This window comes from Rhodothermales bacterium (assembly GCA_017643395.1).
In the GTDB taxonomy this organism is placed as follows: Bacteria; Bacteroidota; Rhodothermia; order Rhodothermales; family UBA10348; genus JABDJZ01.
In genome coordinates this window covers 1,770,615-1,828,285 of the sequence record JAEPNP010000001.1, presented here as the reverse complement: position 1 = coordinate 1,828,285, position 57,671 = coordinate 1,770,615, and the positions used below count along the sequence as shown (strand labels likewise).

Annotated in this window: 39 protein-coding genes and 1 tRNA gene (2 of these 40 cut by a window edge); 22 read left to right on the top strand and 18 right to left on the bottom strand. The window is 63.9% G+C overall.

What is annotated here, in order from left to right:
- Positions 1 to 84, bottom strand: partial view of a DUF3098 domain-containing protein gene (locus JJ896_07420; GenBank protein MBO6779467.1) — the beginning only. It extends 195 nt beyond the left edge of the window; 84 of the gene's 279 nt are visible here — the first part of the coding sequence; the start codon lies at positions 82 to 84; its stop codon lies beyond the left edge, outside the window.
- 126 nt (positions 85 to 210) lie between these two features.
- On the opposite strand from JJ896_07420, the gene mreD reads away from it, so the two are divergent.
- On the top strand, positions 211 to 681 hold the full coding sequence (gene mreD, locus JJ896_07415; GenBank protein MBO6779466.1) for a rod shape-determining protein MreD: 471 nt from the start codon (positions 211 to 213) through the stop codon (positions 679 to 681).
- 45 nt (positions 682 to 726) lie between these two features.
- Here the strand turns inward: mreD and thrA are convergent, their stop codons facing one another.
- Positions 727 to 3,156: a bifunctional aspartate kinase/homoserine dehydrogenase I gene (thrA, locus tag JJ896_07410; GenBank protein ID MBO6779465.1), complete on the bottom strand. Its 2,430-nt coding sequence runs from the start codon at positions 3,154 to 3,156 to the stop codon at positions 727 to 729.
- Positions 3,157 to 3,292: 136 nt separating this feature from the next.
- On the opposite strand from thrA, the gene JJ896_07405 reads away from it, so the two are divergent.
- Positions 3,293 to 3,365, top strand: a tRNA-Ala gene (locus tag JJ896_07405).
- 47 nt (positions 3,366 to 3,412) lie between these two features.
- Here JJ896_07405 and JJ896_07400 read toward each other — a convergent pair.
- Together JJ896_07400 and JJ896_07395 are read right to left on the bottom strand one after the other, a co-directional pair.
- On the bottom strand, positions 3,413 to 7,396 hold the full coding sequence (locus tag JJ896_07400) for a response regulator (GenBank protein MBO6779464.1): 3,984 nt from the start codon (positions 7,394 to 7,396) through the stop codon (positions 3,413 to 3,415).
- 3 nt (positions 7,397 to 7,399) lie between these two features.
- Positions 7,400 to 8,134, bottom strand: coding sequence for a response regulator (locus JJ896_07395; protein ID MBO6779463.1), 735 nt, complete (start codon positions 8,132 to 8,134; stop codon positions 7,400 to 7,402).
- Positions 8,135 to 8,211: 77 nt separating this feature from the next.
- Between JJ896_07395 and JJ896_07390 the strand changes: the two genes are divergently transcribed.
- On the top strand, positions 8,212 to 8,763 hold the full coding sequence (locus tag JJ896_07390) for a pentapeptide repeat-containing protein (GenBank protein MBO6779462.1): 552 nt from the start codon (positions 8,212 to 8,214) through the stop codon (positions 8,761 to 8,763).
- On the opposite strand, the gene JJ896_07385 is transcribed toward JJ896_07390, so the two are convergent.
- Positions 8,753 to 10,984 (bottom strand): carbohydrate binding family 9 domain-containing protein, encoded by a 2,232-nt coding sequence (locus tag JJ896_07385; protein MBO6779461.1) that lies wholly within the window; start codon positions 10,982 to 10,984, stop codon positions 8,753 to 8,755. The genes JJ896_07390 and JJ896_07385 overlap by 11 nt on opposite strands.
- A 105-nt stretch (positions 10,985 to 11,089) precedes the next feature.
- Between JJ896_07385 and JJ896_07380 the strand changes: the two genes are divergently transcribed.
- Positions 11,090 to 12,769 carry an amidohydrolase family protein gene (locus JJ896_07380; GenBank protein ID MBO6779460.1) on the top strand — a complete coding sequence of 560 codons (1,680 nt, stop codon included), beginning with the start codon at positions 11,090 to 11,092 and terminating at the stop codon, positions 12,767 to 12,769.
- On the top strand, positions 12,766 to 13,929 hold the full coding sequence (locus tag JJ896_07375) for a DUF819 family protein (GenBank protein MBO6779459.1): 1,164 nt from the start codon (positions 12,766 to 12,768) through the stop codon (positions 13,927 to 13,929). The genes JJ896_07380 and JJ896_07375 overlap by 4 nt, the downstream gene beginning before the upstream one ends.
- Before the next feature lie 489 nt (positions 13,930 to 14,418).
- Here JJ896_07375 and JJ896_07370 read toward each other — a convergent pair whose 3' ends face one another.
- Positions 14,419 to 15,276, bottom strand: a complete 858-nt coding sequence (locus JJ896_07370) for a hypothetical protein (protein MBO6779458.1) — start codon at positions 15,274 to 15,276, stop codon at positions 14,419 to 14,421.
- A 130-nt stretch (positions 15,277 to 15,406) separates the two neighbouring features.
- Positions 15,407 to 15,892, bottom strand: coding sequence for a hypothetical protein (locus JJ896_07365; protein ID MBO6779457.1), 486 nt, complete (start codon positions 15,890 to 15,892; stop codon positions 15,407 to 15,409).
- Between the two features lie 198 nt (positions 15,893 to 16,090).
- Here JJ896_07365 and JJ896_07360 point away from each other — a divergent pair, with 198 nt between their 5' ends.
- From JJ896_07360 to JJ896_07335, 6 genes are all read left to right on the top strand, one after another.
- Positions 16,091 to 17,398 (top strand): ammonium transporter, encoded by a 1,308-nt coding sequence (locus JJ896_07360; GenBank protein MBO6779456.1) that lies wholly within the window; start codon positions 16,091 to 16,093, stop codon positions 17,396 to 17,398.
- Entirely contained in the window at positions 17,395 to 17,757 is a 363-nt protein-coding gene (locus tag JJ896_07355; protein MBO6779455.1) for a P-II family nitrogen regulator, read from the top strand. Before JJ896_07360 ends, JJ896_07355 begins: the two co-directional genes overlap by 4 nt.
- Before the next feature lie 197 nt (positions 17,758 to 17,954).
- Entirely contained in the window at positions 17,955 to 18,542 is a 588-nt protein-coding gene (locus tag JJ896_07350) for an NfeD family protein (protein MBO6779454.1), read from the top strand.
- 36 nt (positions 18,543 to 18,578) lie between these two features.
- Positions 18,579 to 19,859 carry a hypothetical protein gene (locus JJ896_07345; protein MBO6779453.1) on the top strand — a complete coding sequence of 427 codons (1,281 nt, stop codon included), beginning with the start codon at positions 18,579 to 18,581 and terminating at the stop codon, positions 19,857 to 19,859.
- Positions 19,860 to 20,471: 612 nt separating this feature from the next.
- Positions 20,472 to 20,930: a hypothetical protein gene (locus JJ896_07340; protein MBO6779452.1), complete on the top strand. Its 459-nt coding sequence runs from the start codon at positions 20,472 to 20,474 to the stop codon at positions 20,928 to 20,930.
- A gap of 83 nt (positions 20,931 to 21,013) precedes the next feature.
- Positions 21,014 to 21,562 carry a DUF3124 domain-containing protein gene (locus JJ896_07335; protein MBO6779451.1) on the top strand — a complete coding sequence of 183 codons (549 nt, stop codon included), beginning with the start codon at positions 21,014 to 21,016 and terminating at the stop codon, positions 21,560 to 21,562.
- 454 nt (positions 21,563 to 22,016) lie between these two features.
- On the opposite strand, the gene JJ896_07330 is transcribed toward JJ896_07335, so the two are convergent.
- The 6 genes from JJ896_07330 to JJ896_07305 form a co-directional block, all read right to left on the bottom strand.
- Positions 22,017 to 22,601: a hypothetical protein gene (locus JJ896_07330; GenBank protein ID MBO6779450.1), complete on the bottom strand. Its 585-nt coding sequence runs from the start codon at positions 22,599 to 22,601 to the stop codon at positions 22,017 to 22,019.
- 162 nt (positions 22,602 to 22,763) lie between these two features.
- The gene (locus JJ896_07325; GenBank protein MBO6779449.1) at positions 22,764 to 25,052 is read right to left on the bottom strand and encodes a hypothetical protein; all 2,289 of its coding nucleotides are present in this window, start codon (positions 25,050 to 25,052) and stop codon (positions 22,764 to 22,766) included.
- Complete coding sequence (locus tag JJ896_07320; GenBank protein ID MBO6779448.1) at positions 25,049 to 26,770, bottom strand: CRTAC1 family protein; 1,722 nt, start codon at positions 26,768 to 26,770, stop codon at positions 25,049 to 25,051. The genes JJ896_07325 and JJ896_07320 overlap by 4 nt, the downstream gene beginning before the upstream one ends.
- Positions 26,767 to 27,315, bottom strand: coding sequence for a hypothetical protein (locus JJ896_07315; GenBank protein MBO6779447.1), 549 nt, complete (start codon positions 27,313 to 27,315; stop codon positions 26,767 to 26,769). Before JJ896_07315 ends, JJ896_07320 begins: the two co-directional genes overlap by 4 nt.
- A 58-nt stretch (positions 27,316 to 27,373) precedes the next feature.
- A complete protein-coding gene (locus tag JJ896_07310) occupies positions 27,374 to 28,381 on the bottom strand; it encodes a metal-dependent hydrolase (protein MBO6779446.1) in 1,008 nt (335 codons plus the stop codon).
- 3 nt (positions 28,382 to 28,384) lie between these two features.
- A complete protein-coding gene (locus JJ896_07305; GenBank protein MBO6779445.1) occupies positions 28,385 to 31,735 on the bottom strand; it encodes a PD40 domain-containing protein in 3,351 nt (1,116 codons plus the stop codon).
- 169 nt (positions 31,736 to 31,904) lie between these two features.
- On the opposite strand from JJ896_07305, the gene JJ896_07300 reads away from it, so the two are divergent.
- Entirely contained in the window at positions 31,905 to 34,211 is a 2,307-nt protein-coding gene (locus tag JJ896_07300) for a choice-of-anchor B family protein (GenBank protein MBO6779444.1), read from the top strand.
- Here the strand turns inward: JJ896_07300 and JJ896_07295 are convergent.
- Both JJ896_07295 and JJ896_07290 read right to left on the bottom strand, forming a co-directional pair.
- Complete coding sequence (locus JJ896_07295) at positions 34,208 to 36,517, bottom strand: carboxypeptidase-like regulatory domain-containing protein (GenBank protein ID MBO6779443.1); 2,310 nt, start codon at positions 36,515 to 36,517, stop codon at positions 34,208 to 34,210. The genes JJ896_07300 and JJ896_07295 overlap by 4 nt on opposite strands.
- Positions 36,518 to 36,520: 3 nt before the next feature.
- The gene (locus JJ896_07290) at positions 36,521 to 38,122 is read right to left on the bottom strand and encodes a sodium/sugar symporter (protein ID MBO6779442.1); all 1,602 of its coding nucleotides are present in this window, start codon (positions 38,120 to 38,122) and stop codon (positions 36,521 to 36,523) included.
- 130 nt (positions 38,123 to 38,252) lie between these two features.
- Between JJ896_07290 and JJ896_07285 the strand changes: the two genes are divergently transcribed.
- The 6 genes from JJ896_07285 to JJ896_07260 all read left to right on the top strand — a co-directional run bounded on the left by JJ896_07285 (position 38,253) and on the right by JJ896_07260 (position 48,960).
- A complete protein-coding gene (locus JJ896_07285; GenBank protein ID MBO6779441.1) occupies positions 38,253 to 38,978 on the top strand; it encodes a hypothetical protein in 726 nt (241 codons plus the stop codon).
- A complete protein-coding gene (locus tag JJ896_07280; GenBank protein ID MBO6779440.1) occupies positions 38,971 to 40,299 on the top strand; it encodes an AarF/ABC1/UbiB kinase family protein in 1,329 nt (442 codons plus the stop codon). The genes JJ896_07285 and JJ896_07280 overlap by 8 nt, the downstream gene beginning before the upstream one ends.
- On the top strand, positions 40,296 to 41,180 hold the full coding sequence (locus JJ896_07275) for an alpha/beta fold hydrolase (protein ID MBO6779439.1): 885 nt from the start codon (positions 40,296 to 40,298) through the stop codon (positions 41,178 to 41,180). Before JJ896_07280 ends, JJ896_07275 begins: the two co-directional genes overlap by 4 nt.
- Positions 41,181 to 41,206: 26 nt before the next feature.
- Complete coding sequence (locus tag JJ896_07270; protein MBO6779438.1) at positions 41,207 to 43,228, top strand: S9 family peptidase; 2,022 nt, start codon at positions 41,207 to 41,209, stop codon at positions 43,226 to 43,228.
- A 196-nt stretch (positions 43,229 to 43,424) separates the two neighbouring features.
- Entirely contained in the window at positions 43,425 to 46,091 is a 2,667-nt protein-coding gene (locus JJ896_07265) for a carbohydrate binding family 9 domain-containing protein (GenBank protein ID MBO6779437.1), read from the top strand.
- 922 nt (positions 46,092 to 47,013) lie between these two features.
- A complete protein-coding gene (locus JJ896_07260; GenBank protein MBO6779436.1) occupies positions 47,014 to 48,960 on the top strand; it encodes a S8 family serine peptidase in 1,947 nt (648 codons plus the stop codon).
- 81 nt (positions 48,961 to 49,041) lie between these two features.
- Here the strand turns inward: JJ896_07260 and JJ896_07255 are convergent, their stop codons facing one another.
- Positions 49,042 to 51,168: a T9SS type A sorting domain-containing protein gene (locus JJ896_07255; GenBank protein MBO6779435.1), complete on the bottom strand. Its 2,127-nt coding sequence runs from the start codon at positions 51,166 to 51,168 to the stop codon at positions 49,042 to 49,044.
- Between the two features lie 184 nt (positions 51,169 to 51,352).
- Entirely contained in the window at positions 51,353 to 51,871 is a 519-nt protein-coding gene (locus JJ896_07250; protein MBO6779434.1) for a fasciclin domain-containing protein, read from the bottom strand.
- 151 nt (positions 51,872 to 52,022) lie between these two features.
- On the opposite strand from JJ896_07250, the gene JJ896_07245 reads away from it, so the two are divergent.
- Together JJ896_07245 and JJ896_07240 are read left to right on the top strand one after the other, a co-directional pair.
- The gene (locus tag JJ896_07245) at positions 52,023 to 52,694 is read left to right on the top strand and encodes a DUF2461 domain-containing protein (GenBank protein MBO6779433.1); all 672 of its coding nucleotides are present in this window, start codon (positions 52,023 to 52,025) and stop codon (positions 52,692 to 52,694) included.
- Positions 52,695 to 52,766: 72 nt separating this feature from the next.
- A complete protein-coding gene (locus JJ896_07240; protein MBO6779432.1) occupies positions 52,767 to 53,237 on the top strand; it encodes a hypothetical protein in 471 nt (156 codons plus the stop codon).
- Positions 53,238 to 53,257: 20 nt separating this feature from the next.
- On the opposite strand, the gene JJ896_07235 is transcribed toward JJ896_07240, so the two are convergent.
- A complete protein-coding gene (locus JJ896_07235) occupies positions 53,258 to 53,950 on the bottom strand; it encodes a hypothetical protein (protein MBO6779431.1) in 693 nt (230 codons plus the stop codon).
- 322 nt (positions 53,951 to 54,272) lie between these two features.
- Between JJ896_07235 and JJ896_07230 the strand changes: the two genes are divergently transcribed.
- Both JJ896_07230 and JJ896_07225 read left to right on the top strand, forming a co-directional pair.
- Entirely contained in the window at positions 54,273 to 56,096 is a 1,824-nt protein-coding gene (locus JJ896_07230) for a class I tRNA ligase family protein (GenBank protein MBO6779430.1), read from the top strand.
- 117 nt (positions 56,097 to 56,213) lie between these two features.
- On the top strand, positions 56,214 to 57,671 hold the beginning of the coding sequence (locus JJ896_07225) for a response regulator (protein ID MBO6779429.1). Its footprint extends 2,631 nt past the window's final position; 1,458 of the gene's 4,089 nt are visible here — the first part of the coding sequence; its start codon is at positions 56,214 to 56,216; its stop codon lies beyond the right edge, outside the window.

The following is a 57,671-nucleotide window of genomic DNA, read 5'->3' as shown; positions in this document are numbered from 1 at the left end:
CAGCACATAGTTGCGGCGCTCGAAGACCATGGAGGCCGGCGCGCGGCCGCGGGATCGGGATCGTTTCTGGTTCTTCCGTGCCATGTCTCAGGTGGGGTGGCCGGTGCAATCCGGCTGGTGCATCGGGGTTCCTGCCTCGGCCCGCGGATTCACCGTCGTCGCACGGGCTCAGGCCGTACCTTCGGCCCGGTTTCCCGCCCCATCGCCCGGATGCTTTCTCCGTTCCGCACCATACTGGCCGGCGTGCTCGTCGTGGCCGCGCAGTGGCTGGTCTTCTCCAGACTGCGACTGTGGGGCGTGTATCCCGATGTCGCGCTCCTGTTTGTGGCCTGGGTGGGTATTCGACGGGGTCGGCGGGCCGGGGCACTTGCCGGGTTCGGTACAGGTTTTCTGCTGGACTTTGCCTACGGAACGTGGGGCCTGCAGATGTTGGTCAAAACGATCGTAGGCTTCCTGGTGGGCCTCTTCCCGGCGGCCGAGCGCGAGAGTCTGCTCATTCTGCCGCGGCAGGCCCTGGTAGGAGGTCTCGTGATCGCGCTCGTGCAGAACGGTATTCTGGTCACGCTGCTGGCCCTGCAGACCGGCTCCAGTGATCCGTTTCTGGTGACCGGACTCTGGCTGGGCGGCGCGGCCTACACGGCGTTCGTCGGCACGCTCAGCGCCATTATCGCCGACCGATAGGGGCACGGGCGCTCGCCTTGCTGAACCTGCCGGAACCGCCTGCTGTCAGCGCATCGCTTCTGCAGCCCGCACCACATCGGCCATCATGCCCGCGCTCGTCACCCCCGGCCCGGCACCCGCTCCCTGGATTACGAGCGGGCGCTCGCGATAGCGTTCCGTCGTGAAAACGATCATGTTGTCCGTGCCCTGAAGGCCTGCGAAGGGACTGTTCGCTTCCAGGGTCTGGATCCCCACACGCACCCCGTCTGCATCTGCAGTGGCCACGTACTGCATCTGTCGACCTGCAGACCACGCGCCGTCGTGCTGCGGAAGCGCCTGGAGGAAATCTGGCACGTCCAGATCTGCAAGCCCGGCAGGCACAAGGCTCTCAACTGCAATCTCCCCGCGCTCCACCTGCCATCCGGCTACGCGGGCTAGGGTCAGAATCTTGCGGGCCACGTCCTCTCCGCCCAGGTCGTCTCTGGGATCCGGCTCGGTGAACCCCGCTTCGCGGGCGGCCAGCACCGCCTCAGAGAATGAGCGGCCTGCCTTCAGCTGCGCAAAGACGAACGCCAGCGTGCCTGACAGCACGCCGTCTATGCGCAGTACCCGATCCCCCGACGCAACGAGGTCGGCCAGCGTGGAGATCACCGGCAAACCGGCGCCGACGGTGGTTTCGTAGAGAAAGGGCACGCCGCGTCGGGCTGCCGTGCGGCGAAGCGTGTGGAAATAGGAAAGGTCTCCGGTGTTGGCCCGCTTGTTTGGCGTCACCACACCGATGCCTGCCTCCAGAAGCTCTTCGTAGCGCTGAGCCACCGCCTCCGATGCCGTCGCGTCTATGAGGATGAGTCGTTCCAGGTGAGACGATTGCAGCGCGTCGACGATGCGGTCCAGCGAGGTCTCCTCGCCCGTATCCAGGCCTTCCAGCACCAAGGCCGGATCGAGCCCCTCGGCGTCCATCAGGTGCCTCCGCGAATTGGCCACGCCCACCAGGCGCAGGTTCAGATGGCGAGACTCCGACAGCGTCTCCGCGTGCGCGGACAGCAGTTCCAGGAACGCCTTGCCCACAACGCCGGTGCCCAGCAGGAACAGGTGGGCGCGCTCAAAGGACCGGGCGAAGCCCTCATGCAGCGCGCGTATGGCGCGTTGCGCATCCTGGTCAGCGACCACCGCCGAAATGTTGGTCTCCGACGCCCCCTGCGCAATGGCACGTACGTTGATGTTGGCATAGCCCAGCGTGCTGAACATGCGTCCGGCAATGCCGGGCTGCATGCGCATCTGATCACCCACTACCGAAACCACGGCACAGCCGGGTTCGATGTGGATGCGCTGGATGTCGCCCCGCATGATTTCCAGCTCGAAGGCGTGCTGGAGCGCTCGCTGCGCCCGCTGGGCGTCTTCCTCCCGCACGCCGATGCAAATACTCTGTTCGCTGGACGCCTGGGAGATCAGCAGCACGTTGACACCCGCAGCTGCCAACGAACTGAAGGTTCGGCCGGAGATGCCGGGCACACCGACCATTCCGGCACCCTCCACCATGACCAGCGCCACACCGCGAATGGCCGTAACCGCCTTGACGGCTCCATCCGAGTGCACCGATTCGGCCTGAATCCGTGTGCCGGCGGCCGTTGGATTCATGGTGTTCTTGATCTCGAGCGGGATCGCGTTGTCCAACAGCGGCCGCATCGTTCGTGGATGCAGGACCTTGGCCCCGAAATAGGCCATCTCGCCGGCCTCCCGGTAGCTCAGGTAGGGAAGCGTAAATGCTGCCGGCACCAGGCGCGGATCCGCGGACAGCACCCCGTCCACGTCGGTCCAGATCACCACCCGCTCAGCGTCCAGGGCCCCGGCCAGGATCGTGGCGCTGTAATCGCTGCCGGATCGGCCCAGCGTGGTCTGAACTCCTTCGTGCGTGCTGGCAATGAATCCCGTGACGATGGCCGTTTCCCCGGCCTGCACGTCCAGCCGCTCATTCACCAGGGCCCGGGTGGCTGAAAAGTCGACGTTCGCTTCCCCGAAGGCATCGTCCGTCCGAATGAGTTGACGGGCGTCAAACGCTCGAGCCGGATGCCCTGCCGCGCGAAACGCCGCGGCGACCAGGGGCGCCGAGGCCCGCTCCCCAACGCCGATTATCGCGTCCCGCGTTCGAGGCGTGCACTCACGCAACAGGTAAACTCCGTCCAACAGTTCGCGGAGATCCCTGAACAGGTGGCCGATCTCTGCACGCAGGCGCTCCTGCTCGTCCGCGGCTACAAGCTCGCCGATCGCGGCCTCATGGCGGCGGTGAATGCCCGCCACCAGGTCTACGTGCTCGCCGGAGCGCGCCAGCGCCGCATCCATGGCGGCAAGCAGGTCATCGGTCACACCACCAAAGGCGGATACTACCACGACACGGGCTGCATCTGCCGGCTCGGCGGCGACCAGATGGACAACGCTCTTGACGCGCTCGGGGGTGCCGACGGAAGTACCGCCGAACTTGTAAACGTGTATGCTCATCGGAGAGAGTCGAGGTGCCCCGCATCAACGCCGTTCGCGACCTCCCGTTCTGCCCCGGAAAGGCGAAAAACCTGCCCGTTTCTTCACGCCTGCGCCGGTTGCAAACTCCGGGACCCGACGTAATTTTCAGGCTCTCGGGGCTATAGCTCAGTTGGTAGAGCGCTTGAATGGCATTCAAGAGGTCAGGAGTTCGAATCTCCTTAGCTCCACACAAGCCCGCCGGCTCTCGCTGGTGGGCTTTCTTTTTGCGAGTAGCTCAGGCCCGAGCCTCGCCGCGCCGCCGCTCGTCCGGGGAGCCCTTGCGCGTCGGTCGAACCGGACCGCGATCCTTGCGCTCTTCAGGCAAGACCTTCGCAAACGCCGCCTGAAGATCCTTGACCGTCAGAGGCTTGGCTACGATGTCTGCCATGCCTGCAGCCTCACAGTTCTTGCGGTCCTCAGGGAGCACTGCCGCGGTGAGCGCGACGACCGGCGGACACACTTCCGGCGGCAGCTGGCTTCTGATTTCGCGACATGCCGTCAGTCCATCCACGAGCGGCATCTGCACATCCATCAGCACGATGTCGTAGTGCTTGTGGTGTACGGCGTCCACTGCCATCGCACCGTCTTCCACGACATCCGGACGGTGACCCATGCGCTCCAGCAGCCGCGCGATGAGCATGCGATTGGTAGGATTGTCTTCGGCGACGAGGATGTCCAGCGGACGAGCCGGACCCTCCGAGTCCTCCCGGTTTCCGGTCTCAGAACGCTTCGCCCTGTAGATCCCGGTTTGCACAGCCTCGTGTAGCGCACCGCGCTTCACGGGCTTGGCAATCTCCTCCACGCATTCGCTGAAGTGCGCGCGTTTGCCGATGGCGTGCAGAACGATGCACGGTGTCAGCACGGCGCCGGATGTCGTGCATCGGAGTCGTGAACGGACCTTCGCGGCATCAACCAGGTCTGCATCCAGAATGGTCAGATCATAGGACGCCGAGTCCATGGCCTCACCCGCCGAAACCCCATCGAGCCGGACATCTGCCTGCGCGCCCCAGTACTGCAGCTGATCGCTCAGGGCCGCCGCTCCGAACGCGTTCGACACCGCCAGCAGGACCTTGCGGCCCGCGAGCCCGTTCGGCTCATCAGCCGGATCCGGGTGCTCGGGCTGGGCGATGGGCAGCCGAAGCGTGAAATGGAACTTTGAGCCGTGCCCCAACTCGGATTCAACCTGAAGATCGCCGCCCATCAGGGTGCACAGTCGGTCCGAAATCGCCAGCCCAAGGCCCGTTCCGCCATATTTGCGGGTGGTCGAGGTATCTGCCTGGGTGAACGGCGCGAACAGGCTTTCCAGTCGATCTGCAGGGATACCGATGCCGGAGTCTGCTACCTGGAAGCGCACGGCCACCTCGGTTGCCGTGGTCTCTACGATCCCGGCGCTGGCCACGACCTGCCCCTCCGACGTGAACTTGACAGCGTTGGCTACCAGATTCACCAGCACCTGCTGGAGTCTCGTCTCGTCGCCAACGAGGAGGGGCGGCAGATCCGGCGCAACGTCGCCGACGAGCTCGATGCCTTTCTCCGTCGCTCTGGCCGACAGAAGATCGAGCACCCTCTCCACGACCTTGCGGCCCGAGAATGGACTCGATTCGATGTGCGTCTTGCCGGCCTCGATCTTCGAATAATCCAGGATGTCGTTAATGATCATCAGGAGCGCATCGCCCGAAGACTGGATCACCTCCACGTATTCGCGCTGCTCCTTGTCCAACTCCGAGTCCGACAGCAGGCTCGCAAAGCCCAGCACGCCATTCATGGGAGTGCGGATCTCGTGGCTCATGTTGGCCAGGAACTGGCCCTTGACCTGCAGGGCGCGCAGTGCGTCCTCACGCGCATCGATGAGCGCGGCCGTTCGATCCGAAACGGTGTCTTCAAGGTGCTTCTGCCGCTTGCGCATGGCCCGGGTTCGCATGTCGATCAGCACGTAGAGACCACCCAGAACCGTACTCAGGCAGAGCAGGACGAACCACCACTGGCGCCAGAAAGGGGGTAAAATGCTGAATCCGAACGCCCGTGTCTCCGGACTCCAGTTGGTGCCGTCCACAGACGACTGCACGCGGAACGTGTACGCTCCGGGAAGCAGGTTCGAATACGTGGCCAACTTCTCCGGGTGTGCCGGGCTCCAGTCGTCATCAAACCCTTCAAGCCGATGGCGATACCGCACGCGTTCAGCGGCCCGGTAACTGAGGCCTACAAAGTCAAAAGTCAGGTGGTTCTGCTTGGGGCCCAGCCTGAGGTGCGCCGGCAGGCCCGTCGCCGGATCGGTTCGCAGTCCGAGGGAGTTCCATCCCGGGTCTTCCATGAACAGTCGCACCCCCGTCAACTGGGTGGTCGGGATGCCTGCCGGGGACTCAACGGCGTCCGGCGCGAACCGGGAAACCCCTTCGACGTGACCAAACCACATGGCATCCTGCGCATCGCGAAACGCCGCATGCAAATTGGCCTCGACTCCAATGAAGCCTTCGTATTGCCCGTATCGGCGCAGCACGATCTCTCCGGAGGCGTGGTACGCCGCGAGGTCGAGTCTGCTGAGTCCACGGTTGGTGCCGATCCAGAGACCATCGTTCGGACCGATGGCCATGAACAGCACCCCATCGTCCGTCAGCCCGTGCATTTCGTTGATCACGTCGAATACGGGCTCCCGGTCAGTGCCCAGCGGCTCCTGAAGCACGCTGACTCCGCCGCCGTATGTGCCAACCCAGACGCGTGCAAAACGGTCTTCCACCGCAGCTACCGTCAGTTCGTGGCTCAACCCGGAGGCTGCAGCGAGCCGGGTGAATGCCTCTCCCTGCATGACGGTCAGGCCCGATCCTCCCATGAACCAGACGCTCCCGTCCGAGGCCTCGAGCACATCATAGATCTCCGTCTCCTCGAGACCACCGATCCTTCTGAACGAGGAGCCCTGAAGCTCGAACGCGCCGCTGCCCACAGTGGCCGCCCAGAGGCGTCCACCGGGGCCTTCGCGGATGGCTCGAACTCCGGTGACCGACTCCCCCGAAGAGGCATGAACCTCGTGGAACTCGGACCCGTCCCAGCGCCAGATTCCGCGCGAAGAGCCTATCCAGACGGTGCCGCCCTGATCCACGGTCACCACGCGCACGCTGCGGCCCCGAAACAACGAATCGTCCAGCGGCAGCTGTTCGAGCGTTTCTCCGTCGAAGCGCTTGAGGCCGCCCTCCAGGCCGAACCAGTAGTGCCCTTCGGGATCCTGCGTGACGTTCCAGACGGTGCGACCGTCAAACGCTGAAATGCCGTCCAGGTGGGTGAACGGCGAATGCGTGTAGAAGAAGACGCCCCGGCCGGAGGTGCCGATGTAGACGTTCTGCTCGTGATCGATCCCGAGGCTCCAGACCGGCACCGACTGCAGCGCCCGATCTTTCAGGGGCTCGAACACGCTACCGTCGAACCGAGTCACACCGCGCCCGGTGCCAAACCAGGTCACGCCCAGGTGGTCCTGCAAAATGGCATACACCCGGTCGGTCGCCAGCCCGTGAGCTGAGGTATAGGTGACAAACGTGTCACCTTGCAGGCGTGAGGCTCCCTCTTCGGTTCCTACCCAGAGTGTGCCGTCAGCAACCTCTTCGACTGTCAGCACGGCCCCCGCGGACAAACCATCTGCGGCCGTGTATCGAGTCCATTTCTCGTCCTTCAGCCGGTACAGTCCCTGATCGTAGGTGCCGAACCATACCACGCCGTCACTCCCGGCATGCACGGCGCTCACCGACGCTGATTTCATGGGCCCGACGCGAACAAACACGCTGTCCCGGAAGATGAATGCGCCCCTCTCCGTGGCGGCCCAGATGCGGTCGGCCTGGTCGGTGACGATGTCGAACACCTTGTTGCCTTCGCCGGTGCCAGGCACGGTGGTCACCCGGCTTCCTTCAAGCCGGTTCACGCCGGCGCGGGTGGCAAACCATTTGGTCCCCCGGCGGTCCTCGTGCACCCCGTAGACGCTGTTGGACAGCAGTCCGTCATCCGTGGTGTAGACCTTGAACTCCTGGCCGTCGAAGCGGGCTACTCCCCCTCCGTATGTGGCGAACCACATGAAGTCCTGATGGTCCTGCTCGATGTCCCAGATCTGCGACTGCGGGAGCCCATCGCCCAGGGAGAACGACTCCAGCAGGTGCTGCTGGGCGTACGCCTCGGTACTCAGGCAGCAGGCAATCAGCAGCGGCGCGATCCGAGAGGGGATGATCGCAGACTTTCGCATGGATCAGCCGGTGAGGCGGTGGGCTTCAGCCTGTTTCAATTCGTGGAGCAGGAGATTGGAATCGACCGGCTTGGTCAGGTAGGCCGCCATGCCGACGCGCTGGCACTCCTCTTTGGCCTGCTGGGTAACGTCCGCCGTCACTGCGACAACGCGGGGTGCAGGATCCAGTCGGGTGACGATGGCCTCCGTGGCTTCGATTCCGCCCATGCGGGGCATGTGAAGGTCCATGAGAATGGCATCGTAGACCTTGGCCGTGGCCATTTCCACAGCCTGCTGGCCGTCGACGGCAATGTCGGCTTCGTAGCCCAGCCGCCTCAGAAGCAACTGCATCACCTTGCGGTTGATCGGGTTGTCCTCAGCTACCAGGATGCGGAGAGCTTCCAGGTCTTCGGCGATATTTCTGCGGGGGGCAGGAGCAACGCTCCGCTCCGTCGCGACCGGTGCGACCGGGCGTTCGCGAGGCGTCTGCGTGGCCGGAGGCGCAGCAGGAGCACGATCTTCGCGGACTGGCTCGGGCCGTGTGTACGCCACGGGCGCCTCCGCTTTCGGCGCGGATGATTCGTCTTCAGAGGTCTTGGCAGCAGTCGGGCTCCCGCTCCCGGCTTCGTTCTCGTTCTCGGCCTGTGGGGCATTCGACTTTCGACCCCATCCAGCGGCCTTGAAAATCGAAAACACCCCTCCTACCAGGCAGACGGTGACCACGAGGCCGCCGGACGCGAAGGAAATGATGAGTGACATACCTTTGGGGGGTGGTTGACTCGTGTGTAATCGACCACCTCCCAGGATTCTGAAGTAAGCGTCAAGACCTTTTCCTTATGGCCGATGCGCGGCATGTAGAGCTGATTCGATCTGGTGTCACCGCATTTAATGCGTGGCGCGGGACCAACTCCCATGAGAGGCCGGACCTTTCGGGGGCCGACCTGAGTGGCCTGTCTCTGGAGGGGGCGGCGCTTCGGGGTAGTGACCTCGCCGGGACTTCGTTCGCCGTGGCAGACCTGGCGGGCGCCGACTTCTCCGAAGCTGACCTGTCTGGCGCAACACTCACCGGAGCAGACCTGTCCGGGGCTCAGTTTCAGGCAGCGGTCATGGCGGGTTGTGAACTCAGCTTCGCCACCCTGACGGAAGGCGATCTGCGGGGCGCGGATCTGTCTGGTGCACGTCTCACGGAGGCCGTGCTGCACGGTGCGCGCCTGGCCGGAGCCCACCTGGAAGGTGCCCTTCTTCGCAGGGCCATTCTGACCGGCGCAGACTTGTCCCAGGCCGACCTTGCTGGCGCGGACCTGACGGGCGCCATCCTGGAAGGCGCCATTTTGCCGATGTCGCTGGCAAGGGCTGCGGCCCGCCGCCCGGAAGACCCTACCGAATGAAGGTGTAGGTGTACTTCACCAGCAGCGTGCGTCCACCGGAGATCGGGAGAAACGGCGCCAGGCGCTCACGGTCCAGATTCAGGCCCTCGTTGTACACAACCCACAGATCGTTTCCTTCGCGCATGTTGTAGCGGAACCGGGCGTTGGTCGTTACGAGGTCGGCCGAGGAGTTGAGCTGCACGAAGCCGTTGATCGACAGTTTGGTGTTGAAACCTACCTGAGCGCGCAGGCGAGCCAAATGCACATCGAACGACTGGTCCCGGGGGCCGAAGTCGACCTTGTTGTACTCGTAGGTGGCCTCCAGCTCCAAATGCTTGGACGGATTGATGCTGGGTGAAAGGCTGGCCTCCAGCCGGGTGCCGTCAAAAAAGGTCCCGTAGCCGAGTTCGGCATTGCCGCGCACAAATCCGCCCGGGGGCAGGCGCGCACTGAGCGATCCGGTCACGAACTCGTACCGGCCGGCCGGGACTTCGGTGTCCTCTGGAAAGGCGAGGCCGCGCCTGAGATCTTCCAATTCCCAACTCCCGGACAGCGACAGGTTGTGTCCCGATTTCAGCTCGAGCGAGTTGCGGGTCTGGATGACGCGGGATTCGATGGAGTGATCTTCACGGCGGTAGTACGGCCGGTACACCGCAAACGTGGAAACCCGGCGAACGGGAGAGTCGCCCTGTGGAAACCACCCATAACCGACGCCGGCGCGGGGCGAGTAGTAGTTGGTGCGCGTATAGAATCCGACGCCGGGGTCGTAGGTGCCACCTCCGTAGGTGATTCCGCCGACGTAGGTGAAGCCCTCCTGGCGCCTGCGTTCCAGCCATATGCGGGCCAGCGCTGCATCCGCGAAGCGAAAGTCCACGCCTTCTGCCAGTGTTTGCGCAAACTGGAGCGTCGCGTAGTCGTCACCGTGCCACCGCAGGGTGCCGTCCAGTCCGTAGGTGACGTTGTAGCCGCCGTTTTCGTCGATGCGGCTTGTCAGAATGCCACCCGTCGAGGAGTAATCGTTCAGTACCCGCCTCCGGAGACGCAGCACGCCGAAATTCTCGCTGGGAACGGTAACAGGCTCGCCGTCCACCTGAAAGGTCTCCCTGGCGGTCTGCATTTCGATCAGGCCCACGTCCCAGCCGCCGATGCGCCCCACCAATCGACCGCCTCCAAGCAGACGCACCGGACCAAATCGAGACAAGCCAATCGAGCGGGTGTGGAAGAGCCTGTCCTGGCTACCGGTGGAAAACTCGAAAATGCCGGCTCGCTCCTGGAAGAACTGGCGCTTCTCCGGGAAGAAGAGCGAGAAGCGGGTCAGGTTCACCTGCTGGTCGTCGGCCTCGACCTGGGCGAAGTCCGTGTTCACGGTCAGATCCAGCGTCAGATTGGATCCCAGGGACTGCTTCATGTCCAGCCCGATCTCCCGGGTGTAATCGTTCTGGAAATCGTAGGCGGTGCCCGGCGCGTTGAGCACGCTCGCGCGGCCTGCCCCGGCCGTTACGTAGGGCGTGATGTAGACCGGTGTGCGACTCTGCACATCCTCCAGAATGACTGTCTGTGCCTGACTGGGTTTGGCGAATCCCATACGAAACGCAGGATCAATCGCCGGGAAGATGTGCCGTTCGTTCTTGCGGGCAATGAATCGATAGGTGATCAGGCCCATTCGCACAATTCCGCCCTCGTCCAGGAAGCCCAAACTGGAATACGGGATACGCATCTCCGCGAACCAGCCCGTTTCGTCACGCGTGGTCGCCACGTCCCAGTACGTGTTCCAACTGGTATTCATGCTGCCGAATCCTCCTCGTCCACCCGGGCCGCCTTCCGCATCGTTCGCGACGGCCATGTCGGTGCGCACCCCGTTGGGCGTGGTGAAGAACCAGAGTGCGTTCTCGTTGTCGTTGAAGGTGTCGAGCACCAGACCGAAGGTGTCGTCTCCCGAGTAGCGATCCCGGTACAGGGTGTTGGCGCGAATGCCGCCGGGATCTGAGTCGAACAGGGCCGCGCCCACATACAGGTACTCCTCGTCATACCCTACCCGGATCTCGGTGCGCTCGGAAGGCTCGGCCATGAATTCCGGCTGGTACTGCACGACCGGAAACGGGGTGACGGCCTGCCATTCGTCAGCATCAATGACGCCGTCCAGCTGCGGAGCCTGCATACGGGACAGCACCACGGCGTCTTGACCCGCCGCGGGCAGTGCGAGGGCGGCAATTAGCAGGACCGTTCCTGTGGATCTGATCATTCGAACTCGTCTGAGTGGGCAGAGCGAAACTACACGCTGGCAACGGGAGGCGCGATGCATGCGGTTGCCCCCGGGCCGTCATAGACCCGATACTTGGCGCCAGCCATGACCCGTCACTTCGCACACCTCCTGCTGCCCGTGGTCTTCCTGCTGCTGTCCGGCGGCGGGGCTCCAAACGCGGACTTTGATCTGGTTCTGGCCGGCGGCCACGTGCTGGATGGCACCGGAAATCCTTGGTTTCGGGCCGATGTGGGGGTGCGCGATGGGCGCATTGCAGCCGTAGGTGACCTCTCGGGGGCTCAGGCGGACCACCGTGTGGACGTCACCGGCCTTTATGTCCTGCCGGGCATCGTGGACATGCACTCCCATGCCGCTGACGTGGCTTGGGAGGAGCAGGGATTTGACTCGCCCGATGCGGCCCGCCGGGCTGCCCCCAACCTGGTGGCGCAGGGCATTACGACCGTCGCCATCAACCAGGATGGGCGCTCTCCTGTTGATCTGGCCGCCCAGCGCCAGACCTACGAGGAGTCCGGCATCGGGATAAACGCCGTGCTGATGATCGGGCACGGAAGCGTGCGGGCAGCCGTGATGGCGGACGATTTCCGGCGGCCTTCCACCCAGTCCGAAACTGCTCAAATGCAGGCCATTGTGCGGCGGGCGATGGAGGCCGGCGCAGCCGGTATGTCCGCAGGACTCGAGTACGTGCCTGGCCGCTGGTCTGCGGTCGATGAGGTGGTGGCCCTCATGGAGGTCGTCGAGGAGTTCGATGGTGTCTACATCTCCCATCAACGCTCCGAAGGCGCAGACCCCATGTGGTTCTGGCCCTCGGTGGACTCCTCCGGTCCACCGACTCTGATCGATGCCGTCCTGGAGACCATCGAGATCGGGGAGCGCACGGGAGGACGGGTCGTCGCAAGCCACATCAAAGCCAAGGGCGCGCACTATTGGGGCTCGTCAGCAGCGGCGGTGCAGTTGATTCAGGCGGCCCGGGACCGCGGCGTGCAGGTATTTGCCGACCAGTACCCCTACACGACCAGCGGGTCCGATGGCAGCACCGTGTTGCTTCCGCGATGGGCATTTGCCTCGCGCGAGGAGGGCGATGAGCGACCGGACTACGCAAGGCACGTGCGTGGGCTTCTGAGCGATCCGGGCGTCGCAGCTCGGCTTCGCCTCGACATCTTTCACGAGATACGCCGACGGGGCGGGGCCGACCGCGTGGTAGTGCTTGATGCACCCGATTCCACGCTTGAAGGCCGCTCCCTGCGTGATATTGCCGTCGAGGTAGGACAAGACCCGGTGGGGGCAGCGCTCTGGTTGCAGCTCAACGGTGATCCTGGCCGTCGGGGCGGGGTGCGCTTGCGCGGCTTCTCGATGGATGAGCAGGACGTGGACCGATACGCAGGCAAGGACTGGGTAGCGACAGCGTCTGATGCCGGCATCGCACTCAAGACGGACGGGCGGGTGCACCCACGCTACTGGGGCACCTTCCCGCGCAAGATCCGTCGTTATGCCATGGATCGGCAGGCCCTCTCGGTCGCCGATGCCGTGCGCAGCTCAACGTCGCTGCCTGCCATGCTGCTCGGCCTGAAGGATCGCGGTCAGGTTCGCGAGGGATTTGTGGCGGATCTGGCGGTGATCGATCTCGAGCGTATTCGAGATCACGCCACCTCGTTTGACCCGCACGCAGAGCCGGAAGGTGTGGTGCACGTGTTTCTGGCGGGCGAGGCCATCCAGGAGCACGGGGTACGGTCGGGATCCCTGAACGGCCGGGTCCTGCGACCGTGACGGACCCGGTATTCATAGCGGCCGCGCTGTGCCTGTTTGTCGTGCTCAGCGAGTGGCTGGTTCGTCGCACCTTTTTCCGGCATATCGGCACCGCCCTGCTGGTGATTCTGGTCACCGCCCTGGCGGCAAACATCGGGCTGGTGCCCGCCGGGTCCACCGCCGAAGCGCCCGTGGCGGTCTACGACGGCATCTTTGCCTACGTGGCGCCGCTGGCCATTTTCCTGTTGCTGATCCCGGTCAACCTGCGGGACGTGCTGAAGGCCGGTGCCAGCATGATCGGTCTGTTCCTGCTCGGTTCACTCGGCACCGCGCTTGGTGTCCTGATCGCCATGTGGGTGATAGACGGTCCGGCCCGCATCGGTCCCGAGTTCGCCGCAATCGGTGGCATGTTCACAGGCACCTACACCGGCGGAAGTGTCAACTTCAACACAGTCGCTCTCGAGTACGATGTCGTGCGCGACGGCGTGCTGTACGCAGGGTCGATTGTGGTGGACAACATCGTGACCACGCTCTGGATGATCGCCACCTTGGCCCTGCCGCGGTTCCTGTACCGCTTCTGGAAGGCTGACCCTGCCGCGGGCGATGGGGTGGCTACCGACTCGGATCCGCTCGGCATCGAGTCCGACACGGAATCACTGCATCCGATGGACATGGGCCTCACGCTCGGTTTGGGCCTGCTGTCCGTCTGGGCTTCCGAGGTGCTGGAAGCCTGGATTCCGGCCATCCCGTCGGCGATTTATCTCACCGTGATCGCGCTGGCGCTGGCTCAGGTGCCAGCCATCCGCAAGCTGCGTGGTGTGCGCACGCTGGGCATGTTCGCGGTCTACCTCTTCCTGGCCGTGATCGGCGCATTCTGCGATGTCGGAGCCATGGCCGAGATGGGCTCGCTGGGCGTGGCCCTGCTGATCTTTACGGTCATTGCAGTGGTCATCCATGGGCTGACCACCTTTCTCGGTGCCAGGGCACTCGGCATTGACCCGGACATTGCGGCCGTGGCGTCTCAGGCCAACGTTGGAGGCGGAGCCTCGGCCCTGGCCGTGGCGCGAAGCCTGGGGCGCGAGGATCTGGTGCTCCCCGGCATCCTGGTCGGATCCCTCGGCTACGCGGTCGGCACCTTTCTCGGTTTCGGCGTGGCGGATCTGCTGGCGTCGATCGGCTGAGGGTTGTCGTCTGTCTTGGGGGCGGCTGCGCGGGCACTGGTCCGAGTGTAATGAAGGGGGCGGATTCCACTAAGCGGCCGCGCCGCCTCATCCCCGAGTGCAATGCGGGGGGCGGATTCCACTCCGCGGCCGGCGCCGCCCGACCTCCGAGTGTAATGTGGGGGGCGGTTTCCACTCCGCGGCCGGGCTGGCTCATACGCGGGTGTAATGAAGGGGGCGGATTCCATTAAGCACCGGTGTCACCCCGCCTCTCGGCGCCGGCTCTCCCCGGAGTGTAATGCCCGGGGCGGACTCCACTCGGCGCCCGGGTCGCCTCATCCCCAAGTGTAATGTGGGGGGCAGATTCCACTTCGCGCCGGCGCCGCCCGACCCCCGAGTGTAATACCACGGGCGGATTCCACTCCGCGGCGGCGCCGCCTCACACCCCGAGTGTAATACCACGGGCGGATTCCACTCCACTACCGCGCGCGGGCCAATACGGCGCCCAGCTCAGCGCCGCAGGAAGAAGTCCATGACCAGGTCGCGACCGTCGGGATCGCGCGTGTACCAGGCGTGCTCACCCTCGGGCATCTCCAACAAGGTGACCCGCGTCCCGCCTCGACATCCCTGGTACCGGGTCGACTTGAGGCGCGCATCTCCGGACGTGACTGTTTCTTCGGTTGCGGGCCGGTCACACTGCAGGGCATGGGACCAAAACAGTGTAGTCTCCGGAGCAGACAGCAGACTCCACGCGCCATTGTCGCTGCCGGTCCACGGCAGCACACGATCCTCCCGACCGTGCAGCGTGAGCACGGAGGCGGCCGTCCCCGGGCTGCAGGACTCGGACAAGGGTTTTGACATCGGCGCCGACACGGCCGCAACGGCAGTAAAGTCCCGACCCATGACACAGCCGAGCCTGTACGCGAACAACCCGCCCTGTGAGAACCCCATCGCATAGGTGCGCTCACGGCTGATGTTGTAAACGGTAGAAATCGAGTCTATCAGAGCCGACATGAAGCCGAGGTCGTCGATCTGGAGCCGGTCCGCAATGTTGCAGTTGCACCCCTCAGCCCAGTTGCCCTTCGCGGCCGTGGGGTATGCAATGATCATGTCGTCCGTACCTGCCTCATCCAGTTTGGAACCGGCCTTGAAGTTGGGGCCCGTATCGTTGGAGCCGTGCAGCGCGATCAGCAAATGCGCCGGTTGAGATGCCGTCAATCCGGCAGGGACCCGGACGCGGGCCTCGCGAAGGGTGTCGCCGACGGCTACGATGAGGTTGAAGTCGGACCCCTCCGGCCCGGGTGCGCTGTCGCAGGCGGTGGCGAGCAGTCCGAAAACGAATAGCGCAGGTAGGCATACGGGTCGCATGCCCGAAAACTAGCGCTTCCGTGTAGCGGTCCGCCCCCGGTCGCGGTAGCGCCAGGACCGTTGGGCCGCGAAGACAGGGGAGAAATGCGCACCCTGTCCAGACCCGCGGCTTGCCCCGGCCGCACCGGCTTCAGGCCGCTTCCTTCCCGGTCTCGATCGGCCGAACCGTCACGGGATGAAACTCTTTCGGCACCTCAGGTCGGGCGGTCATTCGTCCTTTCTCGTCCACGGGCGCCCAGATGACCGGCATGCGGTAGAGGTAGCGACCAATCCCCCACTGCACTGCGCACCGTCTCATGGATGCGCTCAATCCACCTTTCACAGGCTGGATTTCGGTGTTTTCAGCCCCGTCCCACTTGGTCACCCACTCGGCCGGAGCCCCATCGCGCGCAACCCGGATTCCGATACCGCACAGCACGCCTCCCGCCGGGCCCTCGCGGTATTCGTTGCGCCAATTCTCGGGGCCACATGCCGCATCCAGACGGTCCATGATGGCTCGATTGGAAATGAACGGTGCCACGCGTGCCTTCTTTCGGTCTTCCGACATCCCGATCGGCTTCCATCGCAAGTCATGAAGGTCAAACGGGTCCGCGAGTCGCTTCAAATCCTGACTCATGCTCTCTCTCGTTGCTTGATACGAGAATGTACGGAGGGGGTATGACATCAAATTGTCATAGGCTGCCTGCCACAAAAGCGCTTCCGTGCATTGGAAACAACTTCCAACTTTTAACCTGAATGATTAATCTTGGCAAGCCACAGGGACTAAATAAATAAACCTCCCATGCTTCTTTCCTTCCTTTCCGTGGACCCAGACATGCTGGCGGCCTTCCAGGACTCGGCCATCAGCAAAGCGGATACGGCGTTTCTCCTCGTCGCCGCCGCACTGGTTCTGCTCATGACGCCTGCGCTTGCCTTCTTCTATGGCGGTCTGGTGCGCTCCAAGAACGCCTTGAACACCATGATGATGAGCTTCGTGGCGATGGGCGTCGCGGCCGTCCTCTGGGTGGTTGCCGGCTACTCCCTGGCCTTCGGAGAAGGCAACTGGTTCATCGGCGACCTGTCCATGGCCTTTCTGAACGGCGTCGGTCTCGAGGCCAACGGCAGCATTCCACATCTGCTGTTCATGGCCTTCCAGGGCACTTTTTACATCATCACTGCAGCCCTCATTTCCGGCGCCGTTGTAGAGCGCATGCGCTTCACCTCCTACACCGTGTTCATCGCACTTTGGGGCCTGCTGGTTTACGCTCCGGTGTGCCATTGGGTATGGGGAGGCGGCTTCATTGGTGAGATGGGCGCTCTGGACTTTGCCGGCGGAGCAGTGGTGCACGTGAATGCGGCCGCCGCGGCGGTCGTGGCTGCCATGATGCTCGGCCCCCGCGAGGACTATGGTCGCCAGGCCCTGCTGCCTCATCATGTGCCTTTTGTGCTGCTCGGCTCTGGCCTGCTTTGGTTTGGATGGTTCGGGTTTAACGCCGGATCCGCCCTGGCTGCAGACGGACTCGCCGTGTTGGCCTTTGTCAATACCATGCTCGCTCCAGCGGCGGCTCTGGTGGCCTGGATTGGCCTCGACATGGTTCGTACAGGCAAAGTGACTGCCGTTGGTGCCGCTACGGCGATCGTGGTCGGCCTGGTGGCGGTCACTCCGGCCGCAGGATTCGTTTCGCCGGTCTCGAGCCTCGCGATCGGCGCCCTGGCAGCCCTGCCGTGCTACTTCGCCATCGTATGGCGCGCCCGCACCAGGCTTGACGACTCTCTGGATGTCTTTGCTGCCCACGGCGTTGGCGGAATTGTCGGCGCACTGCTCACCGGCGTGTTCGCCCAGGCGGCGTGGAACGGTGGAGTGGACGGTGCCCTCTTCGGCAACATCGCCCAGTTTGGCATCCAGGCTCTCTCGATCGTAATCGTGTTCGCTTACAGCGCAGCGGGCACGTTCATCATCCTGAAACTGGTAGGCCTCGTGCTGCCGATCCGCACCGGAAAACGAGCCGAAGGCCGTGGCCTGGATGTGGCCCACCACGGTGAGGAGGCGTACACGGACGGCGAGGGCGCCATTCTCGTGCACGACCAGGACCTGCCTGTCATCGAAGCTCCCGCCACCAAACTTGCTACGGTGAACGCATGAAACTGATCAAAGCCATTGTCCGCCCCGAAAAGCTCAGCGACGTGCTGCTCGCCTTGTTCCAGATCGACGTGCGCGGCCTCACCGTATCCCGTGTTCGTGGGCACGGCGGCGAGCGCGAGGAGGAAGAGACCTATCGCGGCACCACCGTGCGCATGGAACTGACCGACAAGGTCATGCTCGACATCGGGGTCTCGGACCCTTACGTCGACAAGACCATCGACGCCATCCTGCAGGCAGCTCGTACGGGCGATGTGGGGGACGGCAAAGTGTTCGTCCTGCCGGTAGAAAAGGTCTATCGCATCCGATCCGGTGAGGAAGACGTGGCAGCCGTGACCCCGGTTGAGCCTGTTCTCGCCTGAACCGCGACTCTGATCGGCCAGATTGAGGGGGCGGTGACCGTTTGGTCGCCGCCCCCTCGTGTTTTGGCAGGAGCGGCTCCGTGCAGTATCCGCTCATCGCACAATCTCCGTGGACAACCCATGAACACGGTGCGTGCGTTGCCAACGGCCGCAACTGCGTATATCATGGATCCGTATTGGGACTTATCCCCCTCCCTATGGATTCGGTCTATCTCATCAGCCTCATCGTAGGAGGCTTTTTTGTCCTCCTGTCGATTTTCGGCGCGGATCACGAAGGTGACTTCGACGCCGATGCCGATGTGGATGCCGAGTTTGATCTGGAAGCCGACACCGAGTTCGAGATCGGCATGGACTCTGAGACGGGGTCCGGTGTAGGCCTCGTGGACCTGTTTTCCCTGCGGGCCCTGTTCCTGTTCGCCGCGTTTTTCGGCCTAACCGGTTTCGGTTTGGGCCTTGTGGGCGAAGGGGAGCCTCTGACGCTGATAACGTCGATCCTCGTCGGACTCACCGTAGGCCTTGGTGGCAATTACGTCATCAAGAAGTTTGCCTACGAACAGGTGTCATCCACGGTGGGCGTGCGAGACTACAAGGGACGCACCGCCAAGGTTGTCCTGCCCTTCACCGGAGCGGAGAACGGCAAGATCACCCTGGAGGCGAAAGGCCAGCGACTGCAGCTGCCTGCCAGATCGCTGGATCTTGAGACCATCGAGGCCTTCAAGCCCGGTGATGAGGTCGTGGTAGTCCGCATGGACGGCCGCGTAGCGGAGGTGGTAAAGCCCAACTGAACCAGTAGTGCCTTCCTTGGGCACGGAGATACAACAATGGATCCCTTCACCTTCATTGTAGCCGGCGCGATCATTCTGGGCGGTCTGTCCGTCCTGGGTTTTGTGCGCGCGAACCTGAAGATTTGCCAGCCGAACGAGGTCCTGATCTTCTCCGGCCGTCAGCGGCAGCTGACCGACGGCAGCAAGGTCGGATACCGGGTGATCCGTGGTGGCCGCGGCTTCCGAGTCCCGATCATCGAAAAAGTGGATCGCCTGTTCCTGAACACGATCCCGATTGACCTGACCGTGTCCAATGCCTACTCCAAGGGAGGCATTCCGCTGAAGGTGCAGGCGATCGCCAACATCAAGATTGCCTCGCAGGAGCCGGAGCTCAACAATGCCGTGGAGCGCCTGCTCGGAAAGCCGCTGGACGAGATCCAGCTCATCGCCAAGGAAACGCTCGAGGGCAACCTGCGTGGCGTGCTGGCATCCCTGACCCCGGAGGAGGTCAACGAGGACCGGCTGAAGTTTGCCAAGGTGCTGCTTGATGAGGCGGATAACGACCTCGGGGCGCTTGGCCTGCAGCTGGACACGCTCAAGATCCAGAACGTGGATGACGACCGGGGTTACCTGGACGCCATCGGACGCCAGAGCACGGCCAACATCATCGCCGCTGCGGAAGTGGTGGAAGCCGATCGTCGCGAGCAGGCCAAACTGGCCGAGGCCAAGGCCGATGAGGCCATTGTCTCCGCCCAGAACAAGGTGCGCATCCTGAAGGCGCAGCTCGCCGCCGAAGCAGAGGCCGAGGAGGCCAAGGTCAATGTTGCTGCAGAAGTCGCCCGCGCCAGGGCCGAACAGGAGCTGGCCGAACAGGAAATCCAGCTGGCTGAAAAGCGGCAGAAGGCCGAGATCGTCGTCAAGGCCGAGGCCGAACGGCAGGCGAAGGAAGAGATCGCCAAGGGCAACGCCGCCAGGATCTTCGAGGACGGCCAGGCCGAAGTCGAGGTACTGAAGCAGAAGCTGGAGCTCTGGAAGAACGCCGGTAGTGATGCCGAGCGCCTGTTCCTGATCCAGATGCTGCCCGACATCCTGAAAGAGGTCATCAAGACGGTCGACAACCTCAAGATCGACAAGATCACCGTGGTCGACTCCGGTACCGGCGGATCCGGCAAGGGCGTGCCCGCGGTGTTCAACCAGATCGCGGGATCGACGCCGGCATTGCTGGAAAGCCTGAAGGCGACTACAGGCATCGACATTGCAGGAATGCTGGCTACGGCAGGGTCCAAAGAGGTTGAGGTCGAGGCGCGTCCCGTCTCCGGAGACGGGGCTGCGGAATAGCTTCCTTTGGGGTTGTGCTCTGGCGTGTCGAAAGGGGTGCGCAGGGGTGGCGCCCCCGAACCTGAGGTGGAGTAACCGCCGGGGGCGAAGGGGTCAAATACCCCTGCGAACCCCTTTCGACACGCTGCCAACCGTTGTGGGGAGGTGTTCCTGGCGGGTGCGGTTTTGGCGGTTGGGCCTTTGGCCCTCCGCCGTTGGGGTTGCGCGGGGCTGGCGGATCGTGAATCGTGACGGAGAGCGCGGGGCTGGCGGATGGTGAAGCGCTGGGCGGTGCTCACGCGTCTCCGGCGGGGCGTCAACATGGGAATGCGGGCCTGTTTTCCACATTTCGTGGCGCCGAACTGGGGGTGCACATGGAATAGCGCCCCCATATCCCACCTGCATAGGCGCCCGAACGGGGCGTGAACGTGGGATCGGCCCCTGGTTTTCCACCCGGCCCCGCGCGACGGGCGATGCGCGAGCGGACGGACCTCCGAGCCGCAGGAGCGGGCCGGGGCCTTCGGACCGACCGCAGCCGACTCGACCGCCGACCCGCAAACATGCGCGGAGGACGGAATTGAGGCCTGCCGCTCTGCAGCCGATACCGCAGGTGAACTGCACCGTCCGAATATGATGCGCCTGGCCTGCCTCTTGATTGCCGTGCTTACTGCCTCCGCGGCTTACACCGAAGAGATTGTGGACGGCCTGCGCGGAACGGTACGGTACGCCGACAATGTTCGGAGCTTGTACACGGCTCAGGAACCCATGGCGCCGGACCACCCTGCGATGATTCTGAGGGAGTGGTCCCGATCCGGTGACGAGAGTTGGCAATCGCTCGACTCGCTGTACGAGCAGTTGGACCAAGTCGGCGCGGAGCCACGGTGGCTCAGGTTTGCCGTGATGAACAGTTTGGTCGTTGCCGCCCGTGAGTGTCGATTCGGCTCGGCCGCCTCCTTCTCTCGCTTCAGGGACTGGGGTGACAGTCTGAAGGGCCCCTCCATCGCCGCCTGGCACGAGTACACTGCCGATCGCTGCGGGGGCACCCCCAACCTGGACCTATCGAAATCGATCCGGGACGACGACCCCGCCTAGCTGCTTGAGCCCGGAACGCACAACCGGCTCCCGGCACAACCCGTGCACATGCGGGTTGTCCAGGAAGCAACGATGAGAGACTCATGCGGAAGATCACCCTTGCCCTCGTAGCCATGCTCACAGTCGCCTGTGGCCCGGTTGAGCCGGCAAGCCAGGTCGCAGACTCGACCGCCGTGCCGCCTGGCGCCGTGGTCATCGGCGGCGAGACTGTCAAGGCCATCTCAATCCGGCACGCCGGCGGCGAGCTGATGTACGTGCCCGCGTACTCGCACATCTTCCACCGGAACGCCTCCCGCCAGATCGATCTCGCAGTCACATTGTCGGTGCGCAACTCAGACCCCGAGTATTCGATCACCGTCAACCACATCGGCTACTACGACGACAACGGCGCGCTCGTCAGGGACTACGCTACAGAGCCCATTGTCCTGGGCCCGCTCTCCTCCCGGGCTTTTGTTGTTGACGAGAGTGACCGAACCGCCGGAGTGGGCGCCAACTTCCTTGTCGAGTGGCGCGCCGAAGATTCCGTCAGCGCCCCCGTGGTCGAGGCCGTCATGATCTCAACCGCCAGCGCGCAAGGCATCACATTCGTGAGCCGAGGTTTCCCAGTTCGAGTCTTCGAGTCCGCCGAATAAGCCCCCGACTCCGCACCCGTTCGCCGCAGGCCAGACCGCCGTCACCCACCCCCGGCCGCCGCCCGAAGGGCCGGCCCGCCCAGGTCCCCGGAGACAGTCGACACTCCGCTACAAACGGCCACTCCTCCCCAGCAACACCAAGGCTGACCCTTCCCGCCAACGCCTCCCAGCCAACCCCCGCCGCCGCCCGAAGGGCCGGCACGCCGAGCCCCGCCGAGACAGTCGAGACTACGCTCCCAACGGCCACTCCTCCCCAGCCACACAAGGGCTGAGCCTTCCCGACCACCCTCCCAGCCAACCCCTGACCGCCGGCCCGAAGGGTCGGCGCGGAGGGTCCGCGGAGGTGTTGGGCTCTACCACCCGATCGGTAACTCCCAGCCAACGCCCCACAAGCCCCTACCTCCGGGGACCCTTCGCGCCGACCCCCGGCACAACGCCGACCCCCGGCACAACCTCAAACCGCAGGAGCAGCGAGGGAAAGCTCAAACTGCGCAGCCCATTCTCCCGGCCGGTTGATCCGCCGCCGATGCAAGGTTGCGCGGATGCATCCGTCCCAGCCCTCAGCCGCCAGCGTAGTCCGCCCCATGTGCACATGACGCACTGACGCCATCGCAGCCACCCGGGCATGCCCCTGTTTGAACAGCGTAGGCTCGGCCGCCTCCAGCAAGGTCACGGCGGCGAGGTACTGCTGCCGGGCATCCCCCTCGGACACCCGGTAAACGGCGTCGAAACCCCCGTACACCAGCAGCAGCACCTCGCGCTCGCTTGCGGCCTCCCCCACGAGCACCGCTATCCGCCGCGACCGACCCTCGAGGACCACCTCTGCCGGCACCGGCCCCATCGGTGTGTGCGTCGTCGCCGCCAGCTGCATGTCCGTGGTGGATCGCAGCGCGCGCCGCAGGCTGTGAACAAACAGCCTCGCGGTGGGCGGGTGACGTTGCCGACGTGCGGGTGCCCGGTCAACAGCCGGGGACGGTGCCACGACGGCGGCCTGGCGGGTCAGCGAAGCAACGGTGGGGTTGATGGAAACGGCGTGCATGGTGGGTGCCTCTTGAGTTACGATCCAAGGATACAGAGACACCTATGACATCATTCTGTCATAGCTTGCACACACATTAGACATATGCCAGAAAAATGTCGCTCAGCGGCGTCCCCACACGCCAACCGGCCGCAAGCACGCCCCCCTCCGGGGACGCACACCTCAGACCCGATACCGATAGCTCAGCTTCAAGAAGAACCCGTCATTCAGCCGGGTGAAGTCCGAAAACCGGTACGTCTGCGGCTCCGTCAAACTGGACCCATACCCCAGAAACACCACGGTACCCGGCGTGGGCCGATACGAAAACAGCCAGTCGAACCGGAAAAAATTCGACCGCCGCTCCGGAATCCCCGAGAACGTACCGTCCGAATTCCGCACCACAATCGGCCGATTGGTCCGGGAGTCGTCTCGCAGCTCATCGACAAAATTCGAGTCGTACTGCCCCACCACGCGCACAAAGAGCGACGGCGTAGCCTGATACTCCACCTTTAGCCGCGGCACCCGCCGCAGCCCCACGTTGGACCGGTCCGTCACCCGGATGAACTGCTGGTGGTTGTACAGCAGGTTCACCCTGATCTGGTCTGTCGGATTCCAGTTCAGGCTGCCGTTCACAAAGAAGATGTCCGCGGAGGCCCACTCAAAGAAGTTGTCGTCCCGGCCACCCACCAAAAAGACAAACCCGGAGAACTTCTTCCACTGCGGCGTGCCCAGCGTACTCCAGAACCCCAGATTGATCAGCCGGTCCACACCCACATACGGTGTCGGCTGCCCACCGGGCGAGGCCGGCGCCACGAAGTACCCGGTGTACAGCTCCTCCGGATACTTGAAGGACTCGTAGAAGACACTCGTGCCGCCGCTCCAGCCACCTCGAAAACTGTAGGCCGTATTGAAATGCAGCTTGCGGTCATTCGGCCCGGTGCCCCGCGTGAACCGGTCATAATCCCAGGTGCCGTCAAACGTCAGCCCGAACGTGAACCGCTCGACCAGAGCACCCTCCTGTCCATACCACGTGCGCCGTGGGCTGAACGTGGCGGTCGCAATGCCGATGCGCTGGAGGAATCCCGACTCGGCGTTGAAGTCCGGGTGGAACCCCGTCGTGGAAAAGGACGCAGCATACTTGCGTCCGGTAGCCGACGACTGCCAGGTCCACATGGGCGCCCCCACCGTCTCGGACCCATCGCCCGTCAGACTTCCTGCCACCTGCCACGTCGCCGAATAGATGCCCGACACCAGCCTGCCGTCCACAGCACCCACCCGATTCCAGCGGTCGCCGTCAATCTTGTCGGTGTAGGTTCCGCCGATGGTGTTCTGCCCGCTCAGATCGCGCGACAACCGCACGGCATTGAAGTACCGTGCCTCCAGGTCGCCCAGGTACAGCTCGGTATTGTCCACCGCCGACAGCACGCCCACATTCGTCGCCCCCGTCTTGCCGGTCAGCTTCACGGCGGTCAGGGGATTCGCAATGCGCCGGGTGTAAATGAGATTCGTCGGCCCCTGGAACTGCTCGATGCCGTCCAGAAAGAACGGCCGCTTCTCCGGGAAGAAGAGCGCGCGCCGCGGGTCCGTCTGAATCTGCGCTACATCCGCCTCGACTTGCGAGAAATCCGGGTTCACCGTGCCGTTGAGGGTCAGGTTGTTCGTCACGCCCCATCGCACGTTCACGCCCAGGGGATCCCGCGCATTGCCGTCCCAGGGAGAATCCCCGGCCGCGCGCGTGAGGGAACCAGTGATCTCAGGGCTTACATCCAACACAATGCCCCTGCGCAGGTCCGTAAGGTCACTCAGCTGCCCGGACTGCCCCAGGAACGACGCATTGTTCTGCCGTACCTCCGTCCACGCCGTTGAATACCCCGAGTGCGCCACGTTGCGCACCACATTGAACCCCCACGTCTGGGTCACCGACGGCTGGAAGCGCAGGCTCTTGAACGGCACCGTGATCTCCACTTCATAGCCGAAGTCCGTTTCGCGCCCGGCGGACTGAAACACAAAATCCGGACTCAGATCCATGTTGAACGGCTGCCCACCTCCTCGGAAGAAGCCGCCCTGCTGGGCATCACGCAGAATGCCATCCGCCTGCTGCCCGAGCGGGTTGACCGCGATGCCCACGGCCTGCCTGCGGTCGTTGTACGTATCCAGGACAAGCAGCACATGATCGTCGCCGTCAATCTTGTCCCGGTCAGCGAGCGTGGCCCTCACCTCGCTGTGCACCTCATATGCTCGGATTCCAAAGTGAATGGCCGTCGCTTCGTACCAGACATACACGTGGGTCGAGTCCATCGCCGGCCGCCCATCGACAGGCTGGTACTGCATGAAGCCGGTGAGCAGCGTGGCCTGCTGCCAGACCGCATCGTCCAGGACCCCGTCCAGCACAATCTGCGAGCCCTCCACTCGCGGAATCTCCACCTCATTCGGGTTGCCGGCCAGTACCAGAAGCAGCGTAAGCAGCGTCATCGGAATTCAGGGGTATGCATCACGGAAAAGATGGCGCCGCGCGCCGTGCGGAGGAAGAGCACCCCGGGCGGCATGCCTTCCAGACTGACCCGTCCCCGGGCGTCCAACGGGCGATGGGCTCTGCGCCGTCCCAACACGTCATAGATCTCCACCGCACCCTCTCGCGCCGGCACGGTGACCCACCCGGCGGCCGGATTGGGCCACGGCGCGGCGTCCCCAGATGCATCCGGCGGTGTCTCGACAGCCGTGGAAGTGCCCCGCACCAACGTGTGATAGCGCCCCGCCTCGAGCCCAAGCCACACCTCTACCACACCGTCAGGCCAGTGCACTTCGACCCGCTCCGCAGTCTCAGAGGAACCAAGCCCGAAGTGTGCCGGCACCAGGCTCTGGCCGAGCATGTCCATGCCGTCCAGGTAACGCCGCATGGTGCGCCCGCCGGACTCCAGCAGGATTTCAGCCCCGACCGCCCAGCGGTTCATGCCCGGCTGGTCCAGATCAAACCCAATCCAGTTGCCCGCGGGATCGTCCCGGTCCAGCAGCACCGACGGCGCGCGAAAATTGCCGACAAACAGATCCAGGTCCCCGTCCCCTTCGCGGTCGAACACCACCAGCGCCCTCGCCTCAGGCGCGCCATCGGTTCCGGAGCCCATCGACACATCCGTGAAGCCCGCGCCATCGCGCTCAAAGAAGCGGTTGGTAGCGGGGTCGGTCGGGAAGCCGTTGACGACATAGAGGTCCAGGTCGCCGTCGTGGTCTGCGTCGAAGAACTCCACCCCCCAGGCCCACCCGGCGTCCTGCACGCCGTAATCTGAGGCGCGATCGATGTACTGCTGCCCGTGTCGTACATACAGCGGATTCGGCTGACGGTCGTAGATATTGGTGACGTAGATGTCGCCGCGGCCGTCATCGTTCACGTCGGCCAAGGCCACGCCCATTCCGTTGCCGGGGTCACCCACCGCCCACGCGTCCGTGTCCTCCAGGAAGGTGCCGTCCGTCTGCTGGACATACAGGCGATTGGGTCCGAAGTCGTTCACGACGTACAGATCCAACCGGCCGTCCTCGTCAACATCCCACGGCAGCACGCCCCACGTAAAGCCACCGTCCACGATGCCCAGCTCAGCGGCCATCTCGGTGAAGGTGCCGTCGCCCTCATTCCGGTAATAGCGGTTCGGGCCAATCCAGGCCGAAACGTACAGATCCAGGTCGCCGTCGCCGTCCAGATCCGTCCACGCTCCGGCGACGTCATTCGCGGTGTCGTCGCGCCCGAACACGCCCGCCTGCACGGTCACGTCTTCAAACGTGCCGTCCCCGCGATTTCGGTACAGCCGCTCCGGGCCTACCCGCGCGAGAAAGAGGTCCGGCAGCCGGTCCCCGTCGTAATCGCCCCAGGCGACACCGAATCGGTTGCCCTGCTGGCCCCGTCGATACCCACCGTCAAAGGGCTCGATGCCCGAGCCTGCGGTGATATTCTCGAAGGTGCCATCGCCCAGATTGCGGAAGAGGTGGTTGTAGGTGGTCGGATCACCCTCCACGCGCTCCTCCGGCGATACCACATATAGGTCCAGGTCACCGTCCAGGTCGATGTCCGCCACCGCCGCACCGGATGCTCGCAGGATGGCACCCAATCCGGCCTCCAGAGCCACATCCCGGTAGGGCTGGGCGGCTACCGTGCTGCCCGCTGCCCAGAGCGCAAGCAGGAAGCACACAGACCGGTTCACGGACGCACGATCTTGCCGAGCACGGCGCCGATGATCAGGAACGAAACGAGGTCGTAGAGCGAGGTCGTCAGGTGGTACGGCCACGGCTCATAGAACCAGATCGGGTCGCTGAGATTGGACCAGAAGGCAACCACAACGCCCACCGCGCCGCCGAACCCGATGCGCCGGATGTAGGAGGTCGATGGGGACAGCACCCGGATCATGCCCAGCCCGATCAGGAACGACACGATGAACATATGCAGGAAGCCCAGCACGTATACGCGTGGCGACATCGGATCGGTGCCCGCCCGTGTCACATGCAGGAATGCGAGCGGACCGGCCAGATGGCGTGCCGTCCATTCCTCCAGGCTCGTCGTCTCCGGGTCCGGCAGCACATAGGCACCGGTCTCCGGAATGTGCTCCGCCAGCGCCGACATTACTGCCTGCTCGGCCTCGACGTCCAGACTTGAAAAGCCCATCGCCGCGCCGCCTCCGGCCCAGAACACGAATCCCCAAATCATGAGGGCGATCGCAGAAAGGAGCGATCCGAGCAGCAGACGTTTCATGGCGGGTGAAGCCTGGTGAGGCTGCACGATACGGCCTCCCGCGCGGAACAGAAACGCCCTACTGACCCCACATGCGGTCCCAGACCGCGCCCAGTGATCCCAGCATGGGCCGGGCCTGATAGAAACTGCACCAGGTGTCCCCGCAATCACCCGGCTCCATCACGAAACGGAAAATGGGAGAGCCGCTGTCCCCCAACCAACCGTCCGATCTTCCGAAGCGGTAGTCGTCGATCACCAGGGCACCGTCTCGCTCAAACGCCGAGTACCACCCTTTCGAAAAGCCCAGCACACGACGTACGGCCCGCTCTTCGGCAACCGGCCGGACCAGCTCGGACCGCATCGGAATAACCAGGAAGCTGTCCGGCGGCGCGCTGTCCAGCAGGCTGAAGAGCCCTACATGCAGGCTGTCGTCCTGCTGGGCAATACCCATCCACATGATCGTATTCAGAGGCGTGGCATTGGTCATGGTGCGCTCGGGCTCCAGACCGGCCGCCGCCCAGCCGCGATTCAGGGCATCGTACGCCACGCCTTTCGCCACGAGGGACCAGAGCACATACAACGTGCTGACCAGCAACCCGAGCTGGTTTGCGTGGGCACGCCGCGAAGACCCGCGCCGCAGGAACAGGGCGAACACCACCCCCATCGCAAGCGGGATCGTGTACAGCGGATCGATGATGAACAGGCTGTTGAACGCCAGCGGATAGTCCGTGACCGGCCAGAACACCTGCGTGCCGTACACCGTGAAGCTGTCCAGCAGGATATGGGTGCCGATTACCCAGAACACCATCCAGCGCCATCGCCACCTCGGCACCTCGAAAGCCCTGTGGAGCCGTGCGAGGAACGTCCCCACCAGCGGGGCCATGACTACAGCAAAGACCAGGGAGTGCGTCAGTCCCCGGTGGAACGCCAGCTCCCCCACCGAATCGAGGAACGGATACGCCAGGATGTCCAGATCCGGCAGCGTGCCCAGCGCCGCGCCCCAGGCCGCCCCGCGCCCGCCCGCCTCGCGCCCTACGGCGGCCTCGCCGACCGCCGCTCCCAGGGCTATCTGCGTCAGTGAATCCAAGGATTACCGCATGTCCGGGGTGCGCTGGGCCGGCAGTTCTGTCGGGCGCTCGCGAGGCCACACTTCGGCCAGCGAATCGCCGTCGTACAGTCGCCCGTTCATCATCACGTATCGGATGCTGTTCGTATTCCGGATGTCATCGAGCGGGTTGTCGCGAAGGATCACCAGGTCCGCCAGCTTGCCGGCCTCGATTGACCCCAGGTCTCCCGCCAGCCCGATGGCCTCGGCCCCGAGAATGGTGGCGGTACGGAGTGCATTGTGCGCCGTCATGCCGCCTGAGGCCGTCGCCCACAGCTCCCAATGGTAGCCAAGACCCTGAAGCTGCCCGTGCGAACCCACGGCCACCCGACCGCCTGCCTTGAGGATCTCGTCAGCAACCTCCGCATGCCTCGAGTGGATGTACTCCTCGTCCCGAAACCAGCCTTCGCTGCGACGCCGCGTAGACTGATCCAGCACCTCATGCGGCGTGAATCGGGCCAGCTTCTCGTCATCGTGCGGATTCTCGCGCGTGTAGAACCAGTTCTCGCCGAACGGCCCGCCGTAGGCCACCAGCAGCGTCGGCGTGTAGGCCATGCGGGTGAATGCCGTCAGCCGCACCACATCCTCGTACAGCGGATACACGGGATACGAGTGCTCCTGCCCGGGATACCCGTCGATCACCATGGTCAGGTTGTACTTCATGTCCAGGCCACCCTCGGTGGTCGGCATGATGCCATACTCCTTGGCGGCAATCAGCACCCACTGCCGCTGCTGGCGGTTGCCCGCCATGTACATCTTGATGGTCTTGGTATCGTAATACTCCGAGTACCGCTTCATGATGTCCCGGGCGTGGGCCAGGTCGCGAATGCCGTCCTCCACGTAGTCCCCGAAGATGCCGGGCCCGGTGGAATACACCCGCGGTCCGATCATCATGCCGGCCGTCACCTGGTCTCCGTAGGTAATGACATCGGTCGATGAGGTCTGCGGGTCCCGCGTGGTCGTCACGCCGTACGCGAGGTTGGCCAGGTACTGCCAGTCCTGCGGCTTGTGCAGATTCCAGGCGGGCCACATGTGCGCATGCACGTCGACAAATCCCGGCACAATTGTATGGCCGGACACATCGATAACCCGGTCCGCCGTGAACCCGGACCCCACGCCGGCGATACGGTTGTTCTCGATCAGAATGTCTGCGGACTCCAGCACCTCATCGCCATTCATGGTGATGATGCGCGCGCCGGAAAGGATCACCGAGCCCCGGGGCGTATCCCGTTCGGCCTCAATCTGAATGCGGTGCTCGACGGCCTTGTAGGGCTTGGTTTCGGGCGATGCGCTCGTGCTGTCTGCGGCCACCTCCGGCGCTGCACCGGTTGAGTCTGCCACCACGGCACCGTCTCCTGCCGCCGCGCTGGAATCCGCGGCCGCATCCGCCTTTGCTTTCTTCTCCGCCGCAATGATCTCGTCGATGCGATCCGCCTCAACCAGATCAAAGATGAAGTGCGCGTTGCCGATACCCCAGTGCACCGTATTGCCGTCCGACTGCCAGGCGGGGAATTGACTGCCGATCTCGGTCAGCTTTCGTGCAGGGAATGCGGCATTGGCCGGATTCGAAACCGAGATGTCCGGTGTCGTGCCGCCGATCATCGGTACCGTCACCACATAGAGGTCATCGTTCACCTGGGCCAGCGCCTGGTCGCCGCGAGGCGCCAGCTTGATCCAGGACGCCCGGTTGGGCTGGGTAGCACCAGGCCGACGGTTGCCCGCCACCTTGACGTGCTCCTTTTCGTCGGTGCCGTCGTATCGGATGGACACGACGCCCCGCGAGCCCGCGTAGAGGTAAATCCGGTCCGAACCCTGTACAAAGTGTGGTGCCGTGCGGCCGCGCGACGGGGCGATCTCAGTCACCGCCCCCCCATCGCCCGGAATCCAGACAAGGTCATCCACCGCACCCGGGGCAAACGGCCCCGTAGACTCGCGATACGCCCGCGCCGGGCCCCGCACCGCCACAATGCGGCTGCCATCGTTGTTGTAGGCCGGAAGCTGGTACAGTCCCGAGTTCAGGGTCAGCTGCTCGGCATCCCCGCGGCCGTTCGAACGCACCCGCTTGAGATGTCCCGCTTCGCCGTCCCAGGTGGCATACGCGACCCACTGCCCGTCCGGAGACCAGGTCGGGAACGCCTCGGTTTCGTCCGCTTCGGTGAGGCGCTGCGGCGTGCCGTCCGGATAGTCCATCACGTACAACCGGTCGAGCGCCGTGAAAGCCAGTCGCGCGCCGTCCGGACTCGGCACCGCATCGCGGATCTCGCGCACCGTGAAGGTGGGCGTGTCTTCGATCGCATACTCGAACTCCACTTCCGGTCCGACCTCGAGATTGACGGCGACCTCAAAAGGGATCTCGGTTGCCGCACTTCCGTCGATCGGCTGCCGCCAGAGCTTGCCCTCCCAGGTCGCAATCAGCGACTGCGAGTCCGGCATGAATGCCATGCCGGGCATCACGTCACGGCTGGCCACCGACTCCTGATCGTCCCGCTGCACGGGGTAGACCAGCCACATCTCGTCGCCCGTGCGCAGGTCCCGTCGCACAAGCCCCGTCTGCTCCTCATGCCGGGACGCATATACGAGCCATCGCCCGTCCGGTGAAAGGGTCGGGCGCATGGCCGAGCCGTAGCGGCTGGTGCGCGTGAACTGCTCACCGGTCTCGCGGTCGTAGTATGCCAGCTGGTACTGCGGCATCGACGCGTTGTAGTTCCAGGTGTTGGTGCCCCGGGCGTACCAGATCTGCCGGCCATCCGGTGTAAACGCCGCGCCCGACGTGCGCAGATTGTTCGGACTGTCGATGAGCTTGGTGCCGGACCCGCCGTCCTTGTGCGCCATCCACAGCTTCGACACCCCAAAGCGTCCCTCACCCTTGGAATAGACCACATAGTCCCCGTCCGGAGACCATGCCGGACTGTGCATGGGATTGGACTTGCTGGTGGTCAGCGCACGGGTCTCGCCGGTCTCGACCTCGATGATCCAGACATTGTCACTACCGCTGCGGTCTGAGATGAACAGCACCTCCGTCCCGTCCGGGCTGAACCGCGGCTGTGCGTCGAAGGCCATGCCGGTCGTCAGCGTGTCGGCGGTGCCCCCAGCGATCGGGAGCAGAAACAGGTCTCCCAGAAAGTCGAAGACGATGCGGCTGCCGTCCGGACTTACATCCACTGAGATCCAGGATCCTTCGCTGGCCGTGTATGAGAGGGTGCGGGCCGCGTTCAGGGGCAAATCCGCCTTCTCTGCGAACCAGGTGGTATCCGCTTCGGCAGCGGTGGAATCCGCATCCTGCGCCTGAACGGCCAGGGGAGACAGAACGAGGAGGAGAGGGAGTATTCGGTACATGGCAGCACTCGGGTGGGCCGCCAATTAACCGCGCCGCGCAGGAATCCGGCAAGGGGGGTCCGGGCGATGGGCTTCATGCACTCGAAGCACGGCGCTCCCCGGCCACCGCTCGGGGCGTTCCGACGATTTCAGGTTCTGTTATCTTGGCAGTCCACCACCCCAGCCGACCATGCGTTTTCAGGCCGCTCTCCTTTCTCTGGTTCTTGTATCTGCTTCCGGCGTCTCTGCGGATCCGTTCGCCGCCTTCGGTGGCTCGGTTTTGCTGCACCAGAACACGTTGTACATCTCCGAGGCATCCGGCTTTCACGAGCCGGGCCAGGTCCACATCGTCAAGCAGCAGGGGGACGGAGCCTGGCAGATCGTGCAATCCGTGATGGCCGCGGACGGGCAGGTCGGAGACCGCTTTGGTTCGGCTGTCTCGGCACACGGTGATCTGCTGGTCGTGGGCGCCTCGGCAGCGTCCGACGGCAACGGCCGCGTATACATTTTCCGGCGGGGGTCCGATGGGCTGTACAGCCAGGCCGCAACGCTGGATGCTCCCTCCGCCAACGGCGCGACCGGTTTTGCGAGTTCGGTGGCCATCGTGGAAGAGGCCATCGTTGTAGGAGCGCCGCGCGCTTCAGACGGCGCCGGGCAGGTTCACGTTTTTGTATACAACTCCGGAGAATGGGTGGCCGTCGCCACCCTGAGGGATGACGGGGACGATGCGCGGTTCGGGTCAGCGCTCTCTCCCGACGGCAATCGCCTGGCCGCCTCGTCTCCGGGCGCCGCCAAGGTCGCTGTATTCGAGTGGTCCGGGGTCAGCATGAACCCCGCGGGCACGGTCATCTGGGAAGGCGACATGCCGGGCCGATTCGGGAGCTCCGTGCATCTCCAGGAAGGCCGCCTGGCCATCGGTGCCCCCGCTGCGGAGCGCGTGCACACCTACTTCTGGCGGGACGGAGAGTGGCAATCGGATGTCATGATCGAAGCACCGGAGTCGTTTGGTGAACGCTCCCAGTTCGGATCGTCGGTGCAGGTGGACGGTCGGGCGGTATGGATTGGTGCGCCCTGGGCGTCGGGAGGCGGCCAATTGATGCGCTGGGATGAGAGCGGACCCATCGAAATCCTGCAGGAAAGCGGACTCAGCGGCAGGCCGTCCTTTGGCGCAGGTTTCGCGGCCTCCGGCGACTTCCTTGCGGTGGGTGCGGCCGGAGATGCGTATGGCGAGGGTACGGCCTTCGTCTATCGCCGCGGCGGTGACGGCTGGGCCGTCAGCGACGTGCTCTACAACGCCGTCGATGCCGTGCCCGCAGTCGCCGGCGCCGAGGTGGAGTGTTCGGACGGAGCCGCCGGACCCTACTCCTGTAACCGGGTCGACCTGCTGGCCTTCCTCCCCAACGAGGACATGGAAATCAATCGTGGCGTTCGCCTGAACGACATCTGGGGCTGGACCGACCCGGAGACGGGCAAGGAATACGCCCTGGTGGGACACATGGAGGCCATGGCGGTGGTCGACGTGTCCAGCCCGACCGGCCCGGTCTATCTCGGCACGCTGCCCCGGACTGAAGGCTCACCGGGCTCGACCTGGCGCGACATCAAGGTCTACCGGGATCATGCTTTTATCGTGGCAGACGGTGCGGGCCAGCACGGCATGCAGGTGCTGGACCTGCGACAGCTACGCGACCTGGCGGACATCCCGGTGACGTTCGAGCCGACGGCGTTTTATGACGGGATCGCGTCGGCGCACAACATTGTGATCAATGAAGACACGGGCTATGCCTATACCGTAGGCAACAGCTCCGGCGGCGAGACGTGCGGCGGCGGCCTGCACATGATCGACATTCGAGACCCCGCCAATCCGACCTTCGTCGGTTGCTTCACGCACTCCGGCACAAACAGCGGTGGCGGCGGCGCCACTCACGATGCGCAGTGCGTCAGCTATCAGGGGCCGGATTCCGATCATCGCGGCCAGGAAATCTGCGTCAGTTCCAACGGGGCTGCGCTGTCCATCTCCGACGTCTCCGACAAGGACAATCCCGTCGCCGTGAGCCAGGCCACATATCCGAACTACGCCTACGTGCACCAGGGGTGGTTCACGGATGACCAGCGGTATTTCTACCAGAATGATGAGGGCGATGAGCTCTCCGGCCTGGTGGACCGAACGCGCACCCTGATCTGGGACCTCACGGATCTGGATGACCCCCAGATGATCGGAGAGTTCTTCGGACCCACCAACGCGACGGACCACAATCTGTATGTGGACGGCAACCTGATGTACCAGACCAACAATGCCAGCGGACTACGCATTGTCGACATCAGCGACCCGGAGAATCCCGTCGAGGTCGGACACTTCGACACCACGCCCTATGGCAACGACAAGGCCGGGTTCAACGGCACCTGGAGCAGCTATCCGTATTTCGGTTCCGGCACGCTGGTGGTGACCAGTCGCCGGGAAGGACTGTTTCTGGTGCGAAAGCGCAACATCGACACCTAGCGACCCAGCAGCCGCCGGGCAACGCCGTAGTACTCCAGGGTCACCAGGGGACTCCATTCCCGCAGGTCGGTCGCCAGGTTTATGCGGAACGGTAGATTGAACGGCTTCGACCACGCGATTCCGATTTCATCCCGACGCGTGGTGCTGCCGTGCCACGCCGTTCCGTGCGCTCCAAAGACCACAATGCCGAGGTTGGTCTCACCGAAGCCCATGCGTTCGGCGATCGCGGACCCGAAGTCGTGCTGCCAGAACAGCGCGGCCCAGCGGCGGGCGACGAGTCGAGCGTCATGGCGACTTCGAAACGCCACCTCTCCAGCAACGGGACCAGTAGCCACATCCAGCACCCCCCGGCGCTGAACGGGCACGCCTGCTGACCCTCCGCCCGCGACTACGTCAAGCCGCAGCATCGCCGGCACGGCCCTCCGGCGCATCAGCGTCGGCACCTGAAGCGAAGCCGCTCCCTGCCACCGACTGAAGCCGAAGTCAGAGCCCAGCATGCCCTCGCTCGCGACCTCGCCCTGCAGATCCAGATGACCGGTCAGGCGCCGTGCGTCTCGGTCCGGCTCGCCCAGCCCAAGTCGCGCCGAGAGCGCGGCCAGGGTGCCTTCGTCAATTGGCGGATTCGCACGCTGCACGTTGCGTTTGAGCCAGCCTTCGTAGTCGTCCTGCTTGGGCACCGACCGGTGTTCCTCGTGCGATGCGGTCACTTCCCATGAGATGCGGCGACTGAATCCCAGCGTGGCCCAGCGCCGCGCCCGATCGTAATAGTCGAAATAGTCGTCCCAGCCGGCGTACGCCGCCAGACCCGTCAGAAAACGATCCGGGTGCTTGCCTACCCCCACGATTCCGGTGAGCCGCTCTGCGCCGAATGAGCCCGACCAGGGACCTTCGTCATAGTGGGCAGCAGCCGTCCAGCGTACTTCGTCAGGCGCTTCGGCGAAGGCCAGTCCCGGGCGCAATGTGACGCTGCGGGTGAGCGGCACCTCCGGCCTGAGCCCAATGTGCCATCCGTCGACCCGGTTGAACCATACCCAGGGCTTGAACCAGACGGGATCCGGAACGCCGATTTCGGGCGGCTCTTCCCTGCGCTCAGCAATCGGAATGGCCGCGTACTGGGCCAGGAGTCCCTCCGGTCGAAAGTAGGCGCCTAAACCACGGTTCGATCGCATGCCGTCCATCTCGCGACGCTCCTCATCGGTCAACGGAATCATGCCCGGATTCCAGGAGAACAGCCACGTGCCACCCTGTATACCGGGGTCATCCCGGAGGCTGCGTCCAGAGGTGCGCAGCGTATCCGGCAGTTGTACGCCAGTGACGTGCAGGGACAACCCGGATACCTGTCGATACCGGGCTCGTGGATAGCGTACCCCGGCCCTGCCGAATCGCACGGCCCCGTTGGCCTCAAAGTAGACGGGCACCATGGCGATACCCCGTCGAGCAAAGTGTTGCTCCATCCTCACCGACCGGTCCAGCACCGGCGGCGGACCCATGCGGTCAATGGTGGGCCTCGCCGTGATCAGGAGCACATCAAAGGTTGAGTCCTCCACGGCCAGCGTGCCGACAAACCCGGCCGCCGTCAGTCCAAATGGCGTGTAGGCGATGTCGTGAATCAGCCGTCCGTCTTGCGCCCGCTGGCCGGTCAGGCGAAAGCGATAATTATCGAGGGCATCCGGGTGGAGGGGACCCAGGAAGCGCGTGCCTTCAATGGGGACCTGGTCGTCATACAGGTTCGGCACATGCGTCGGCGCGGCATACAGAAACTGCTCGGGCCGGTCGGGCTGCACCCGCCGGGCGCGGGTGATCTGCCGTACGCCCAGGCCGGCGTGCCACCAGTGCGCACCGATCGTCTCCTCCACCTCGACGAGGTCGAACTCCCGGTACAGCTGAAAGCGCGAGTACACTTCCGCATAGGACGTGGAAATCGAGTCCCGCCAGGCCTGCTTGCGGGCCAGCACGTGGCGCATGATGGGCAGCGCCGGATCTTCGCCGGAGACCACCAATTCTCCCAGTTCCACCGGACTGGGGTCCAGTTGGATGCGCAATGGGCCTGCAGCCACGACGTCGATGCGCCGCGAGGAGTACCCGATGTGCCGTACCAGGAGCGTTACCGGAAGCGTGGCTACGGCCAGGGTGAACCGCCCGTCCCGGCTGGTCACAGTTCCGAGCGCCTGACCCTCCACCTGCACGGTCGCCGCGGGCAGCGGCAGGCCATCGTCGCTTCCGGAAACCACCCCGTTCAGCAGGACCTGCGCACGGAGCGGCATGGAGGTCACACACAGGAGTATGATCCAGGCCGCACTGCGCATCGGCTACCAGAAGATGATGTAGAGGGCCGCCGTGATGCCCAGGATGCCGAACGCAAGGCCAATGAACACGGGGTCATTCTGCAGCACGCTGCGGTCGAGCTCTATGCTCTTCGCACTGTCCTTGCCTTTGCCCTCCCAGAGTGAGATGAGCACGATCAGCAGGACGGAGGCCAGGAAGGCCACTCCCATGCGATCAATAAAGGGCAGGCCGGGCAGGGCCACCTTCATGGTCAACGACAGAGGAATCGAAGCCAGGGCAGTGACCAGCGCCGCATTGGCGGTCGACTTTTTCCAGAACAGACCCATGATGAAGACCGCCAGAACGCCCGGGCTGACAAAGCCGGTGTACTCCTGGATGTACTGGAACACCTGGTCGAGGCTTGCCAGCTGCGGGGCCATGATCGCTGCGACCGCGATCGCCACCACGGCGGCTACCCGCCCCATAAAGACCAGGCGCTGCTGACTGGCACCCTCGTTCACGTAGTTGCGGTACAGGTCCATCGTGAAGATGGTAGCCGTGGAGTTCATCATGGACGCCAACGACGAGACGATGGCCGCAATCAGCGCCGCGAAGGTGAGGCCCTTCAGACCGGGGCCCACGTAGGCATTCAGCAGCCACGGATAGGCCTCGTCGCCGCGGGTGATGGGAGCCTCCAGTGCGTAGGCCACAATCCCGGGCACCACGACAACCAGCGGCAGGATCATCTTGAGGTAGCCGGCGAAGGCCACACCGCGCTGGGCCTCCTTGAGGTCCTTGGCGGCAAGAGCACGCTGGATGATGTACTGGTTGCAGCCCCAGTAGAACAGGTTGGCAATCCACATGCCCCCCAGCAACACCGAGAGCCCCGGCAGCAGGTCGTAGGCGTCCTGCATGTCGCCGGCATCGTCCGTGTACAGCAGTTCGCCTTCGAACAGAATCATGTTGAAGCGATCCCCAGCCTCTGCGAGCAGCTTGGAGAATCCGGCGATGGCCCCTTCGCCCCCCGAAAACGCGTCCAGCGCCAGATAGGTGGTCAGCAGACCTCCACCCACCAGGAAGATGACCTGAACCACGTCCGTCCAGGCGACCGCCTTCAGACCACCGTATACCGAGTACAGTGTGGCGAACGCTGCCAGGCCCAGCACTCCCGTCCACAGGCTGACCCCCATGATGCCTTCCATCGCCAACGCGCCCAGGTAGAGCACGCTCGTGAGATTGACAAAGACATAGACCAGCAGCCAGAACACGGCCAGGATGGTGCGTACCCGGGCGTCGAACCGTACCTCGAGAAACTGGGGCATCGTAAAAATGCCCTTCTTGAGGTAGATCGGCAGAAAGAAGTAGGCCACGATCAGCAGCGTTACCGCGGCCATCCACTCATAGGTGGCAATGGCCAGGCCCAGCCGGAAGCCCGACCCGGACATGCCGATGAATTGTTCGGCCGAGATGTTGGACGCGATGAGCGAAGCGCCGATGGCCCACCAGGGCAGGGACTTGGACGCCAGGAAATAGTCTGACGCGTCCTTGTCGTGGCCTTTCTCTTCCCTGGAGACCCAGAGACCGAGAAAGACGATCAGCGCGGCGTAGCCCGCAAAAACAACGTAGTCGAGCGTCGAAAAGCTCATGATCCGGTGAGGGGTTGGAAGCCGCCAAAGGTACACTGTCGCACTGGCAATCCGCTTCCATTATTCAGACGCCGTTAACCGACCACTTGGTAACAACCCGGCCACTGCCCCGTCTACAGCGGCAGATATGATGACGCCCGACCAAATCCGCCTTGCCGTCGATGTCGCCCGCGATCTGTATATGGATCAGGGCCTTCCCGCCGGCCTGCAACAGGTTGCCGACGCTGCCGGTCTGCCGGTGGACGCCGTACATGAGGAATTCGGTACCGTGGACGGGCCGCTGGTCCGACACTACGCGCTCCTGGTAGATCGATGCCTGGCTACCGTCGCTGAACTGGCGCCGCCCGGTCCCGAGGAGCGGTTTGGCGCGTTCGCCTTCGTGATGCTCGACCTGCTGGAGGAGGATCTCGGATATGCGACCGCGACTTTTGATCGATATGCGTCACCCTGGGGCAGCCCCTTCCGCGCCCGCCTTGGCTCGGCGCTGGACGAGATGCTGGACATCGATCGTGTGCCCGGCATCAATCGCGCGGTTCTTTCCGGCACGCCGTCCGCCTTTGTAACGGTGCAGACCTTTGTCACGCTGATCCAGGCCTGGCTGGATGACGATTCCGATGACCGGGAGCGTTCCACGGCGCTCCTTGACCGCCTCGTTCGGTTCTACGCGGAGTTGGCCGCCAATCAGACCGCTTCGCGCGGCCTGGACGTTTTGCGCTACGCCGCAGAGGCCGGATACATCCCGGGCGCTTCGATGGTGGGCGACTGGTTCTTCGGCACGTCGAAGGACGGAGCCACCGACGACGAAGCCCCCTCGGACCCAACACCACCCTCCGAAGAGCCCACCGCGAATGGCTGATCAGGAATTCCCTTCGACCAAGCTCAAACGGGGTGCGATTGCGGCGAAGGCAGGCCTGAAGGTTGGGGCCAATTACGCCCGCTTCATGGCTCGTTCTGCAGTCGGGGCCGGTGGCGAACAGGCCCGCCGGGACATGCACCGGCAGAATGCGCAGGACATGTTCAAGGAGCTGTCGAAGCTGCGTGGCACCGCGCTCAAGTTTGCGCAGGGCATGAGCATGGACCCCGGCCTGATTCCGGCCGAGTTCATCGAAGTCATGAGCCAGGCGCAGTACTCGGTGCCGCCCATGAACGCCGCACTGGTCCGTCGGCTCGTGCGCAAGGCACTCGGCGCTCCGGTTGAGGAACTGTACGCATCCTTCGAGCCGAATGCGGTGGCCGCCGCAAGCATCGGGCAGGTCCACCGCGCCACGCTTCATGACGGCCGCGTGGTAGCCGTCAAGGTGCAGTACCCCAATGTGCGCGAAACCATTGACGCCGATCTCACCATCGCACGCGGGATTGCGTCCAGAGTCGCCAAAGGCAACGTGGACCCCTTCATCGAAGAGATCCGGGACATGATGCTGCTGGAAACGGATTACCTGCAGGAGGGGCGCAACATCGAGTTCTTCGCGGAGCAGTACAATGATGACGAGGTTGTCACGCCGCGATGGATTCCCGATCTGAGTTCGCAATCCGTGCTCACGATGACCTTCGTGGAAGGCCGGCACATCAAGCCGTTTCTGGAGGCGAACCCCTCCCGGGAACGCCGGAATCATTTTGGCCAACTGCTGTTCGATTTCTCGCATCGTCAGGTGGCCTCGGGACTGAACACCATCCACGCGGACTTCCATCCCGGCAACTTCCTGTTCCAGGACGATGGGCGGCTGGGTGTCATCGACTTCGGCTGCGTGAAAACCCTGCCGGATGCGTTCATGCACGATTTCCTCCGGGTCTTCCGCGCGCAGCTGGAGGGTGACGAGGACCTGCTGCGAACGCTGTACTTCAGGCTCGACATCCTGAATCCGAATCACGACCAGGAGCTGCAGGACAAGATCTTCGCCTTCTTCCTGAAGATGGGAGAACTCATCGTCGCCCCGTATCGAGAGGGCTCGTTTGACTTCGGCCGAACCGAATTTGCCGAGCAGGTCAAGGCGATCGGGACCGAAGCCATGCAGTTCCGGGAACGGGAAGTGATCGGCAGTCCGCACTTTGTATTTGTGAATCGCGTCGTATTCGGATTGCTCAGTATGCTGAGCAAACTGGGAGCTGTGGTGGAGACGCAGCGCGGCTATGGCCTTGTCAACCAGGCCATCGACCGCCTGGAAGCGGAAGCCGCGTGATCCCGGAATCGCTTCGCAGGGCCATTTCGCTTGCGCTGCGCGCGCTGGCCTCCGTCTCCGAGCGCGCGGCCGCCGCTGTCGCTTTTCGGCTGTTCGTCACGCCCATCGGTGCCCGACGCACCCTCATCGAGGGCCGGCGCCTGGAGCGCGCCCAGGCCACCCTTGACCAGGCTCGCCGGGAGGAGATGGACGGCCTCGCCGTGTGGGTCTGGGAGTCCGGCGATGAACCGCTTACGGTCGTACTCGTGCATGGATGGACGTCCCGGGCCCTGTACATGACCGGGTTTGTGCAGCCCCTTCGGGAGGCCGGCCTGCGCGTAGTTGCGCTGGACTTTCCGGGGCATGGCGAGTCGGACGGGACTACGCTGACCTTCGACCGGGCCGGCTCCGCGGTCGTGCAACTGGCCGACCGTTTCGGTCCGACAGTTCTTGTGGGGCACTCATTCGGCGCATCCATGAGCGTGCTTGCGGCCGCCGGCGCGCCCACGCTTGAGCCGGCCCGCAACGTTGTAGGACTTGTTCTGGTGGCCGGCGCCAATGAACTCAAGGATGTCAGCGGCCGATTCTGTCAGTTGTTCGGGCTGCCTGCCGGCGTCAAGACGCGCATTGATCGGCGCCTCGAGGAGATCGGCGGAGACCGCATTGAGCGCTTTACGTCTGCCAACGGCATCCGGGACGCAGCCGTACCCACCCTGCTTCTGCACGATCCCGAGGATGCGATAGTGCCCGTGAGCGACGCGGAGGCCATCGCCCGCGAAACCCACGCCCGCCTGGTGCACACCTCGAAACTGGGGCACAACCGCATTCTCTACAGTCCCGTGGTATTCCGGGAGATCGTACAGTTTGTTGAGAGGGAGATTCAGGCGGTTGAAGCGGTGTAGATTCGGGGGCATTCCCTCCCGATACCATGCTCCGTTTCCACCTCCTGCTTCTCGTTTGTCTCGTAGCGTTGCCGGCGGCTGCGCAGAAACGCGCCATGACCACAGACGACGGCCTGCGCATGAAAGGCCTCTCCGGCGCACTGATGACCCCGGACGGCGAAGGCGTGCTGTTCAGCGTGTCCGAACTCGACTGGGACAAGAACAAGCGCAACACGACCTGGCACCACATCCCCGCAGATTCCGGCGCGGCGTACCCGTATTTGGGCAAGGACGGGGGAAGCGATCTTCGGTACTCGCCGGACGGCAGTCTGCTGGCCCTCAAACGCACGGTGGACAAGAAGTCTCAGCTCTTCGTCCTGCGCACGGTGGGTGGCGAGGCGCGGCAGCTCACCAAACACAAGGAATCAGTGGGCAGCTACCGATGGTCCCCAGACAGCAAGTCCCTGTATTTCGTATCCAATTGGGCGCGCTCCGCCGAGGAGCAGAAGGAATACGAGAACGGCAATGACGCCATTTTTGTGGATGAAGGAGCCAACGGGCAACGAGCCGGACGCTGGCAGAGTGTCTGGCAGGCGTCTGCCGCGGACGGTTCGCTCAAGCAACTCACCGGGGACTCGCTGCGCATTTCTTCGCTATCCCCGAGCCCGGACGGCAAGCACCTGATCTTTGCCGGTCGCAAGGAGAACTGGCGCAACAACGTGCACCTGGCGGAGATGTACCTGTACACCCTCGCCGATTCGTCCCTGGTCAAACTGACCGACAACGAATCCCCCGAAGGCCCGTTTGTCTGGTCTCCGGACGGATCCAAGGTCGCCTTTCAGGCAGCTCACCTGACGGAATTCGATCTCAGGAACGAAAAGATCTTCCTGCGGGACATGGAGTCCGGTGAGACGACCATGGTCAGTGGTGCATTCACCGGCAACATCGGCGCTTTTGTCTTCACGCCCGATGGGCAGGCCATTCTCTTCAACGGACTGCAGCGCACCAACCGCAATCTGTACCGGCTGGAGCTTTCGGACGGCAGTCTCACCCAGGTAAGCGACGTCACCGGTTCTCTCGATGTCATGGCATTCTCGAAGGACCGCAGTCACATGGTCTACCGGTTCTCGAGCACATCGACTCCTCCGGACCTGTACAGCTCGCCGACGGATCGGCTGGCTCCGACCCGCCTCACCGATCTGAATCCACTCGTACGGGACAGCCTGCTTCTGGCTACCGCGAGTACCGTCGTCTGGAACTCCACGGACGGCACCGAAATCGAAGGACGGCTCCTGCTTCCGCCGGTTCATTCCGGTGACGCCGGTCCCCTGCTTCTCCACATCCACGGAGGCCCCGCCGGAGTGTTTTCCAACCGGTGGAGCTACCGCGACCACGTCTGGGGCGGCCTCGGTTACGTACAGTTGATGCCCAACGTGCGCGGCTCCAGCGGGTACGACGACGAGTTGCTGCGCGGCAACATGAACGACATCGGCGGGGGCAACTTCCACGATCTGATGACCGGCGTGGACAAGATGATTGGCGATGGACTCGCGGATCCTTCGCGGTTGGCTGTGCGGGGCTGGAGCTACGGTGGCATTCTGGGCGGATGGACCATCACGCAGACCCATCGTTTCAAGGCCGCATCGGTCGGTGCCATGGTGTCCGACTGGACGTCCGAGTACGGACCCGGCTTCAACTTTGACGTGAGCCGTTGGTACCTGGGGGGCAATCCGTGGGAGAATGCGGAGTTCTGGAGAGAGCGCTCCCCGCTCACGCACGCGCACAAGGTGAGAACGCCCACGCTCATCCTGCACGGCATGAACGACACCACCGACACCGAACCGCAGAGCATGATGTTCTTCGCAGCCATCCGGGATGCAGGCAACGCGCCGGTGCGGTACATCCGATTCCCTCGCGAGCCGCACGGCTTCCGGGAGCCTCGTCACCAGCGTACGCGTGATGTCGAGGAGATCCGCTGGATCCACGAGCACGTGACGGGCGAGAAGTGGACGCCGTTCGCGGTGCCGAAGAAGAAGGCGACCGAGAAGGAGAAGCCGGCCACGGACTGACGGGCTCGGCGCGTGCGGCTCGGGAGCCGGCCGCCACGTCGGGGCAGGCGTTGGAGGTGCCGCCGAGGGCACCGGAAACTGCCCGCACCCGTTCCTGGGACCCTCCGTAGGGAATTGGCAACCGTATCCGGGGATCCTGTGTCTCTTGCATGTGGGCTTCCCCGGCCACCTTGCTTCCTCCCCAATCGGTTCACCCATGCTGCGCTCCAGAGTCCTGCCGGCCCTTTCGCTGCTGCTGATGGCCTCGCCCGCCAGGGCCCAGATGGCGCAGGGTGTGCTCGACGATGAGCCTCCCCGAATCTCCGCCGTCCGTGCCGCCCAGGGTGCTCCCCGCGTGGACGGCCGGCTGGACGATGCGGTCTGGGCGTCTGCCCCGGTCGCGACGGGTTTCCGACAGGATTTTCCGGTCGATGGAGATCCGGCCAGCGAACGAACCGAAGTGCGCGTGGCCTACGACGACCAGGCACTCTACGTGGGTGCGCGCCTCCTTGACTCGGACCCGGATGGGATCGCGGGTCGCCTCGCGCGCCGCGACAACGAAGAAGCCAGTGATCGCTTCATCGTCTCGATCGACTCGTACCACGACCACCGGACGGCGTTCAGGTTCTCGGTCAACCCATCTGGCGTGCGAGCGGACTACATAGCCACGAACGACTCCGACAACGAAGACTTTTCCTGGGATCCCGTCTGGGAGGCGGCGACCTCCATCGACCAACAGGGTTGGGTGGTGGAGATGCGCATCCCGTTTTCGCAGCTTCGATTCTCCGGGGCGGACGAGCAGACCTGGGGCATCAACTTCACCCGCCGGATCTTCCGCAAGAGCGAGTGGGCGGCATGGAGCTGGTGGGAGAATGAAGAACAGGGCTTTGCCTCCCACTTTGGCCATCTGGACGGCCTGCGGGGCATCCAATCGCCTCGACGCCTGGAAGTCCTCCCCTACACCGTCGCCAAGACCGACCACGACCAAACGGCGAATCCGAATAACCCGTTTAACGACGGCAGCCTGCAATCAGTCACGGCCGGCCTCGACGTCAATCTTGGTGTCACGTCTGACCTCACGTTGAACGCAACGGTGAACCCGGATTTCGGCCAGGTGGAAGCCGACCCGGCCGAAGTCAACCTGACCGTGTTCGAGACCTTTTTTGAGGAACGTCGCCCATTCTTTGTTGAAGGAGCCAACCTCTTTCAGTTCGGTGCCGGAAGCGGCGGCTTCATCTTCGGCGCGCCTCAGCTGTTCTACTCCAGACGCGTGGGTCGCGCGCCCTCCCGACCTGTGTTCGAACCAGGCGGCTTTGTCGACAACCCCATCAACACCTCGATCCTGGCGGCGACAAAACTGTCCGGACAGACTGGCGGTTGGTCCATTGGTCTGCTGGAAGCCGTAACCGGACGCGAAGTCGCCCCCATTCAGCGCGCCGACGGAACGCGCACCGAAGCGGTGGTGGAGCCACGATCCAACTATGCCGTGGCAAGTCTCCGCCGCGACTTCCGGGAAGGGTCCTCCTCGATCGGCATTCTCGGGACGGCAGTCAATCGCGACATCGCGGATCCGGCTCTGTCCTTTCTGCCGTCGAGTGCCTACTCCGGCGGCATCGACTTCTTTCACCGATTCGGGGACAACCGCTTTGTGGTGAACGGCACCTTTTCCGGCTCCGCTGTCCGGGGCGAACCCGACGCCATCACGCGCCTGCAGCGCTCGTCTGCGCGCTACTTCCAGCGCCCGGACCAGGACTACGTATCTGTGGACACCGCCGCCACGAGTCTCACCGGCTATGCCACATCGTTCCAGATAGACAAGGTTTCGGGAGACTGGCTGGTGGGCGCCGACTTCTACGCGTACTCCCCCGGCTTCGAAATCAACGACGCTGGGTTTCTCACGGGGGTGGACGAGATCTTCACCGGCTTCCGCGTCACGCGGCGCTGGCTGGAGCCCGGCAAGGTCTTCCGCACCTTTCGCATCAATGCCACCGGCTTCCGCTCGCAGAACTACGGCGGCACACGAACCGGTCGCGGCGCCTTTCTGGGGTTGAACGGGCAATTCCTGAACTACTGGGGCAGCAACGCCAGCTTCAACCTCCGAAGCGACAACCTGAATCCGGCCGGTACACGTGGAGGTCCCAACACCTTGCTACCGGCCAATTGGAGCCTGAACGTTGTGGGATTCAGCGATGGGCGCAAGCGGCTTTCGGGACATCTGTGGACCACCTACGCGCGAAACCGCTTTGATGGGTGGGGTTTGTTCTCAGGTGGCGGCCTTACCTGGCGTGCAGCTTCCAACATCAACGTGTCGCTGTTCCCGAACTTCAGGCGCGTCCGCACCATCGGGCAATACGTTACCGCCCGGCCGGATCCCTTCGCCACGGGTACGTTTGGCGCGCGCTACCTCTACGCGGAGCTGCACCAGCATCAGGTGAGCGCCACCATCCGCATGGATGTGGCGCTATCGCCAGACATGTCGGTCCAGTGGTACGCGCAGCCGTTTATCTCGACCGGGGACTACCAGGAGTTCAAGGAGCTAACGGCTCCGGGCTCTTACGACTTCCTGATATACGGCGCGTCGGCCGGCTCAACCATTGAATCCCGGGACGACGGTCGACGCCTCGTGGCGGACCCCGACGGCCCGGGTCCCGTTGCGCCCTGGCACTTCGCCAATCCCGACTTCCGAGTCCGCTCCCTGCGGAGCAATCTGGTCTTCCGATGGGAGTACATCCCCGGCTCGACGCTTTTCCTTGTCTGGAATCACGGACGCAGCGGCTTTTCACCGAATCCGGAGTTCAGCTTCTTCGATCAGCTGTCCGGCATCCTGGATGAGGACATGCAAAACACGTTCATCGTCAAGCTGAACTACTGGCTGAGTCGCTGAGGCCTGCGCAGGCTCGCCTTGGCTGCCGGCGCCTGGGCTGAGGCGCTGTCGCGCACGCGGACCGCATCGCCCGCGCACTCCGGCCACTGAAGCGCGCGTCGCACGCGGACCGCATCGCCCGCGCCCTTCCCGGCATCTGAAGCGCACGTCGCACGCGGACCGCATCGCCCACATGCCGTCCCGGGCCTCTTGGGCGCTTGCGCCAACCGAAGCGGCCGCCGCCGCAGCGGCCGAAGTGGAATAGCGGGGCCGCTTTCCACGTAGAGGCCCCGCGGCCCCGGACCGAAGTCGACTGCGGGGCCCCATTCCACTCGGGCGCGCCGCGGTGGGACCCGTAAGTGTAATCGGGGGCCGCGATTCCACATCCGCGTCATCAGGCCCGGGGGCCGGCCATGCTACGGGGGCCAGCCGTCCTGGCCGACTCGCGCCGTGGTGCGCCAACCGTCGCGCCCGCGCCCTCCGGCATCTTGGGCGCCTGCGCCAACCGGAGCGGCCGCCGCAGCAGCGGCCGAAGTGAAATAGCGGGGCCGCTTTCCACGTAGAGGCCCCGCGGCCCCGGACCGAAGTCGACTGCGGGGCCCTATTCCACTCGGGCGCCCCGCGGCGGGAGCCGTAAGTGTAATCGGGGGCCGCGATTCCACATCCGCACCATTACGCCCGACCGCAACCCCGCCACGGGGGCCCGGCCGTCCCGGCCGACCAAGGGCCGTCCCCGCGCCAACCGACGCGCCCACAACCGCGCCAACCGCAGCCCCCCGCAGCCCCCCTCGCACCCCCAACAGCCGCCGCGCCGCCCCGAACAACCCCGCCACCCAAAAGCGCCAACTTTCTCTGCTTCGGGCTTAAGTCCGCACGCCAACTGCCGATACGGGGACCGTGGGGATGCTTGTCCCTGCGCCACACTCTCAATCCTCCCTACTCCATGTATCGCAGATTTTTCCTGTTTCTCGGCTTCGCAGTCCTGGCTGGCGGCTGCTCCGAAAGCTTTACCGGCAGCGCCGTCGAGGAGCGCCCAGAGACGCCGCGTGAAGTCCAGGAACTGGACCCTGACAAGTTCAGGCACGCTCACCTCCTTGAAAAAGCCCGCGGAGAGACCGCAGGCAAGGACGGCGAGGAGCTCAACCTCATCTTCGCGATCAATGCGCAGGAGCTGGTGGAGCGCTACGGAATTGTCGAGCGGTTCCGCGTGGTGGAGCGGTACCGGCTGCTCGAACGCTTCGAGATCCTTGAGCGGTTCGAATACGAAGAAGTCTTCGACGGGTACGCGGTCACCGCAAGGCTGAAGAATGGACAGAGCGACTTTATCGAGCTGCTCCGGACCATGGCGGACGACCCGGAAATCTCCTGGTTCGAGCCGGACTTCGGCATGAAGTTTCCCGTCAGCAGTGGCAGCTCGACGGCAACCTCGCAGCATCTGCCATGGAGTGTGGCCATGGTAGGCGGGGCAACCAGCTCCACCCAGTCCGGCAACGGATCGGGCTCCGTTCCGGTCGATGTGTTCGTGCTCGACACAGGCGTCGCGAAAGCCAACAGTTCGGATCCGGATGACGACCTGGCACTTGTCGAGTCGATCGATTTCCGTCCGGGAATGGACGACCCGGCCGACTATGATGGTCACGGCACCCACATCGCCGGGATCATCGGTGCTATCGACGATTCCGACGGCCTGGTGGGCATCGCCCCGGGTTCGCGGATTCACAATCTCAAGGTCCTCAATGATGAGGGCACTACCGACGTCTCCGTCGTGGTCGCTGCAGTCGAGGAGATTGCCAAACGCAAAGCCGCCCAGCCGAACACGCCGATGGTTGTGAACATGTCGCTGGGGGAGGTCGTCGGCACCACCGAGGACACCGCACTCGACATTGCCATCGATCGCGCCGCCAAGTTGGGAGTCATCTTCGTGGTGGCCGCCGGAAACCAGGGCGTGGATGCCTCCAAGGTCACCCCCGCCAAGGCCAAGTCGGCCATTACAGTCGGCTCGCACGATATGCTGGGCGCGTTCTCGTGGTTCTCCAACCACGGCAAAGTCATCGATATCCTGGCCCCGGGTGACGAGGTGGTCTCCCTTTCGCCGATTGCCCACCAGACCGCGACACTTACCGGGACCTCGATGTCGGCCGCTCACGTGACCGGAGCAGTCGCCCTGTATCTCCATGATCACCCGCAGGCGTCATCGAAAGAGGTTCTCCGGTGGCTGCACAGCAAGTCCGGACGCATCCACGTCGGTGTTCCAAAGGGGACCCTCAACAATTCGCTCTGGGTCGGCGAAGGCCCTGCCCCCGGCGCACAAACGATCGCAGGCACGGATCTGGGCACGCGGGCAGCTCAAACCCATACGATCTCCGTACGCATCTCAGACAAGAACGATGACGCCGAGGAGCGCGTCTCCAACGGGGACATGTACCGTAGCAGCTCCGACCTCGAGCTGTCATTCGACGGCAGCAAGGACCAGATTGTGGGAATCCGCTTCCGCGGACTGGACATCCCGAAGGGCGCCACGATCACCGAGGCCTACGTGCAGTTCACGGTGGACGAGAAGAACAGCGGAGACAACCATCTCCGACTGGCCGGCGAAAACACGGACGATGCGTCCTCCTACGGATCCTCTGACTACGACATCAGCAATCGAGCACAGACCGCATCCCACGTCACATGGAGCTTCCCGGCCTGGACGAGTGTCGGCGCAGCAGGCATGGACCAGCGCACGCCAAACATCGCAGCCGTCGTGCAGGAGATCGTGAACCGCTCCGGCTGGAATGCCGGGAACGACATGGCGTTCATGATCAGTGGCAAAGGCGAACGGACCGCCGAGTCCTACAACGGAAGCAGCTCCAAGGCACCCCTGCTGGTGGTCACTTACTCCAACTGATTCTCGCCCGGAAGCTTACAAAAACGCCCCGCTCGGACAGGTCCGAGCGGGGCGTTTCTGCATGTGCGCACGCCGGAGGGGTCAGTAAAGCACCGCCTTGAGCGAGCGTGTACCATGGGGTGTTGACAACACCACCATGTACACGCCCGCGGCAAGGCGCCGCCCATCGTCGCCCGAGCCGTCCCACTGCAGCGTATGGCGCCCCCCCGAGCGGCGCAGTGGAAGTTGGCGCACGGCCCGGCCCAGCACGTCGAATACGGTCAGCGAGACCGCATCGCCCGCCAAGGACGCCGGGATGGAGACCTCGATGTTCGTCACCGAGGAAAAGGGATTCGGGTATACCTGGAGCAGGCTGTCCGCCTGCGGCAATTCCGGATCGTCGTCGACATTCGTAGCCGCCGACTCGTCCACACAGCTCGTGCAGGCACGTGTGGTATCGCTCGGCTCCAGCGCCAGGAAGGCGCTGTACTGGCTCAACACCCGATGCTCCAGGGACAGATTCAGGATCTCATTGATCAGCGGATTGCTTTCCGGCAAACGCTCCAGCTCCCTGATGTAGTTGCCCACCCACGCCTTCTCGGAGCTGCTGTCCGCCTGAACCACAGCGTCTGCCGCCACATCACGGGTGACAGAAAACGCGTCCTGCCGGTTGATCCCGGAGAAGGTGATCGAAAAGGGTGGTGCGCCCACGTACTTGCCTATCTGTACGATGGGCTCGCTGGCAGAATGCAGACCGTCGGAGGACAGGGACGTGGTGCGGCCGTAGGTAAATCCCGACGATAGACTGGTGTAGAGATCCACCGCCGTCAGCGTGCGACCGTTGGCCCTGATCGCCTGCGGCAGGACTGCGGTCAGACTCGATCCGTCACTCAGGGTTACATAGGACCCGCCAGTCGCACGGGAGAGATTCGTGTACAGATAGCCGTTTCCGCGATACCAGACACCGTTGATGCGAAACTGGTCCACGCTGCGGTCCTGGTAGTCGATGACCTGCACGTTGCCGCCAAAGGAATTGGCGCCCAGGTCACGAAGCAGCTGGTTGGCCACCTGGTTGGTGCCAAACTGATCGGAAGCCGAGATGAGGAGCACGGTGCCTTCATTTCCCTGCCGCTGGATGAACTCGAAGCCCCGCTTGAGCAATGCCGGAAGGCTGCTGTAGGTGGCCGGGACGCCGATCTCGTCGAACGCGTCATCGATGGTGGCATCGTCCGCGGGAAGCCACCCCGCCGCGTACTGCTTGACATCCAGCTGCGACACGAACAGGTTGAAGAAGTCGGTATGACTCAGCGTGGCCTTCAGCGAGGCCCGCACCTGCTGCATCAATTGGGCGCGGTCAATCGACGCATTGCCGGCATCGTTGTCGATCAGGACCGCGACCTTGCGTGAGGTGGTCGCACCCAGCACGCTGGAAGGCTGAAGAATCAGCTGGTAGTAGTTGTTCTCCTTCCCCTGGTAGGAGCTGAGATAGAGGCCGTCGTCAAACGGAATGGGCACAGTCAGGTTGAGCCGTGCTCGGTGCGGAAGCGCGGTCAGGTTCAGGGTCTGACGGTAATGGAATCCCAGCCGCGGATCATTCTTCAGTTCAAATCCCGGGCCTGCGCCTTCCAGGATGCCGGGCGATGCGGTCTCGTCATAACTCCAGGCCAGGACATCGAGATTCTTGACCGGATGCCTCGAGTCCTCCAGTAACTCCAGTGGAAGGGGGACCGATGCCTGGGTATCGACGACATCGATGGGCACCAGATACGTCAGCTTGACCTTTCTGGTGTCGTTGAGAAGGAGGGGGTACACCCTCAGTTCGTAGTTGTCCGGTCCTCGTTTGTACAGGATGGAGGGGTCCCGCCTTCGGTTGACAATGCCCTCGTAGATGGAGGCGGCGGTCCACTGATCGATGATCAGCGCCTGCATGATGTCGTCACCTACCCACAACCAGGAGTCGGTCACGATCGAGCCTTCGGGCAGGCTGAACTTGTACTCGACTTCGAGTTGGGTGTTGGCGGGCAGCCCGGATGAGCGGGCGGAGAATGTGAGGTAGAGACCGACCTCCATGTAGGCGCCTCGTGGTCTCATGGAGACCAGCGCCTCTTCAATAGTGCCCTGGTAATTTTGCCAGGCGCGGGTAGGATTCAGAACCCGCAGGGTGGGGTCGGCTTGGAGTGGAAGGGTTACAAGGAAGCAGAAGCAAAGTGCAATGAGACGGGAGCTCATGTCGGGTTGGCCGTAATTGTATGTGGGATACAATCGGGGGGGCCATCTGTGGTACACCGGCTGGAAGCGCTTCGCCCAAGCGTGCGCCAGTGGTTCAGGACCACACCGTTCCGCAGAGACACAAAAAACCCCGCCTGGAAGTTTTCCAGGCGGGGTCGGGGCATTCAGGAATGCCCTAAAGAAACTAGTTGCTCGGCGGGAGCAGCACGGCATCGATCACGTGGATGATCCCGTTGGAGGCCTCGATGTCTGTCTGGATCACCGTGGCGTTGTTGACCTTGACCACGCCGTCAACGACCGTGATATCTACTGTCGCACCCTGCACAGTCGGCGCCGAGGTGAGATTCACGACGTCCGATGCGGGCACGCGACCGGAGACTACGTGGTAGGTGAGCACCGAGGCGAGCTGGTCGCGATTTTCGGGCTCCAGCAAGCTGCTCACCGTGCCGTCCGGAAGGGCGTCAAACGCGGCGTCCGTCGGGGCGAATACGGTGAACGGTCCCGGACCGTTGAGCGTCGCTACGAGGTCGGCAGCCTGCACGGCCGTCACCAGCGTGTTGAAGTCATCGGCATCGATTGCCGTTTCGACGATGGTCTTGGCCGTGACCTCCACGGTCGTGTCGTCGCTTGAGTTGCTGTCGCAGCCCATGAGCGGAAGCGCAAAAACTGCCGCGAAGAGAGAGAACTTGGAAAAGAATCGCATGACTGATCGAAAATGTTTGATGTGGCGTGCACTGGTGCACGACCGTACAATATTGTTGCAACAAGTAAATACCCGGCCCTGCACGACACGCGGCATGTGGCGGGGATTATCGGCACGCCGTTCGTCGTGAACAGACCCTATCGCCCCTCCAATGGCCCATTTTGACCCCGCTACGCTGCACTTCCTCCAGGATCTGACCCGGAACAACGACCGGGAGTGGTTCAATAGTCACAAGGACCGGTACACGCGCGCCCACGACGACGCAAAAGGATTTCTGGCCGCGCTGCACGCGGCGATGAATCAGGTCGACGACATCCAGGGCACCAAACTGTGGCGCATCTATCGGGACGTCCGGTTTTCGAAGGACAAAACGCCCTACAACCCCCGATTCGGTATGTCATTGTCCAGGCGCAAACCGGACCTGCGCGGAGGATACTTTCTCAACATTCGACCGGACGGAGCGGACATTGCCGCGGGCTTCTGGGGACCGAATAAAGGCGACCTGGCGCGCATTCGCGCACACATCGATACCGACGGAGCCCGGTTTCGCGCGGCGGCGGGTAATCCACAGACGGTGGAGGTCTTCGGTCCCATGTGGGGGGACTCACTCAAGTCTGCGCCTCGAGGCTACCCCAAAGATCACCCCAGCATCGATCTGCTACGCTACAAACAGTTTCTGTTCGATCGGAAGTTCACTGCTGCAGAGGTCACGGGCGAAGATTTTCACCGCCTGGTCGTCATGACGTGGCTCTCGGCCCGGCCATTTTTTGACTACATGAGTGAGATCCTGACCCAGGATACCGATGGGCGTCCGGTAACCTGAGGCAGACCGGTGCTGCGTTGGCACGCGGATTGTCGGGGACTACCACGTCCTCGATATCCCCTATTCCAGCAAATGAATCCGGAAGCCTCTTCCAGCGACTCCTCCAAGTTCGTCCATCCCCTGCAGTCCGTCCTGGATGCCATGGGGCATGATCCTGCCATGCGCGGGCAGCGCCGCAGGATTCAGGAGTACATCGAAAAGAGCGCCGCAGTCATGCACACCGCGGAGCCCGATCGCGAAGACCTGAAGGAAGTCAGGGCGGAGCAGATCCGAAAAGAGGTTCGATCAAAAGTGGAGAAGCGCTACCTCTCTTCCCCGCTCATGGAACGGGACCAGGACTGGCTTCAGCACGCAACCGAGCTTCTGCGCGTGCTGACCGACACCAGCGGCAAGCCCGGAAAGTCTATGCGCGACGAGTACTCGCACGTCATTCGGGCTCTGGTCATGGGGGCGTACGCGCGCATGGCGCCGGACACCCTGGTAGATGATCTGTCCAGAGAGCGGCTGCGGCTGGAAGAGGAACTGCGCAAGAACGAGGCGTAGCGAAGCGCGTCGCTAAACAATCAGCCGGGCACCAGACCCTCCATCCAGGCGGCTGCAATCCGGCAGGCTTCCTCAATGGCAGACTCCGGCGAGGTGCGCGTGCGCTTCAGCACCTTGAAGCCGTGATCTGCGGTGTCAAGTTTGTGCAGCGTAGCGTCCTTGGTGCGGGCAACCACCGGCTCAAGAAGTTCCAGCTTCGCCAGGCTGTCCCTGGTGCCGCTGAGGAACAGTTGCGGCAGGACCACATCGCCCAGATGCGCGGCCCGGTGATCGGATGCCCGGCCCGGCGCGTGGAGCGGGAAGTTGAAATAGACCATCCCACTGAGCGTGTTCATGGGGTCCTCCGCCCCGCCTCGTTTGGCCGCGGCCAACGACGTCATACGCCCACCGAAACTGTGTCCGCCAGCAAAAAGCGGGAGGGCCGGGTAGAGTCGGCGGGCCTCCCTGACGGCAGAGCGAACGGTGGCCAGGGAGACGGCCTCCGAGTCGCGCCCCCCTCCACGTTCGCGAAACGGAAACTGATAGCGGAAGGTGCTAATTCCCCGAGCGGCCAGTTCCTCTGAAACGGCTTGCAGGTTCTTGTGGCGCATGCCGGCGCCGGCGCCATGACCCAACACCAGGAGCGCGCGCGGCGTCTCTGCGGTCAGAAGCAGCGCGGAGACCTCGCCCTTTTCGGGTGTAGCCAGGAATCGGGACTCGACTTCGTTCACCATGGGGCCTGTTGGTTTGACACAGGATACGGGCGCGCGCGTTCTATTCAGACAGCGGCTGGAACCGCTCAAGACAGCCGAATCGATCTCCGGGAGTCGGGCACCTATAATCGCCCTCGACATGCGCCCGTAGCTTAATGGTCAAGGCCTACCGACCAGCTGGATACGGATGGCCTGCACGATCTGCGGGTATCGCACCGGCCGTCACACCTCCGGGCGCGACCCTCAGGCCCCGGCAGGCCTGGCTCCGCATTCGGCCCCGGATGGCTGAAGAGTGCCGGACTGTTAAACCGGAGGAGCGGGTTCAATTCCCGTCGGGCGTACTATGACTGAAGGCACCTGGCAGCTGAACTTCGATTCGGCGCCCTTCTGCAACGGGTCACTGCATCTGGGGCATGTGCGATGCTACGTGCAGGGCGACGTCAGCGCACGATGGCTGCGTGCGTCCGGGCTCACAGTCAGATACGCGACCGCCTACGATGCATTCGGGCTTCCGCATGAGGCCGGGGCCGACGCGGCCGGAGTCCCTACCCACCGGTATGTGGCAGACCAGATTGACCGCATCGCAGGGCAACTGAAGCGACTTGGCCTGTCCTACGACCGCACCGATCATCCCCGCACCTGTGATCCCCGGTACTATCGCTGGACGCAGTGGCTCTTCCTTGCACTTTGGAAAGCCGGTCTGGTGTACAGGGCGCAGCGGGACATGCCCTACTGCCACGGTTGCCGCGAATTCCTGGCGGCCACACAGATCGAGCAGGGTCGGTGCTGGCGATGCGGGGCGAGGGCGGGTATCCAGGAGTCCCGGCAGTGGTTCATTCGCACTACCCAGTACGCCACGGAACTCTGGAACGGAATCGACTCGCTGACCGGGTGGAGTCCACGCGCGCGGACCATGATGCGCAGTTTTCTGGCCCGAAAGCAGGGTCGGCTCTGCCTGCTGGAGGTTCCCTTCGAGGGGACCACCCATACCGTGCGTCTCTTCGCAGAGCAGGGCGTGCAGGCCGCTTCGATCGGCCTCTGGGCCGGTCATCCCCTGATCAGGGCTCTGGGTACACCGCAGGCAGCGACCACCCGATCCCGCCGAGGGCAGGGCGGATTCAATACAGACCCCGTGGCCCTGCTCCACCTCGGCCACCAGAAACTGGTGGTCTTTCCGATGGCCGCGCACGACTTGCCCGCAGACGTCGATGCGCGCTTTCTGTCCCAGTCCGGGGACCCGTCGGAACTACCGACGCTCCATGGATCCGAGTCCGGAGGTCATGCGACCACGGTGTTCGGCGTCGGTGACTGGCTTGTGAGCCGATCGCGTGAGTGGGCAACGCCCCTGCCTGCGGTGGAATGTCCCCGGTGCGGCGTGCAGCCCGTGCCTGAGGAGGCGCTGCCGGTCAGACTTCCGTGCCACGGCGGTGACGGTGGTTCGGTATGCGGGCGATGCGGTGGCAAGGCGCCGACCGTGCCCGACAAACTCGACTGCTTTCTGGACGACACGTGGTGTTTCCATGCTGCGCATCCGCGTTGGTCGCCCGACATCAATCCCTTCACCCTGTGGAGCAGCGACCCGGCGCAGGAGGTGTTTTTCCACTCGGGCTTCGACTCGTTCGTGTACGTATACCTCTACCGGTTCCTTGGGCATGCCCTTCGAGACATGGGTTTGCTCGAGCATCCGGAAATCCTGACGCGGTTTGAGGGCCACGACGTGGTGAAATCAGGGGGACGCAAAATGGCGAAGCGGCATGGCAACGCTGCCGACCTGGACCGTTTGCTCGACGAACACGGCGCAGACGTCGTGCGACTTGCGGTGCTCGCCGGCGCAAACCCGGACAAGCCGCTGGAGTGGTCTGAGGACGCGCTCCATCGAGCGCACAGACTGGTCCGAGAGGCCGAGCGGCTTTTCGCGGCCCGACCCGACCCGGAAGGGCCAACCCTGCCCTCCGTCTCCGCCAGGCTTGCCGAAATGGACCGGTTCATGGGCACCTACCGATTCGCCACCGCCCTGCAAAGCCTCTACCTGGCGACCCGCGACTGGAATCGGCGCGGGGGAACGCCGAACGAACACCGCCTGCTGTGCGCGGCCTGGCAGTTGTTCCTCCGCGGGCAAGGTCTTCTTGCCGCGAAGGCTCATTCTTCCGCACCGGCCCTCGCCTGATCAGGGGAGCGGGTCAACGGACGAGGAAACCGGACCGGGCACGGGGTTTGCCCCAGAGCGGACATCATCTGACGCGCCGTTCCCCCCCGTTCCCGCGTGCTCCACTTCGATTCTGCATTGTCCTCCCCGGGCCTTCGCATCCGCCTCAACGGTTTGCGTGGCGCGATGTCCGTGGTCTTGCTGCTGCTGGGACTGCACACCCAGGCCAACGCGCAGACCGCAGTATTTGAGCAATTTCCCGGCACCCCCGTAGCGAACTCGCACGTTACCGCCGTGCTGCAGGACCACCTGGGGTACCTCTGGATCGGCACGCAGGGTGAGGGGCTCTTTCGCTACGATGGCTACACGTTTCACCAGTATGCGCCGGATTCCAAGTCACGCTCGTCGCTGGCTTCCAGCCATGTGACCAGTCTCTATGAGGACCGGCAAGGAACGCTCTGGGTGACTTCGTGGGCCGGTCTGAGCCGATTCGACCGCACACTCGACGGATTCACCAGCTGGCCGGTCTCTCCTACCGGCGCCTGGACCATGGCGGTCTCGGAGACGCCTGCCGGGGACCTGCTCGTAGGCACACTGGAGGGATTGTTTCAGCTCAGCCGCGGAAAGGATGGACTCGAGCCGGTTGATGGTCCGCTCGGCACGGAGGTGGGTGACGCTCGGGTTCACGCGTTCTTGCGCACAGCGGACGGAAGCGTGTGGCTGGCAACCGATCGCGGCATTTTCATCAAGGACTTCTCGGGCCAGGTCACTCGCCTCCGGCACGATCCAGCTTCGGCGGACGGGCTGCCCAACGACGACATTGTCGACCTTGCCCAAACACGCGACGGGGCAGTTTGGGCCGCAACCCGCGTCGCGGGCCTGGCCCGCATCGAATCGGGCAAAGTGACGACCTTCCGGCACGATCCAGCCAACCCGCACTCGCTCGCTCTGGACCGCCTCCTAACGGTAGCCGCCGATGACCGCGGTCGACTTTGGATTGGTACGGAGAATGGCGGCCTGGATCGCTTCGACCCCGCGAGCGGGGTGTTCACGCACGCGAGAACGGACGCGGATGATCCCAACAGCATCGCCCATCCGTCCGTCTGGGCCCTGCACCTGGACCGGGTCGGTGATCTGTGGGTGGGCACCTTTGCAGGCGGACTCAACGTGCTTCGCGCCACACCGCCGGCGGTTGAGTTGTATCGAAGCCGTCCCGGGGACCCCAGATCCCTGCGGTCGAACGCGACCAAGGCATTGGTGGAGTCGCGAGTCGGAGACCTCTGGGTGGCAACCGACGGTGGCGGATTCTATCGACAGCAACGCGGCACCCGCACTTTCGAGCATTTCGACTCGGGCAACACACGCCTTCAAAGCGACGCCGTGCTTGCCTTGTTTGAGGATCTCGACGGCCTGATATGGGTCGGCACATGGGGCGGCGGCATGGGCGCGTTCGACCCGGAACGCAGACGGTTCGTTCGCTACTACACGCAGACAGAAGGCCTTCCCTCCCCGAACATTTTCGGTATCTCACAGGATGCCACCGGCGCCATCTGGGCCCTCGCCTTCGGGGGTGGCCTTGTCCGGCTCGACACCGCC

Bases quoted from the DNA above. Each gene is read 5' to 3' on its own strand.
- mreD (MBO6779466.1), top strand. From the start codon at position 211: ATGCTTTCTCCGTTCCGCACCATACTGGCCGGCGTGCTCGTCGTGGCC.
- thrA (MBO6779465.1), bottom strand. From the start codon at position 3,156: ATGAGCATACACGTTTACAAGTTCGGCGGTACTTCCGTCGGCACCCCC.
- JJ896_07400 (MBO6779464.1), bottom strand. From the start codon at position 7,396: ATGCGAAAGTCTGCGATCATCCCCTCTCGGATCGCGCCGCTGCTGATT.
- JJ896_07395 (MBO6779463.1), bottom strand. From the start codon at position 8,134: ATGTCACTCATCATTTCCTTCGCGTCCGGCGGCCTCGTGGTCACCGTC.
- JJ896_07390 (MBO6779462.1), top strand. From the start codon at position 8,212: ATGGCCGATGCGCGGCATGTAGAGCTGATTCGATCTGGTGTCACCGCA.
- JJ896_07385 (MBO6779461.1), bottom strand. From the start codon at position 10,984: ATGATCAGATCCACAGGAACGGTCCTGCTAATTGCCGCCCTCGCACTG.
- JJ896_07380 (MBO6779460.1), top strand. From the start codon at position 11,090: ATGACCCGTCACTTCGCACACCTCCTGCTGCCCGTGGTCTTCCTGCTG.
- JJ896_07370 (MBO6779458.1), bottom strand. From the start codon at position 15,276: ATGCGACCCGTATGCCTACCTGCGCTATTCGTTTTCGGACTGCTCGCC.
- JJ896_07365 (MBO6779457.1), bottom strand. From the start codon at position 15,892: ATGAGTCAGGATTTGAAGCGACTCGCGGACCCGTTTGACCTTCATGAC.
- JJ896_07360 (MBO6779456.1), top strand. From the start codon at position 16,091: ATGCTGGCGGCCTTCCAGGACTCGGCCATCAGCAAAGCGGATACGGCG.
- JJ896_07355 (MBO6779455.1), top strand. From the start codon at position 17,395: ATGAAACTGATCAAAGCCATTGTCCGCCCCGAAAAGCTCAGCGACGTG.
- JJ896_07350 (MBO6779454.1), top strand. From the start codon at position 17,955: ATGGATTCGGTCTATCTCATCAGCCTCATCGTAGGAGGCTTTTTTGTC.
- JJ896_07345 (MBO6779453.1), top strand. From the start codon at position 18,579: ATGGATCCCTTCACCTTCATTGTAGCCGGCGCGATCATTCTGGGCGGT.
- JJ896_07340 (MBO6779452.1), top strand. From the start codon at position 20,472: ATGCGCCTGGCCTGCCTCTTGATTGCCGTGCTTACTGCCTCCGCGGCT.
- JJ896_07335 (MBO6779451.1), top strand. From the start codon at position 21,014: ATGCGGAAGATCACCCTTGCCCTCGTAGCCATGCTCACAGTCGCCTGT.
- JJ896_07330 (MBO6779450.1), bottom strand. From the start codon at position 22,601: ATGCACGCCGTTTCCATCAACCCCACCGTTGCTTCGCTGACCCGCCAG.
- JJ896_07325 (MBO6779449.1), bottom strand. From the start codon at position 25,052: ATGACGCTGCTTACGCTGCTTCTGGTACTGGCCGGCAACCCGAATGAG.
- JJ896_07315 (MBO6779447.1), bottom strand. From the start codon at position 27,315: ATGAAACGTCTGCTGCTCGGATCGCTCCTTTCTGCGATCGCCCTCATG.
- JJ896_07305 (MBO6779445.1), bottom strand. From the start codon at position 31,735: ATGTACCGAATACTCCCTCTCCTCCTCGTTCTGTCTCCCCTGGCCGTT.
- JJ896_07300 (MBO6779444.1), top strand. From the start codon at position 31,905: ATGCGTTTTCAGGCCGCTCTCCTTTCTCTGGTTCTTGTATCTGCTTCC.
- JJ896_07295 (MBO6779443.1), bottom strand. From the start codon at position 36,517: ATGCGCAGTGCGGCCTGGATCATACTCCTGTGTGTGACCTCCATGCCG.
- JJ896_07290 (MBO6779442.1), bottom strand. From the start codon at position 38,122: ATGAGCTTTTCGACGCTCGACTACGTTGTTTTTGCGGGCTACGCCGCG.
- JJ896_07285 (MBO6779441.1), top strand. From the start codon at position 38,253: ATGACGCCCGACCAAATCCGCCTTGCCGTCGATGTCGCCCGCGATCTG.
- JJ896_07280 (MBO6779440.1), top strand. From the start codon at position 38,971: ATGGCTGATCAGGAATTCCCTTCGACCAAGCTCAAACGGGGTGCGATT.
- JJ896_07270 (MBO6779438.1), top strand. From the start codon at position 41,207: ATGCTCCGTTTCCACCTCCTGCTTCTCGTTTGTCTCGTAGCGTTGCCG.
- JJ896_07265 (MBO6779437.1), top strand. From the start codon at position 43,425: ATGCTGCGCTCCAGAGTCCTGCCGGCCCTTTCGCTGCTGCTGATGGCC.
- JJ896_07260 (MBO6779436.1), top strand. From the start codon at position 47,014: ATGTATCGCAGATTTTTCCTGTTTCTCGGCTTCGCAGTCCTGGCTGGC.
- JJ896_07255 (MBO6779435.1), bottom strand. From the start codon at position 51,168: ATGAGCTCCCGTCTCATTGCACTTTGCTTCTGCTTCCTTGTAACCCTT.
- JJ896_07250 (MBO6779434.1), bottom strand. From the start codon at position 51,871: ATGCGATTCTTTTCCAAGTTCTCTCTCTTCGCGGCAGTTTTTGCGCTT.
- JJ896_07245 (MBO6779433.1), top strand. From the start codon at position 52,023: ATGGCCCATTTTGACCCCGCTACGCTGCACTTCCTCCAGGATCTGACC.
- JJ896_07240 (MBO6779432.1), top strand. From the start codon at position 52,767: ATGAATCCGGAAGCCTCTTCCAGCGACTCCTCCAAGTTCGTCCATCCC.
- JJ896_07235 (MBO6779431.1), bottom strand. From the start codon at position 53,950: ATGGTGAACGAAGTCGAGTCCCGATTCCTGGCTACACCCGAAAAGGGC.
- JJ896_07230 (MBO6779430.1), top strand. From the start codon at position 54,273: ATGACTGAAGGCACCTGGCAGCTGAACTTCGATTCGGCGCCCTTCTGC.